The sequence below is a fragment of the Schaalia sp. JY-X169 genome (genome assembly GCF_014069575.1).
Taxonomy (GTDB): Bacteria; Actinomycetota; Actinomycetes; order Actinomycetales; family Actinomycetaceae; genus Scrofimicrobium.
This window is the reverse complement of record NZ_CP059675.1, coordinates 518,264-573,884: the sequence shown is the minus strand read 5'-3', so window position 1 is coordinate 573,884 and position 55,621 is coordinate 518,264. Positions and strand designations below refer to the sequence as shown.

65 protein-coding genes and 1 pseudogene (1 of these 66 only partly in view) are annotated in these 55,621 nt (G+C 58.0%); 8 read left to right on the top strand and 58 right to left on the bottom strand.

The window, feature by feature from the left end:
* Nucleotides 1–340: 340 nt before the first annotated feature.
* The 34 genes and pseudogenes from rplQ to H2O65_RS02400 form a co-directional block, all read right to left on the bottom strand.
* A complete protein-coding gene (gene rplQ, locus H2O65_RS02565; protein WP_182142048.1) occupies nt 341–862 on the bottom strand; it encodes a 50S ribosomal protein L17 in 522 nt (173 codons plus the stop codon).
* A gap of 45 nt (nt 863–907) precedes the next feature.
* Nucleotides 908–1,903, bottom strand: coding sequence for a DNA-directed RNA polymerase subunit alpha (locus tag H2O65_RS02560; protein ID WP_182142047.1), 996 nt, complete (start codon nt 1,901–1,903; stop codon nt 908–910).
* A gap of 122 nt (nt 1,904–2,025) precedes the next feature.
* Nucleotides 2,026–2,430, bottom strand: a complete 405-nt coding sequence (gene rpsK / locus H2O65_RS02555) for a 30S ribosomal protein S11 (protein WP_182142046.1) — start codon at nt 2,428–2,430, stop codon at nt 2,026–2,028.
* A 17-nt stretch (nt 2,431–2,447) separates the two neighbouring features.
* Entirely contained in the window at nt 2,448–2,816 is a 369-nt protein-coding gene (gene rpsM / locus H2O65_RS02550) for a 30S ribosomal protein S13 (RefSeq protein ID WP_182142045.1), read from the bottom strand.
* Between the two features lie 168 nt (nt 2,817–2,984).
* Nucleotides 2,985–3,098, bottom strand: coding sequence for a 50S ribosomal protein L36 (rpmJ, locus tag H2O65_RS02545; RefSeq protein ID WP_182142044.1), 114 nt, complete (start codon nt 3,096–3,098; stop codon nt 2,985–2,987).
* Between the two features lie 85 nt (nt 3,099–3,183).
* Nucleotides 3,184–3,405 (bottom strand): translation initiation factor IF-1, encoded by a 222-nt coding sequence (gene infA / locus H2O65_RS02540; RefSeq protein ID WP_182142043.1) that lies wholly within the window; start codon nt 3,403–3,405, stop codon nt 3,184–3,186.
* Nucleotides 3,406–3,535: 130 nt separating this feature from the next.
* A complete protein-coding gene (locus H2O65_RS02535; RefSeq protein ID WP_259349561.1) occupies nt 3,536–4,459 on the bottom strand; it encodes a M24 family metallopeptidase in 924 nt (307 codons plus the stop codon).
* On the bottom strand, nt 4,459–5,040 hold the full coding sequence (locus H2O65_RS02530) for an adenylate kinase (protein ID WP_182142042.1): 582 nt from the start codon (nt 5,038–5,040) through the stop codon (nt 4,459–4,461). The genes H2O65_RS02535 and H2O65_RS02530 overlap by 1 nt, the downstream gene beginning before the upstream one ends.
* Nucleotides 5,037–6,329: a preprotein translocase subunit SecY gene (secY, locus tag H2O65_RS02525; RefSeq protein ID WP_182142041.1), complete on the bottom strand. Its 1,293-nt coding sequence runs from the start codon at nt 6,327–6,329 to the stop codon at nt 5,037–5,039. Before secY ends, H2O65_RS02530 begins: the two co-directional genes overlap by 4 nt.
* A gap of 160 nt (nt 6,330–6,489) precedes the next feature.
* Nucleotides 6,490–6,972, bottom strand: coding sequence for a 50S ribosomal protein L15 (rplO, locus tag H2O65_RS02520; RefSeq protein ID WP_182142040.1), 483 nt, complete (start codon nt 6,970–6,972; stop codon nt 6,490–6,492).
* Nucleotides 6,973–6,974: 2 nt separating this feature from the next.
* Complete coding sequence (gene rpmD, locus H2O65_RS02515) at nt 6,975–7,157, bottom strand: 50S ribosomal protein L30 (protein ID WP_182142039.1); 183 nt, start codon at nt 7,155–7,157, stop codon at nt 6,975–6,977.
* Nucleotides 7,157–7,873 (bottom strand): 30S ribosomal protein S5, encoded by a 717-nt coding sequence (rpsE, locus tag H2O65_RS02510; protein WP_182142038.1) that lies wholly within the window; start codon nt 7,871–7,873, stop codon nt 7,157–7,159. The genes rpmD and rpsE overlap by 1 nt, the downstream gene beginning before the upstream one ends.
* Nucleotides 7,874–7,901: 28 nt before the next feature.
* Nucleotides 7,902–8,273: a 50S ribosomal protein L18 gene (gene rplR / locus H2O65_RS02505; RefSeq protein ID WP_182142037.1), complete on the bottom strand. Its 372-nt coding sequence runs from the start codon at nt 8,271–8,273 to the stop codon at nt 7,902–7,904.
* Entirely contained in the window at nt 8,273–8,809 is a 537-nt protein-coding gene (gene rplF / locus H2O65_RS02500; RefSeq protein ID WP_182142036.1) for a 50S ribosomal protein L6, read from the bottom strand. The genes rplR and rplF overlap by 1 nt, the downstream gene beginning before the upstream one ends.
* A gap of 11 nt (nt 8,810–8,820) precedes the next feature.
* A complete protein-coding gene (gene rpsH / locus H2O65_RS02495) occupies nt 8,821–9,219 on the bottom strand; it encodes a 30S ribosomal protein S8 (protein WP_182142035.1) in 399 nt (132 codons plus the stop codon).
* Between the two features lie 72 nt (nt 9,220–9,291).
* Nucleotides 9,292–9,477: a type Z 30S ribosomal protein S14 gene (locus H2O65_RS02490; RefSeq protein WP_182142034.1), complete on the bottom strand. Its 186-nt coding sequence runs from the start codon at nt 9,475–9,477 to the stop codon at nt 9,292–9,294.
* 3 nt (nt 9,478–9,480) lie between these two features.
* Nucleotides 9,481–10,026 carry a 50S ribosomal protein L5 gene (gene rplE / locus H2O65_RS02485; RefSeq protein WP_182142033.1) on the bottom strand — a complete coding sequence of 182 codons (546 nt, stop codon included), beginning with the start codon at nt 10,024–10,026 and terminating at the stop codon, nt 9,481–9,483.
* Nucleotides 10,023–10,460, bottom strand: a complete 438-nt coding sequence (gene rplX, locus H2O65_RS02480; protein ID WP_182142032.1) for a 50S ribosomal protein L24 — start codon at nt 10,458–10,460, stop codon at nt 10,023–10,025. The genes rplE and rplX overlap by 4 nt, the downstream gene beginning before the upstream one ends.
* Nucleotides 10,460–10,831: a 50S ribosomal protein L14 gene (gene rplN, locus H2O65_RS02475; RefSeq protein ID WP_182142031.1), complete on the bottom strand. Its 372-nt coding sequence runs from the start codon at nt 10,829–10,831 to the stop codon at nt 10,460–10,462. Before rplN ends, rplX begins: the two co-directional genes overlap by 1 nt.
* Nucleotides 10,832–10,957: 126 nt before the next feature.
* Nucleotides 10,958–11,230 (bottom strand): 30S ribosomal protein S17, encoded by a 273-nt coding sequence (rpsQ, locus tag H2O65_RS02470; protein ID WP_182142030.1) that lies wholly within the window; start codon nt 11,228–11,230, stop codon nt 10,958–10,960.
* A gap of 5 nt (nt 11,231–11,235) precedes the next feature.
* Entirely contained in the window at nt 11,236–11,469 is a 234-nt protein-coding gene (gene rpmC / locus H2O65_RS02465; RefSeq protein WP_099331611.1) for a 50S ribosomal protein L29, read from the bottom strand.
* Complete coding sequence (rplP, locus tag H2O65_RS02460) at nt 11,469–11,888, bottom strand: 50S ribosomal protein L16 (protein ID WP_182142029.1); 420 nt, start codon at nt 11,886–11,888, stop codon at nt 11,469–11,471. Before rplP ends, rpmC begins: the two co-directional genes overlap by 1 nt.
* Before the next feature lie 5 nt (nt 11,889–11,893).
* Nucleotides 11,894–12,748, bottom strand: a complete 855-nt coding sequence (gene rpsC, locus H2O65_RS02455; RefSeq protein WP_182142028.1) for a 30S ribosomal protein S3 — start codon at nt 12,746–12,748, stop codon at nt 11,894–11,896.
* Nucleotides 12,749–13,117 carry a 50S ribosomal protein L22 gene (gene rplV, locus H2O65_RS02450; protein WP_182142027.1) on the bottom strand — a complete coding sequence of 123 codons (369 nt, stop codon included), beginning with the start codon at nt 13,115–13,117 and terminating at the stop codon, nt 12,749–12,751.
* Nucleotides 13,118–13,143: 26 nt separating this feature from the next.
* Complete coding sequence (rpsS, locus tag H2O65_RS02445) at nt 13,144–13,425, bottom strand: 30S ribosomal protein S19 (RefSeq protein ID WP_182142026.1); 282 nt, start codon at nt 13,423–13,425, stop codon at nt 13,144–13,146.
* Nucleotides 13,426–13,440: 15 nt separating this feature from the next.
* Nucleotides 13,441–14,277, bottom strand: coding sequence for a 50S ribosomal protein L2 (gene rplB / locus H2O65_RS02440; RefSeq protein WP_182142025.1), 837 nt, complete (start codon nt 14,275–14,277; stop codon nt 13,441–13,443).
* A 20-nt stretch (nt 14,278–14,297) separates the two neighbouring features.
* Nucleotides 14,298–14,603, bottom strand: coding sequence for a 50S ribosomal protein L23 (gene rplW / locus H2O65_RS02435; protein ID WP_182142024.1), 306 nt, complete (start codon nt 14,601–14,603; stop codon nt 14,298–14,300).
* Nucleotides 14,604–14,800: 197 nt separating this feature from the next.
* Nucleotides 14,801–15,451 (bottom strand): annotated as a pseudogene (rplD, locus tag H2O65_RS02430) (50S ribosomal protein L4); the annotation flags it as partial.
* Between the two features lie 2 nt (nt 15,452–15,453).
* Entirely contained in the window at nt 15,454–16,104 is a 651-nt protein-coding gene (gene rplC / locus H2O65_RS02425; protein WP_182142022.1) for a 50S ribosomal protein L3, read from the bottom strand.
* Nucleotides 16,105–16,114: 10 nt separating this feature from the next.
* The gene (gene rpsJ, locus H2O65_RS02420; RefSeq protein ID WP_182142021.1) at nt 16,115–16,423 is read right to left on the bottom strand and encodes a 30S ribosomal protein S10; all 309 of its coding nucleotides are present in this window, start codon (nt 16,421–16,423) and stop codon (nt 16,115–16,117) included.
* Nucleotides 16,424–16,931: 508 nt separating this feature from the next.
* Entirely contained in the window at nt 16,932–18,143 is a 1,212-nt protein-coding gene (gene mnmA, locus H2O65_RS02415) for a tRNA 2-thiouridine(34) synthase MnmA (RefSeq protein ID WP_182142020.1), read from the bottom strand.
* On the bottom strand, nt 18,140–19,411 hold the full coding sequence (locus H2O65_RS02410; protein ID WP_259349560.1) for a cysteine desulfurase family protein: 1,272 nt from the start codon (nt 19,409–19,411) through the stop codon (nt 18,140–18,142). The genes mnmA and H2O65_RS02410 overlap by 4 nt, the downstream gene beginning before the upstream one ends.
* 13 nt (nt 19,412–19,424) lie before the next feature.
* Nucleotides 19,425–20,405, bottom strand: coding sequence for an electron transfer flavoprotein subunit alpha/FixB family protein (locus H2O65_RS02405; protein WP_182142019.1), 981 nt, complete (start codon nt 20,403–20,405; stop codon nt 19,425–19,427).
* A 14-nt stretch (nt 20,406–20,419) separates the two neighbouring features.
* Entirely contained in the window at nt 20,420–21,211 is a 792-nt protein-coding gene (locus H2O65_RS02400) for an electron transfer flavoprotein subunit beta/FixA family protein (protein WP_182142018.1), read from the bottom strand.
* 136 nt (nt 21,212–21,347) lie between these two features.
* On the opposite strand from H2O65_RS02400, the gene glgX reads away from it, so the two are divergent.
* Nucleotides 21,348–23,636 carry a glycogen debranching protein GlgX gene (glgX, locus tag H2O65_RS02395; protein ID WP_310649236.1) on the top strand — a complete coding sequence of 763 codons (2,289 nt, stop codon included), beginning with the start codon at nt 21,348–21,350 and terminating at the stop codon, nt 23,634–23,636.
* Nucleotides 23,637–23,740: 104 nt separating this feature from the next.
* Here glgX and H2O65_RS02390 read toward each other — a convergent pair whose 3' ends face one another.
* A complete protein-coding gene (locus H2O65_RS02390; protein WP_182142016.1) occupies nt 23,741–24,355 on the bottom strand; it encodes a carbohydrate ABC transporter permease in 615 nt (204 codons plus the stop codon).
* A gap of 104 nt (nt 24,356–24,459) precedes the next feature.
* A complete protein-coding gene (locus H2O65_RS02385; RefSeq protein ID WP_182142015.1) occupies nt 24,460–25,119 on the bottom strand; it encodes an ABC transporter substrate-binding protein in 660 nt (219 codons plus the stop codon).
* A 57-nt stretch (nt 25,120–25,176) separates the two neighbouring features.
* On the opposite strand from H2O65_RS02385, the gene H2O65_RS10550 reads away from it, so the two are divergent.
* Complete coding sequence (locus H2O65_RS10550; protein ID WP_310649235.1) at nt 25,177–26,583, top strand: 1,3-beta-galactosyl-N-acetylhexosamine phosphorylase N-terminal domain-containing protein; 1,407 nt, start codon at nt 25,177–25,179, stop codon at nt 26,581–26,583.
* Nucleotides 26,504–27,307: a lacto-N-biose phosphorylase central domain-containing protein gene (locus H2O65_RS10545; RefSeq protein WP_310649234.1), complete on the top strand. Its 804-nt coding sequence runs from the start codon at nt 26,504–26,506 to the stop codon at nt 27,305–27,307. The genes H2O65_RS10550 and H2O65_RS10545 overlap by 80 nt, the downstream gene beginning before the upstream one ends.
* 201 nt (nt 27,308–27,508) lie before the next feature.
* On the opposite strand, the gene H2O65_RS02375 is transcribed toward H2O65_RS10545, so the two are convergent.
* The 3 genes from H2O65_RS02375 to H2O65_RS02370 all read right to left on the bottom strand — a co-directional run bounded on the left by H2O65_RS02375 (nt 27,509) and on the right by H2O65_RS02370 (nt 29,526).
* Nucleotides 27,509–28,456 carry a galactokinase gene (locus tag H2O65_RS02375; RefSeq protein ID WP_220458773.1) on the bottom strand — a complete coding sequence of 316 codons (948 nt, stop codon included), beginning with the start codon at nt 28,454–28,456 and terminating at the stop codon, nt 27,509–27,511.
* A gap of 147 nt (nt 28,457–28,603) precedes the next feature.
* Nucleotides 28,604–28,708 carry a galactokinase family protein gene (locus H2O65_RS10345; RefSeq protein WP_220458772.1) on the bottom strand — a complete coding sequence of 35 codons (105 nt, stop codon included), beginning with the start codon at nt 28,706–28,708 and terminating at the stop codon, nt 28,604–28,606.
* Nucleotides 28,705–29,526 carry a nucleotidyltransferase family protein gene (locus H2O65_RS02370; protein WP_182142014.1) on the bottom strand — a complete coding sequence of 274 codons (822 nt, stop codon included), beginning with the start codon at nt 29,524–29,526 and terminating at the stop codon, nt 28,705–28,707. Before H2O65_RS02370 ends, H2O65_RS10345 begins: the two co-directional genes overlap by 4 nt.
* 129 nt (nt 29,527–29,655) lie before the next feature.
* Between H2O65_RS02370 and trpS the strand changes: the two genes are divergently transcribed.
* Nucleotides 29,656–30,774, top strand: a complete 1,119-nt coding sequence (gene trpS, locus H2O65_RS02365) for a tryptophan--tRNA ligase (RefSeq protein WP_182142013.1) — start codon at nt 29,656–29,658, stop codon at nt 30,772–30,774.
* Here the strand turns inward: trpS and glgP are convergent.
* Nucleotides 30,768–33,392 (bottom strand): alpha-glucan family phosphorylase, encoded by a 2,625-nt coding sequence (gene glgP / locus H2O65_RS02360; protein WP_182142012.1) that lies wholly within the window; start codon nt 33,390–33,392, stop codon nt 30,768–30,770. The two genes, trpS and glgP, sit on opposite strands and share 7 nt — an antisense overlap.
* Nucleotides 33,393–33,526: 134 nt before the next feature.
* On the opposite strand from glgP, the gene H2O65_RS02355 reads away from it, so the two are divergent.
* From H2O65_RS02355 to glgB, 3 genes are read left to right on the top strand one after another with little or no spacing between them, the layout of a single operon-like run.
* Entirely contained in the window at nt 33,527–35,635 is a 2,109-nt protein-coding gene (locus H2O65_RS02355; protein WP_182142011.1) for a maltotransferase domain-containing protein, read from the top strand.
* An 8-nt stretch (nt 35,636–35,643) separates the two neighbouring features.
* Entirely contained in the window at nt 35,644–37,005 is a 1,362-nt protein-coding gene (locus H2O65_RS02350; RefSeq protein WP_182142010.1) for a phosphotransferase, read from the top strand.
* Complete coding sequence (glgB, locus tag H2O65_RS02345) at nt 37,002–39,185, top strand: 1,4-alpha-glucan branching protein GlgB (RefSeq protein ID WP_182142009.1); 2,184 nt, start codon at nt 37,002–37,004, stop codon at nt 39,183–39,185. The genes H2O65_RS02350 and glgB overlap by 4 nt, the downstream gene beginning before the upstream one ends.
* A 376-nt stretch (nt 39,186–39,561) precedes the next feature.
* Here glgB and H2O65_RS02340 read toward each other — a convergent pair whose 3' ends face one another.
* From H2O65_RS02340 to atpB, 15 genes are all read right to left on the bottom strand, one after another.
* The gene (locus tag H2O65_RS02340; protein WP_182142008.1) at nt 39,562–40,455 is read right to left on the bottom strand and encodes a co-chaperone YbbN; all 894 of its coding nucleotides are present in this window, start codon (nt 40,453–40,455) and stop codon (nt 39,562–39,564) included.
* A 30-nt stretch (nt 40,456–40,485) separates the two neighbouring features.
* Nucleotides 40,486–41,529 carry a hypothetical protein gene (locus H2O65_RS02335; protein ID WP_182142007.1) on the bottom strand — a complete coding sequence of 348 codons (1,044 nt, stop codon included), beginning with the start codon at nt 41,527–41,529 and terminating at the stop codon, nt 40,486–40,488.
* A gap of 47 nt (nt 41,530–41,576) precedes the next feature.
* The gene (locus H2O65_RS02330; RefSeq protein ID WP_182142006.1) at nt 41,577–42,878 is read right to left on the bottom strand and encodes a hypothetical protein; all 1,302 of its coding nucleotides are present in this window, start codon (nt 42,876–42,878) and stop codon (nt 41,577–41,579) included.
* 151 nt (nt 42,879–43,029) lie between these two features.
* Entirely contained in the window at nt 43,030–43,272 is a 243-nt protein-coding gene (locus H2O65_RS10440) for a hypothetical protein (protein ID WP_259349598.1), read from the bottom strand.
* A 64-nt stretch (nt 43,273–43,336) separates the two neighbouring features.
* Nucleotides 43,337–44,545, bottom strand: coding sequence for an N-acetylglucosamine-6-phosphate deacetylase (locus tag H2O65_RS02325; RefSeq protein WP_182142005.1), 1,209 nt, complete (start codon nt 44,543–44,545; stop codon nt 43,337–43,339).
* 31 nt (nt 44,546–44,576) lie between these two features.
* Nucleotides 44,577–45,275, bottom strand: a complete 699-nt coding sequence (gene nucS / locus H2O65_RS02320; RefSeq protein WP_182142004.1) for an endonuclease NucS — start codon at nt 45,273–45,275, stop codon at nt 44,577–44,579.
* A gap of 36 nt (nt 45,276–45,311) precedes the next feature.
* A complete protein-coding gene (locus H2O65_RS02315; protein WP_182142003.1) occupies nt 45,312–45,719 on the bottom strand; it encodes a DUF2550 family protein in 408 nt (135 codons plus the stop codon).
* Nucleotides 45,720–45,749: 30 nt separating this feature from the next.
* Nucleotides 45,750–46,022, bottom strand: a complete 273-nt coding sequence (locus H2O65_RS02310; RefSeq protein WP_182142002.1) for a F0F1 ATP synthase subunit epsilon — start codon at nt 46,020–46,022, stop codon at nt 45,750–45,752.
* Nucleotides 46,015–47,466 (bottom strand): F0F1 ATP synthase subunit beta, encoded by a 1,452-nt coding sequence (atpD, locus tag H2O65_RS02305; protein ID WP_182142001.1) that lies wholly within the window; start codon nt 47,464–47,466, stop codon nt 46,015–46,017. The genes H2O65_RS02310 and atpD overlap by 8 nt, the downstream gene beginning before the upstream one ends.
* A gap of 42 nt (nt 47,467–47,508) precedes the next feature.
* Nucleotides 47,509–48,438, bottom strand: coding sequence for a F0F1 ATP synthase subunit gamma (locus H2O65_RS02300; RefSeq protein WP_182142000.1), 930 nt, complete (start codon nt 48,436–48,438; stop codon nt 47,509–47,511).
* 2 nt (nt 48,439–48,440) lie between these two features.
* Complete coding sequence (gene atpA, locus H2O65_RS02295; protein ID WP_182141999.1) at nt 48,441–50,072, bottom strand: F0F1 ATP synthase subunit alpha; 1,632 nt, start codon at nt 50,070–50,072, stop codon at nt 48,441–48,443.
* Nucleotides 50,073–50,123: 51 nt separating this feature from the next.
* A complete protein-coding gene (locus H2O65_RS02290; RefSeq protein WP_182141998.1) occupies nt 50,124–50,936 on the bottom strand; it encodes a F0F1 ATP synthase subunit delta in 813 nt (270 codons plus the stop codon).
* The gene (gene atpF, locus H2O65_RS02285) at nt 50,936–51,493 is read right to left on the bottom strand and encodes a F0F1 ATP synthase subunit B (RefSeq protein ID WP_182141997.1); all 558 of its coding nucleotides are present in this window, start codon (nt 51,491–51,493) and stop codon (nt 50,936–50,938) included. The genes H2O65_RS02290 and atpF overlap by 1 nt, the downstream gene beginning before the upstream one ends.
* Before the next feature lie 11 nt (nt 51,494–51,504).
* Nucleotides 51,505–51,708: an ATP synthase F0 subunit C gene (atpE, locus tag H2O65_RS02280; RefSeq protein ID WP_182141996.1), complete on the bottom strand. Its 204-nt coding sequence runs from the start codon at nt 51,706–51,708 to the stop codon at nt 51,505–51,507.
* Between the two features lie 51 nt (nt 51,709–51,759).
* Nucleotides 51,760–52,761 (bottom strand): F0F1 ATP synthase subunit A, encoded by a 1,002-nt coding sequence (gene atpB, locus H2O65_RS02275; protein ID WP_259349559.1) that lies wholly within the window; start codon nt 52,759–52,761, stop codon nt 51,760–51,762.
* A 137-nt stretch (nt 52,762–52,898) separates the two neighbouring features.
* On the opposite strand from atpB, the gene H2O65_RS02270 reads away from it, so the two are divergent.
* Nucleotides 52,899–53,642 (top strand): hypothetical protein, encoded by a 744-nt coding sequence (locus H2O65_RS02270; protein WP_182141995.1) that lies wholly within the window; start codon nt 52,899–52,901, stop codon nt 53,640–53,642.
* Here H2O65_RS02270 and H2O65_RS02265 read toward each other — a convergent pair.
* The 3 genes from H2O65_RS02265 to H2O65_RS02255 form a co-directional block, all read right to left on the bottom strand.
* Entirely contained in the window at nt 53,639–54,055 is a 417-nt protein-coding gene (locus H2O65_RS02265) for a hypothetical protein (protein ID WP_182141994.1), read from the bottom strand. The two genes, H2O65_RS02270 and H2O65_RS02265, sit on opposite strands and share 4 nt — an antisense overlap.
* Complete coding sequence (locus H2O65_RS02260; protein ID WP_182141993.1) at nt 54,055–55,368, bottom strand: glycosyltransferase family 4 protein; 1,314 nt, start codon at nt 55,366–55,368, stop codon at nt 54,055–54,057. Before H2O65_RS02260 ends, H2O65_RS02265 begins: the two co-directional genes overlap by 1 nt.
* 85 nt (nt 55,369–55,453) lie before the next feature.
* A protein-coding gene (locus H2O65_RS02255) for an L-threonylcarbamoyladenylate synthase (protein WP_182141992.1) crosses the window boundary here: on the bottom strand, nt 55,454–55,621 show its 3' portion. It continues 498 nt past the right edge of the window; 168 of the gene's 666 nt are visible here — the last part of the coding sequence; the start codon falls outside the window, past its right edge; its stop codon occupies nt 55,454–55,456.

Below are 55,621 nucleotides of genomic sequence, written 5' to 3'. Positions count from 1 at the left end.
TGGCGTAACAGTCATAGCTCCGCATCTCCCACCCCAAGACCACAGGCAGTCTCACGCACACGGGGCTTTGACGAGTTGAGAGGTGGACGCCGCCAAATGTATACGTGGGGATGAGACGTGCCTCTCGGGTACGTACCCCAGACGATCATTTCGCCCCCACGTATACATTTCACGGAAGGCTGGGCGTTGAGGAAGGCTGGGCGTCGAGGAAGGCTGGGCGTCGCGGGCGTCGGGGAGGTTGGGGTTGGGCCGAGGCCGACGCGCTGCGCGGCGGCGCAGACACAAAGAAGCCACCCCGGAGATCCATAGCGGATACGGGATGGCTTCCTAGTGAAACGACTTACTTGGTGTCGTCCTCGTCGGAGGTCTCGTCAGCAACCTCTTCGGCCTCAACGGCCTCTTCGGCTTCTTCGAGAACTTCCTCAACCTCTTCAACCACAGGTTCGGCAACGGCAGCAGCCGCAACCTTTTCTGCAGTCTTGACGGTTGCCTTCTTGACGACAGGCTCAAGGACAATCTCAATCACGCACATCGGGGCGTTGTCACCCTTGCGGTTACCGATACGGGTAATCCGGGTATAGCCGCCATTGCGCTCTGGATCGAGTTCCGGTGCGATGACATCGAACAGCTCGTAAACGGCATCGCGATCAGTGATCTTGCGCGATACGACGCGGCGATCGTGGATGGTGCCGCTCTTCGCCTTCGTGACAAGCTTTTCGAAGTATGGCTGGAGGGTTTTGGCCTTGGCTTCAGTTGTCTTCAACGAGCGGTTGAAGATTAGCTGAGACGAAAGGTTAGCAAGAATCTTCCGCTGATGTGACGCGCTAGCGCCGAGCCGGGGGCCCTTCTTCGGAGTGGGCATGAATGCTCCTGGATAACTTAGGTTGGATCAGAAAAGTTGGTTGGGCTATAAGCCCAGGTCATCGCTGAAGATTGACTCTCCGGATTCGCCACCCTCACCGGGCAGAGGTGAATCCTTCAAAGCCATTCCCAGAGTCGCAAGGGACTCCTTGATCTCTTCAATCGACTTGGTGCCGAAGTTGCGGATGTCAAGCAGGTCGGCCTCGCTGTGTGCCACCAACTCACCAACGGTGAGGATGCCACGACGACGCAGCGCGTTGTACGAGCGTGACTGCAGGTTCAGGCTTTCGATCGGCAGCGCTAGGTCCGCAGCGAGAGTCTCGTCAGTGGCAGCAACGCCAATTTCGATTCCCTCTGCTTCAACATTCAAGTCACGTGCCAAACCGAAGAGCTCAACCAGTGTCTTCCCTGCAGATGCAACAGCATCGCGAGGAGCAATGGACGGCTTTGTCTCCACGTCGAGGACGAGGCGGTCAAAGTCGGTACGTTGCTCAACACGTGTTGCTTCCACGCGGTAGGTCACCTTCAGCACCGGAGAGTAGATCGAGTCCACCGGGATCTCGTCGTACGTAGCGTCGAAGTGCTTGTTCTGAGCAGCCGGAACGTAGCCACGGCCACGCTCCACAGTCAGCTCAGCCTCCAACTTCCCATTCTCGTTGAGCGTCGCAATAACGAGATCCGGGTTGTGGATCTCCACGCCAGCGGGAGGTGTGATGTCAGATGCTAGGACGACACCGGGGCCTGACTTGCGCAGGTACATAACGACAGGCTCGTCGTTGTCCGAAGCCAACACCAGAGCCTTGATGCTCAGAATGATCTCAGCAACATCTTCCTTTACGCCCTCGATCGTCTCGAATTCGTGCGGAACACCTTCGATACGAAGCGATGTGACTGCAGCGCCCGGAATAGAGGACAGCAGAGTACGGCGCAAAGAGTTACCAAGCGTGTAGCCAAAACCAGGCTCCAGAGGCTCAAGGGTGAAGCGTGAACGGTTATCAGAAATGACTTCTTCAGTCAGGATTGGTCGCTGTGCAATGAGCACGTTGATTCCTTTCTTCCCGGTGCCCGCTATATGACACCGAGGGCGGATCCGCCCCACCGGGCGGGAAATAACCTGTGAAATATGCGCTTGGGCGAGCTCTTACCCGCCCAAGCAGAAGTCAATTAGCCGCGTCGACGCTTAGGAGGACGGCAACCATTGAAAGCCTGCGGTGTGACATCCTGAATGGTGCCAACCTCAAGACCAGCGGCCTGCAGCGAACGGATAGCTGTCTCGCGTCCAGAGCCGGGGCCCTTCACGAAGACATCAACCTTCTTCATGCCCTGTTCCTGCGCACGTCGAGCAGCAGCTTCTGCAGCCAGCTGCGCCGCAAATGGTGTCGATTTACGCGACCCCTTGAAGCCGACCTGACCCGAAGAGCACTGAGCAATGACAGCGCCTGTGGTATCGGTGATCGAAATGATCGTGTTGTTGAAAGTCGAACGGATATGAGCTTGGCCGTTCGTTACATTGCGCCGTTCTTTCCGTCGCGGCTTACGCGAGGTTGTGGCGCGGGTCTTCTGTGCCATATTCCCTACCTACCCGTCTACTTCTTCTTACCGGCGACCGTACGCTTCGGACCCTTACGGGTGCGAGCGTTAGTCTTTGTGCGCTGGCCGCGAACCGGAAGGCCACGACGGTGACGCATGCCCTGGTAGCTGCCGATTTCGATCTTGCGACGGATATCCGCCTGGACCTCACGTCGTAGATCGCCCTCCACCTCAAAGTGGGTCTCGATGTACTGACGCAGGGCAACCATGTCTTCTTCTGTGGCGTCCTTTACGCGCAGGTCGGGGCTAATACCCGTGGCCTGCAGCGTCTCTTTAGAACGGGTGCGTCCAATGCCATAAATGTAGGTAAGCGCAACCTCAAGCCGCTTGTCGCGGGGGAGGTCGACGCCGGCGATACGTGCCATGTTCCTCTATGCTCCATTGTTTTCGAAGGTCTTGCCTTCCCTACTGACGCTGTCCTTTCAGACTGCCGCCAGCCTCGGCCTCCGAACCGAGGGTCCAGGACATCCGTCCTGTTCGGGAGAGCTTTTCCGATACCACCCGAATCTCTTCGGGCGCCTATCTGACTGGTGTCAGCCCTGGCGCTGCTTGTGGCGGGGGTTCTCGCAAATCACCATGACGGTGCCGTGGCGACGAATCACCTTGCACTTGTCACAGATCCGCTTGACGCTTGGTTTTACTTTCATTGCTGTTCCTTTGTTGCAAGTCGCAACTGTCGAGGCCGTCTACGAGGATCCCTTGCGTTCCCCACGAAGATTAACCAACCGAACCTTACTTGTAGCGGTAGACAATCCGTCCACGTGACAAGTCATACGGGCTTAGTTCAACAACCACGCGGTCGTCAGGCAGAATTCGGATGTAGTGCTGCCGCATCTTGCCTGAGATGTGTGCGAGCACGATGTGTCCGTTTTCAAGTTCGACACGAAACATCGCATTTGGGAGCGCCTCAACGACACTGCCCTCGACTTCGATTACGCCGTCCTTTTTTGCCATATATTCCGCTGGTCCTTACGCTTAGCCAGTGGCACCCGAAATGAGTATGCCCGACTGTTTAGCCTAGTGCAGACTTAGTTGTTGACAAAGGGCCAGCAGCAGGTAGTTATGGAACTCACGAAAACTTCTGCTAGACGAAGCTGCGAATCGGCGTAATCCCAAATGGGGCTAGGCCTGCGGCTCCAGCATCGGGAGCAGTCAGCACGGAAATTCCGTGTTTACCGATTGCCACGGTATGTTCCCAGTGAGCGGCATCAGTACCCTCGACTGTGACAACAGTCCACTCGTCATCGAGGACGGCCGAGGTCGAGTCCCCTGCAATAACCATCGGCTCAATACAAATCGCCATCCCGGCGACCAGCTTGCCGCTCCTACCTCGGGTCCGATAGTTGTAGACCGTCGGGTCTTCATGCAGGTGGGTGCCGATTCCATGACCCGTGTAACCTTCGATAATCTCGGGGGACCACCCTTGATCGGCCTGGATCGCTGCGCCCTCGGCTTCCACGAAGTCCTCGATAGCCGCGGCAACGTCATTGGTCCGCTTTGCTGTGGCTGCTGCTGCAATACCAGCCCACATAGATCCCCGGGTTACGGAAGAGAGTGTGCGGCGCCGCGACAAAGTCACCGGGCTCACTCCGCCAACTTCCCCCTCAGGATGAATCCCCTGTGCGAACTGAGCATCCGGAATGTGAGTGTCTCCAACGACCACCGTGACTGCAGCGTCACCATGCCACTTCTTGCCAGCACGAACCACGTATGCACCGCAGTCGTATGACACGATATCGCCGAGCTCAAGTGCGCGCTGCCCTGGAATACCGTGCACGACCTCGTCATTAACTGAGATGCACACCGTCGCAGGAAACCCCTGATAGTGAAGAAAGTTGGGCTTTGCGCCCGCATCGGCTACAACTTTTGCTACAACCTGGTCGAGCTGAGCGGTCGTAACCCCGGGTTTCGTCGCATCAATGAGGGCCCGATGGATGGCCGCTACAACCAGACCTGCTTCACGCATGTACTCAAGTTCGGTTGGCGACTTGATGGTTGGACGTTCCACTACTTGCAGAGACCTTTGTCTTTCAGCACTGCCATGATGGCGTCATGGACGCCTTCACGATCTTGGTTTGCATCGATGACTTCGAGGAGGTCTTGATCTGCGTAATAGGTAGCGATTGGCTCCGTTAGCTCGTGGTAGTCCTTGAGCCGCTGAATGAAAACATCAACTTTGTCGTCACTGCGGTGTTCCACACCAGCCCGGTTCTGAAGGCGTTCTACTACAACGCCCTCGGGGGCCTCCAGTTCGAGGACGATGTCGAGCTTCACCCCCCGACTTGCAAGCAAGTCACGTAAGGCGTGTGCCTGATCCAAGTTGCGAGGGAAGCCATCGAGGATGAAACCGCCCTCGACGTCCGGAGCTGAAAGTCGAGCGTCCACCATGGGTACCGTTATCGAATCAGGAACGAACTTACCCTTAGAAATATAGGAGTCAGCGAGTCGACCTAACTCAGTGCCGTCCTCGATGTTGCTTCTGAAGATCTGCCCCGTCGAAATTGTCGGAACGCCCAGGCACTCCGCAAGCCAGACAGCCTGGGTCCCCTTCCCAACGGCGGGCGGACCGAGCAGGATCATCGCGGTCATTTCAAGAATCCCTCATAGTGGTGCTGTTGTAGTTGAGAGTTTACTTCCTTGACGGTCTGCAGGCCGACACCAACCATGATCAATAGGGTCGTTCCGCCAAATGGCATCTGGTTCGGACCGAGGTTCAGCGGGATCATGACGATCGAAGGCAGAATCGCAACAATCACCAGGTAGATCGACCCGACAGTGGTGATGCGGTTGATGACGTAACGCAGGTAGTCAGCGGTGGGCTTGCCTGCCCTGTACCCAGGAATGAAACCGCCGTAACGCTTCATATTGTCAGAGACTTCATCAGGGTTGAAGGTAATGGAGGTGTAGAAGAAGGCAAACGCCAGGATCAGCACAGCATTCGTCAACATGTACCAACCGCTCTGATGAGAGAAGTTGCGTCCAATCCACTGCACCCAGCCAGACGCGGGATCTCCAAACTGAGCAATCAACGGCGGTAGGCCCAGGATCGAAGTCGAGAAGATAACTGGGATGACGCCAGCCATGTTGATCTTCAGTGGGATGTAGGTGGTGGTCCCGCCGTAAGTGCGCCGACCGACCATTCGCTTGGCGTACTGAACGGGGATTCGCCTCTGCGCTTGTTCAACGTAAACGACCGCAACCGTTACTGCCAAGATGATCACCAGAATGGCCAAGACGGTCAGCCAGCCCCTGGTCATTCCGATGTCCCACAGCTGCATGGGCATAGTTGCCACGATCGAAGTGAAGATCAGCAGGGACATTCCGTTGCCGACTCCGCGTTCCGTGATCAGTTCGCCGAACCACATGATGACGGACGTCCCCGCGGTCATAACCACAACCATGAATAGGTAGGTCGCGAATGTTGCATTCGGTATGATTTCATTGGGGCAGTTGGGGAACATCTGCCCGGACGCTGCCATTGTGATCATCGTTGTCGACTGCAAGATCGCCAGGAAGATTGTCAGATAGCGGGTGTACTGAGTCAGCTTTGACTGTCCCGACTGTCCCTCAAGATGTAGATCCTGCAACCTTGGCACTGCGACCCTGAGAACCTGGATGATGATCGACGCCGTAATGTACGGCATGATGCCGAGGGCGAAGATGGACAGCTGCATCAAAGCGCCGCCCGAGAACAGGTTGAACATGTCGAGCACAGAAGTTGATTCCTGCTGGGCGAGACACGCATTTACGTTCGAAGCCGACACTCCCGGTGTGGGAATAAAGGTTCCAAGGCGGTACAGAGCCATGATTAGCAACGAAAAGAGAATCTTTCGTCGCAGATCAGGCGTACGGAATGCCTGTGCGAAAGCCTTGAACACACTTCCTCCAAACCCCGGGGGGCATTAGCCATCTGGACAAGCTTTGAGACTAGCCCAGACTACTTCCTAAGTCGGGTTGCGGTGCCCACATTTGATGAGCAAGCACAAATTTGATGTAAGAAAAAGGGAGGGCACCGAGTCTCGGCACCCTCCACTCTTACTAGCGAGCGGAGATTGAGCCGCCCGCCTCCTTGATTTTCGCTTCTGCCGAAGCCGACCACTTGTCGACCTCAACTTCCAGTGCCACTGTGATTTCACCGCCACCGAGAACCTTGACCGGCTCTCCCTTACGTACAAGACGCTTGGCGACAAGATCCTCAACCGTGACTGAGCCACCCTCAGGGTAAGCATCAGCCAGAGTGTCCAGATTTACAACCTGGTACTCGACACGGAAGGGGTTTGTGAACCCACGCAGTTTCGGAAGACGCATGTGGATGGGCATCTGGCCACCCTCGAATCCGAGGGGAACCTGATAGCGTGCCTTAGTTCCCTTGGTGCCGCGACCCGCGGTCTTACCCTTGGAACCTTCACCACGACCCACACGGGTGCGATCCTTCTTGGCACCGGGTGCGGGAGCCAAGTGATGTAGCCTCAACACCTCGCCCTCGGCGGGCAGATTGGCGTTCTTCTTGTTAGTAGCCATACCTACTTCGCCTCCTCTACTTCTACCAGGTGCTTGATTGTCTGAATTTGGCCTCGAACAACCGCGGTGTCCTCACGGACAGTCTTTTGACCAATCTTCTTCAGACCCAGGGACTTCGCGGACTCGCGGATGTTCTCCTTCTGGCCTGAAAGTGACTTCTTCAGAGTGATTTCGACCTTCGCCATCAGTTGCTCACCCCCGCTGCTGCCTTGTCTGCTTCAGCGGCTTCCGCCGCTGCCTTCTTATCAGCAACACCTTCTGCACGTGCACGAAGCATTGCTGCCGGTGCTACACGCTCCAGTGGGAGGCCACGACGAGCAGCCACTGCCTCAGGCTCATCAAGCTGCTTGAGCGCTGCAACTGTTGCACGCACGATGTTGATTGCGTTTGAAGATCCAAGTGACTTCGTCAGCACATCGTGAATGCCAGCGCATTCCAGTACTGCGCGAACAGGACCGCCGGCGATTACACCGGTTCCCGGAGAGGCAGGACGCAACATTACTACGCCCGCTGCATCTTCACCTTGAACCTTGTGGGGAATCGACCTGCGAATCATGGGAACGCGGAAGAAGCTCTTCTTTGCTTCCTCAACACCCTTGGCAATAGCCGCTGGAACTTCCTTGGCCTTGCCGTAACCGATCCCGACCATACCTTCGCCATCGCCGACAACGACGAGGGCGGTGAAGGAAAAGCGTCGGCCACCCTTCACAACCTTAGACACACGGTTGATAGCGACAACGCGCTCCAGATACTGATTGCGATCTTGTTCACGACGGTTGTCGCGACGGTCACCACCGCGGCCACCACGACCACGGCCCTGGCCTTGACCCTGACCTGCCCCATCGCGGCTCTGGCGCGCGGAACTGTCCTGATCGTTACTACCTCGCTGCTGTGCAGCCATCAGATACTCTCTCTTCCTTTTCTCGCGCCTACAGCTTCAGGCCGCCCTCGCGGGCGCCTTCCGCTACTGCCGCAACTCGGCCGTGGTAGACGTTGCCACCGCGGTCAAATACGACTTCTTCAATGCCGGCCTCTTTGGCACGCTGAGCGATGAGCTCACCGACCTTACGAGCCTTGTCCGTCTTCTTCGCATCGTCACTGCGCAGCTCTGGCTCCATGGTGGACGCCCACACTACGGTGTTGCCCTCAGTGTCGTTGACAACCTGGGCGAACATGTGACGGTTCGAGCGGGTGACGACCAGCCGAGGACGACTGGCGGTGCCATTGACCTTCTGACGCACACGCTGGTGGCGGCGCTTACGAGCAATAACCTTGCCCTTACCTTTGACCGCGTAAGCCATCACTTACCCGCCTTTCCGACCTTGCGACGTACGACTTCGCCTTCGTAGCGAATACCCTTGCCTTTGTAAGGCTCTGGTTTGCGCAGCTTGCGTATGTTCGCCGCGACTTCGCCTACCTGCTGCTTGTCGATTCCGCTCACCACGACCTTGGTCTGTGAAGGGACCGCAAGTTCAATACCGGCTTCTGGTTCCACCGTGATCGAGTGCGAGTACCCAAGCGCAAACTCGACATTCGCGCCCTTCTGAGTTGCACGGTAACCGGTACCGACAATCTCAAGTGTCTTCGAGTACCCGTTGGTGACACCCTCCACCATGTTCGCGACGAGGGTCCGGTACAGGCCGTGCAATGCGCGCGCCTCACGGGTATCCACGGGGCGCTCAAGAACAACCTCGCCACCCTCAACCTTCGCGGTGATGGGGGCACGCAGTTCCTGAGTGAGAGTCCCCTTCGGGCCCACAACGGTGACGACGTTTCCGTCAATCTTTACTTCTACACCGGCGGGAATAACCACCGGCTGCTTACCGATACGTGACATTCGCTCTTCCCTTACCAGACGTAGGCGACAACTTCGCCGCCCACGGCTTTGTCGGCCGCCTGGCGATCTGTCAGCAATCCGGACGAGGTCGAAAGAATCGCCACGCCTAGACCACCGCGGACCTGCGGGAGGTTTGTGGACTTCGCGTATACACGCAGCCCCGGCTTGGAAATGCGCCGCAGGCCGGTGATGGCCCTTTCGCGCTTGTTTCCGTACTTCAGGCTGAGTACCAGAGTCTTGCCCACACGGGCATCCTCAACAGAAATCGCCTTGATGTAGCCCTCACTGAGGAGAATCTGCGCAATGGCATTCTTCAGTTTGGAGTACGGCATCGACACAGACTCATGGTGAGCCTGGTTCGCGTTGCGCAGACGCGTTAGCATGTCTGCGATTGGATCAGTCATTGTCATTTTGGGGCGGACCCCTTCCTCGACGCGGTTTCCGCTATCGGGCGTAATGCCCGTAGACCTACGTCGTAAGTGTTACCAGCTGCTCTTCGTTACGCCCGGGAGGTCACCCTTAAGGGCGAGTTCACGCAGGCAGATGCGGCACAGGCCGAACTTACGGTAGACCGACTTGGGTCGACCGCAACGGTTGCACCGGGTGTAGGCACGCACAGCAAACTTGGGCTTGCGGCTAGCCTTGATTTTCAGCGATGTTTTTGCCATCGGTTACGCCTCCTTGAAAGGGAAACCGAGTTTACGCAAGAGCTCACGCCCCTGCTCATCGGTATCTGCAGACGTAACAATGGTGACGTCCATACCGCGAACACGGTCAATGTTGTCAACGTTGATTTCGTGGAACATGGACTGTTCTGTCAAACCAAAAGTGTAGTTACCATGTCCGTCAAACTGCTTGGGAGACAAGCCGCGGAAGTCGCGAATACGGGGCAGCGAAACCGACAGCAGTCGATCCAGGAACTCCCACATGCGATCGCCACGTAGCGTTACGGATGCACCGATTGCCTGGCCCTCGCGAAGCTTGAACTGGGCAATGGACTTCTTGGCGCGGTTGATGCGCGGCTTCTGACCTGTAATCGCCTGGAGGTCGGCAATAGCACCATCGAGAGCCTTCGCATCTCGAGCTGCTTCGCCCACACCCATGTTGACGACAACCTTTACCGGCTTACCAACCTGCATGACGTTCTCAAGATTGAACTGTTCAATCAGTTCCGCCTTGACCTTGTCCTCGTACTTTTCCTTCAAACGCGGGCTCATGCGTCAAGCTCCTTACCCGGTGTGATGCCACGGCGGCTGCCACCACGGGCAACGCGAACACGGATGGTCTTCTTCTTGCCATCGCGCTCCACGACGTCCTCACGGAACCCGACGCGAACTGGCTTGCCAGTCGAAGGGTCGACGAGGGCGAGCTTTGCCAGGGAAATTGGTGCTTCGCTTGTCACGATGCCCCCCTGATCGCCGGACTGTCCGGGACGGACGTGGCGCGTCTTCAGGTTTACACCTTCGACCAGTGCTGTGCCATTCTCAGGGAAAACCTTGATGACACGACCCTGCTTGCCTTTGTCCCCCGCTGCCAATGGCTCAAGGCCTTCGGCGTCGCGGCGAGCATTGCGCGCATTCATCTTCTTCGAGTCCGATGTACGTCCTCGAACGACCTCTACGAGGTCACCCTTTTTGATCTTCGCGGCCATCAGATTACCTCCGGTGCTAGCGAGACGATGCGCATGAACTTCTTGTCACGCAGTTCACGGCCAACAGGGCCGAAAATGCGCGTGCCACGCGGTTCGCTACCGTCAGCTTTCAAGATAACGGCCGAGTTTTCGTCGAAACGGATGTATGAGCCATCCAACCGACGGGATGGTTTCTTCGTGCGGACTATGACAGCCTTGACGACTTCACCCTTCTTGACGTTGCCGCCTGGGATCGCGTCCTTGACCGAGGCGACAATCGTGTCGCCAATGCCCGCGTAGCGCCGACCCGAGCCGCCCAAAACACGGATGCAAAGAAGTTCCTTTGCGCCCGTGTTATCAGCGACCTTGAGTCGTGACTCCTGCTGGATCATTCCTTATGACTCCTGTCGTCGTGCTGGTTCTCTCTGGCGAGCCAGAGAGCCTGGCCGAACGGATTTGGTTGCTTGGAAATGCTAGTGGAATGTTGGGCCAAAGGAGTGATCCTTTGGCCCAACTCACTACTTCGCCTTTTCCAGGATCTCGACTACGCGCCAGTGCTTTGTCGCTGACAGCGGACGAGTCTCCATGATGCGCACGAGGTCACCCACGCCGCATTCGTTATTTTCATCGTGTGCCTTGACCTTGACGGCCTTGCGAAGCACCTTGCCATACAGCGGGTGCTTAATGCGGTCCTCAAGGACCACCACGACGGTCTTATCCATCTTGTCGCTCGAGACATAGCCTCGGCGCGTCTTGCGCTGATTACGCTCGGGAGCAGTTGAATCTGCCATCTCTTCTAATCCTCGCTACCGGGCGCAGTACGGAAACCAAGTTCACGTTCACGCGCAATCGTGTAAATGCGGGCAATGTTCTTGCGAACTGCCTTCATGCGACCCGAATCCTCAAGACCGCCGACAGCCTGCGAAAAACGCAAGTTGAACAGTTCAGCCTTAGCGCGCTCCAGCTCCTTGCGGAGTGCAGCGTCATCCATTGCATCTAGATCCGCTGTGGTCAATACGTTGTCTGCCATCAGTTCTCCACACCCTCACGGACCACAAAACGGGTCTTAATCGGAAGCTTGTGACGGGCGCGGCGCATAGCCTCACGTGCCAAAGGCTCCGGGACACCACCAAGTTCAAACAGAATGCGTCCGGGCTTAATCGGGGCAACCCACCATTCAGGAGCACCCTTACCCGAACCCATGCGGGTCTCGGCAGGCTTCTTTGTTAGCGGGCGGTCCGGGAACACAGTGATCCAAACCTTGCCGCCACGCTTGATGTGACGCGTCATAGCGATACGAGCTGCCTCGATCTGACGGTTGGTCAGGTAGGCGTGCTCCAGCGCTTGAATGCCGTAGTCACCGAAAGCCAACTCCGTGCCACCCTTGGCCATGCCCTTACGGTTTGGCCGGTGCTGCTTGCGGTACTTTACTCGACGGGGAATCAGCATGTGCTTCAGGCCTCCGTAGCGGTCTCAGCGACAGGTGCCTGCAGATCCGCGTCAGCGGTTGCGGGAGCCTGATCGGCAGCTTCGGTTCCCTGACCACCGGTGCGAGGAGTGCGTCCAGCGCCTCCATCACGCCCGCCACGACGTCCCGGACCACCGCGACGATCTCCGCGGCGTCCTCCGCCACGGTTCGCCTGCTCGGCCTGGGCACGTGCGAACTCGCGTTCGGTCATGTCACCCTTGTAGATCCACACCTTGACGCCAATACGGCCGAATGTGGTACGTGCTTCAAAGAAGCCGTAATCAATGTTTGCGCGCAGCGTCTGCAAGGGCACGCGACCCTCACGGTAGAACTCGCTGCGTGACATTTCTGCGCCACCGAGTCGCCCGGAGCACTGGACACGAATGCCCTTTGCTCCCGCGCGCTGCGCAGACTGCATTGCCTTACGCATTGCCCGGCGGAAGGAGACGCGCGCAGCAAGCTGCTCTGCTACTCCCTGGGCGACCAACTGAGCATCAATCTCGGGGTTCTTGACCTCGAGAATGTTCAGCTGTACCTGCTTGCCCGTGAGCTTCTCCAGGTCCTGACGCAAACGGTCTGCCTCAGCACCACGACGTCCAATGACAATGCCTGGACGTGCAGTGTGCAGGTCAACTCGTACGCGATCCCGCGTGCGCTCGATCTCTACCTTAGAGATGCCAGCACGTTCGAGGCCATCAGAAAGAACCTCGCGGATCTTGACGTCCTCGGCTACATAGTCGCTGTAGCGCTGTCCCTTGGTAGTCGAGTCCGAGAACCACCGCGAACGGTGTTCGGTGGTGATCCCCAGGCGGAAACCAGTGGGGTTTACCTTCTGGCCCATCTAGCGATCCCCTTCCTTCTCGTCTTTAGTTCCAACAACCACGGTGATGTGGCTGGTACGCTTCAGAATCGTTCCTGCACGGCCCTGGGCTCGTGGCTGGAAACGCTTCATAGTCGGACCCTCATCGACATATGTCTCAAGAATCCACAAATCGGCATCCTGTACGTTCTCACCGTTCTTGTCGGCAAGGACCTTCACATTGGCAACTGCCGAGTGAAGAATCTTGTTGACATCACGGGCCACCCGCTGGGGGGCGAACGTAAGCATGTCGGCTGCCTCAAGGAAGGACTTCCCACGGACCTCGTTAACGACCCGTCGTGCCTTCTGGGGCGTGACGCGAACGTAGCGCGCCTTCGCCTTGGCTTCCATCTTCTAGCTCCTTGCTTCCCCAGCGTCTAGCGACGCCGGCCCTTACGGTCGTCCTTCACGTGGCTACGGAAAGTGCGCGTAGGCGCAAACTCGCCGAGCTTGTGGCCAACCATAGATTCGGTGACGTACACCGGCACATGGCGGCGACCGTCGTGAACTGCGAAGGTGAGGCCCAGGAAGTCCGGAGTAATCATCGAGCGGCGCGACCAAGTCTTGATGACCTGCTTCGTCCCCTTCTCAATCTGCTCGTCGACCTTCTTCTGCAAGCTTGGGTCTACGTAGGGACCCTTCTTCAAACTACGTGGCATGTGTCCAGCTCCCTATCAGCGCTTGTTGCCAGTACGACGACGGCGAACAATCTGCTTGTCGCTCGCCTTATTCGGACGCCGAGTACGGCCTTCAGGCTTACCCCATGGGCTGACCGGGTGCCGGCCACCAGAGGTACGTCCCTCGCCACCACCGTGTGGGTGATCGACCGGGTTCATAGCAACACCACGAACCTTGGGACGCTGGCCCTTCCAACGTGCGCGACCAGCCTTGCCGAGGGAAATATTGCCCTGTTCGGCGTTCCCTACGGTGCCGATCGTTGCACGGCAGTCAACATCCACATTGCGGATCTCACCCGAGGGGAGACGCAACTGAGCGAAGCGACCTTCCTTGGCAACCAGCTGAATCGAAGATCCAGCAGACCGAGCCAAACGTGCTCCCTGTCCAGCGTTGAGCTCGACAGCATGGATCACAGTACCGAGTGGAATGTTGCGCATGGGCAGGTTGTTACCCGGCTTGATATCGGCCTTAGGACCGTTCTCAATAACCGTTCCAACCGTCACGCCCTGAGGAGCGATGATGTAACGCTTCTCTCCGTCTGCGTAGTGCAGCAGAGCGATGTTAGCAGTGCGGTTGGGATCGTATTCGATCTGCGCAACACGTGCTGGTACGCCATCTTTGTCATTCCGCTTGAAGTCAATCAAACGGTACGCACGCTTGTGGCCGCCACCGCGGTGGCGGGAAGTGACTCGTCCGTAGGAGTTACGTCCACCAGTCTTCGTGATCGGACGCACCAGAGACTTCTCAGGGTAAGAGCGCGTGATCTCAGAGAAGTCTGAGACGCTCCCGTGGCGACGACCAGGAGTCGTCGGATTATATTTGCGTATAGCCATATTTCTTCTACCCCTGCGCTCTAGATCCCGGACTCACCGAAAATGTCGATGGAACCTTCGCGGACAGTGACGATCGCACGCTTGACGTTCTTGCGACGTCCAAGACCATCACGGCGGCGGAAAGCCTTGCCCTGACGGTTCTGAGTCGCTACCTTCTCAACCTTCACGCCAAAGAGATCTTCGATCGCGTTCTTGATTTCCGTCTTGTTGGCCCTGGGGTCAACTTCAAACGTGTACTTTCCTTCATCCTGGCTCAGTGATGACTTCTCAGTCACGACGGGCTTCAAGATGATGTCACGCGGATTCTTTGTTGCTTCGAGGCTCACTTGTCGTCCTCCTTAGCCTTTTTTGCAGCTTCGGCCTTAGCGGTCTTGGCTTCCTTCTTGGCGTGATCGGCTTCGTAAGACTCCGTGGTCTTGTCGGCCTTCGCTTCCTTCTTCGCCTTGACCTTGGACTCAACGACCTCGTCCTGCGCTTCAGCGATTTCTCGTGCCGCGTGGGCGCGTGCCTTGTTGATGCGCTCGATGTAGGCGGCGAGGGCTGCTTCGGTGAACACAACGCGATCTGAATCAACCACGTCATATGTGTTCAACTGATCCGACCAGACGATGCCTACGCCCTCAATGTTCTTGAAAGAACGTACAGCGACCTCTGCTCCAGCCTGCTCACGATCGATAACGATCAGAACCTTCTTGGCATCTGTAACTGCGCGCAGTGTCGCGATTGCTGCCTTCGTGGAAGGAGTATCAGACGACACAAGGCTTGAGAAGACGATAATCGCGTCGTTACGAGCGCGATCCGACAGTGCAGAGCGCAGAGCGCCCGCAATCATCTTCTTGGGTGTGCGCTGCGAGTAGTCACGCGGCTGTGGTCCGTGGACAACAGCTCCACCCTTCCACTGGGGAGCGCGGATCGAACCCTGACGAGCGCGACCTGTACCCTTCTGACGCCACGGCTTCTTACCGCCGCCGGAAACCTCCGAGCGAGTCTTCGTCGCGTGGGTTCCCTGTCGGGCTGCAGCACGCTGCGCCTCGACGACCTGGTGGATAAGTGGAATGTTCAGAGCAACGTCGAAAATCGACGCCGGGAGAACAACGGTTGCCTTCGTCTTTGCGCCCTCGGCGTCGTAGACAGGAACCTTACGATCTTCACCTACGGTGATGTTCTTCGCCATGCTCAGGCCCCCTTCACAGCGGTACGAACCATGACAACAGCCTTACGAGGGCCGGGAATAGCACCCTTGATCAGCAGGAGGCCACGTTCTGTGTCGACGCCCTGAACAATCAGGTTCTGGACCGTGCGCTTTTCTCCACCCATGCGGCCAGCCATGCGCTGTCCGCGGAAGATGCGACCAGGAGTCGCACAAGCACCGATTGAACCGGGCTTGCGGTGGATCTTGTGAGCGCCGTGTGATGCTGGGCCACCTGCAAAGCCGTGACGCTTCATCACACCTGCGAAGCCCTTGCCCTTGGTGTTGCCAGAAACATCAACCTTCTGGCCCACTTCAAAGGTGTCGGCTGCAAGTTCCGAGCCAACCGCAAAATCTGCGGCTGCGGCTGTGCGGAACTCCGCGAGGTGGCGCTTGGGTGTAACCCCGGCCTTTTCAAAGTGGCCAAGCAGAGGCTTGGTCACGCGACGAGGATCAATATCCTCAAAGCCAATTTGGACGGCAGAGTAGCCGTCGTTCTCTTCGGTACGCACCTGAGTAACGACGTTCTTGCCAACCTGCACAACCGTCAGGGGGACAACTTTTCCGTCCTCGTCCCAGACCTGGGTCATGCCGAGCTTGCGGCCGAGTAGGGCCGCAGTCTTGGTGTCAGTAGTCATTCCGATGTCCTCAGAGTTTAATCTCGATGTTCACGTCCGCCGGCAGGTCGAGACGCATAAGCGAATCAACGGCCTTGGGCGTGGGATCAATGATGTCGATGAGCCGCTTATGCGTGCGCATCTCGAACTGCTCGCGGCTGTCCTTGTCCTTGTGCGGCGACCGAATAACGACAAACACGTTCTTCTCGGTCGGAAGCGGCACCGGGCCCACGACAGTGGCACCAGCACGCTGCACAGTATCTACAATCTTGCGCGCAGAGCTATCGATGACCTCGTGGTCATACGACTTCAGCCGGATGCGGATTTTTTGTGCCGCCATGCCGTCTACCTCTTCTCGTACAGATTCGTCACCGGCCCCCGCATTCGGGCGTGTCTGCGATGAGACGCACACCGTTGCGGCTTCCAGATCGGCTCTGGTTGGGCCTATGTCTTGTCAAAAGAACTACGGCTCCGGGGTCCGCTAGTGCCGACTTGTTCTCCCACGTCTTGAACCCTGTCGGAATCGGAACTCAGCGAACTGAGCCCCGACCTGCTTCCACTTTGGAAACTAGGGCTGTGGGGTATTCCCGTCGGCCAGGCTCTGGTGCCCGGGCCTTACCTTTCTGCAAGTACAAACTGAAGAAGGAGGAACCGAAAAGTGCCTCAACCTTCAGCGTCTACCGCGTCCAGGACCACCCCGCTTGCGCAGGGCAGCTTGCATAGTTTGGCATGCCTTGGCCCCCAACGCCAACTCCCTGGGACGAGATACACACCACCCCGTCGGCATCTTCGGCTCCAATGCTCACGTTTCGGGCGTGTCGCGGCCCCAAAACACGGCTGATTACAAACTATGCCACATTCGTACGCTGCGATGATGAGACCGACATCGCAGTCCTCACCGCGGTCGCAATGGTGCCCTCTGCAACAACCCGTCGCCCCTTGTAGACCACCAGGGACTGGCCGGGCGCGACCCCACGGATCGGCTCCGCCAGCTTAACGACCAAGTGTTCGAGGGCGTCGCCGTCGTGCCCCGATTCGATCTGCAGAGCAGAAACCACCGTTGGTGTGCCGTGAGCTCGAATCTGCACCGTGAAGACGTTCTCAGGGACGTCTCTCAGGGCCCTTGTCCCCATTGCTGTACCAAACGCTTCCTGCGCGTCCTCGTCCACAACGAGGTCTTCCGGAGCTGACTGCCAAACCAGGTTCCTGGTCGCGATCGTGTTCACGGAAAGTAGAGTCGACTCGCCTACCACTACGGTATTGGTTGCAGGTTCGGTCGCCAATACGTACCTTGGTTTTCCTGATGTCGAGGGCGTCCCAATGCGCAGGCCCTTTCTCTGCCCGATCGTGTACTTGTAATACCCGGAATGCTCACCGAGCACCGTGCCGTCTTCATCGACAATCTGCCCGGGCGCCGAGCCGAGGTGGCGCTCAAGGAATCCGCCCGTGTCACCGTCGGGAATGAAGCAAATATCGTACGAATCAGGTTTGTTGGAAACCCCAAGACCACGGATTTCCGCCTGCTCACGGACCCATGCCTTCGAGGGCGCATCGCCCAGTGGAAGTAGAACATGCGATAGCTCGTCGCGGCCCATCACCGCCAGAACGTAACTCTGGTCCTTCAACTCATCATCGCCGCGATGAAGTTCGCAACCATCTGGTCCATGGACCATCTTCGCGTAGTGACCCGTGCAAACCGCATCGAAACCTAGGGCTCGACCGCGATCCAGCAACTCTTTGAACTTCACGAACTCATTACAACGAACGCAGGGGTTCGGTGTGTGCCCCGCTCGGTACTCCGCCAAGAAGTCGTCAATGACAGTCTCCTCGAACTGCTCTGAAAGGTCCCAAACATAGAAGGGAACCCCGAGGATCTCCGCAGCTCGCGCCGCATCCTGGGAGTCCTCTAGGGAACAGCAGCCCCGGGATCCGACCCGGCAGGCTTGCGGTTCACTAGACAACGCCATGTGCACGGCTGTGACATCATGACCGGCGTCGACCGCAAGCGCCGCTGCAACAGCTGAATCAACGCCGCCCGACAGTGCCGCAAGAACTCTCATTTTGGGACCCCCTGACCTTCCATCTCCCCACCCTTTCGGCGAAATGACCGGGAGCTACCTCGCAGGTCATACTGGTCCATCCGTTGCGCTTGCTCAAGAGCGTGGGGCAAAGCTGCGAGGAATCTGTCAATCTCTTCTTCTGAAGTTGTGGCACTCATTGACACTCTGAGAACCCCGAGGGCGGAGTGTTCATCACGCCCCATGTGGAGGAGGACGGAAGAGGGTCTGGTAACGCCTGCGTGGCACGCGGAACCGGCTGAAACGTGGATGCCCTGGCGGTCCATCTCTAGCAGGATGACCTCGGGGTGGGCAGTCGGGAGGCTGAGGTGAACTATCGACTCAACGGCTCCGGCAGTCGTTGTCAGCGCAACTTGCTCGGGAAGTCCCCCCAGAAGTTTGGCGCGCATTTTGGCTGTCACACGTCGACGCTCACCGAGTTCACCCACTGCTTCCTGTGCTGCGACGCTAAGAGCAACCGCGTCGGCAACATCCGGGGTTCCTGAGCGAATCCCTCGTTCGTGGCCACCTCCGGGCCGATCGGACTTGAGCGCTACACCTCTCTTTACAAGCAGTGCGCCGGTTCCCACTGGCGCCCCAAATTTGTGACCGCCAATCGTCATGAGGTCAAGGCCGAGAGCAGAGAAAGACACAGGAAGGTTACCGATTGCCTGCGTCGCATCGGAGTGTACGTACGCACCCGGTGCAAGTCTGCGGCAGATCTGTGTGAACTCCTCAAGTGGCTGGATCACTCCTGTCTCGGAGCAAACCATTGCCAGCGAACCAAGGGCAACCTCACGCCCGGCAGTACGAGACGCCAGGGCGTCCTCGTCCAGGTCGATGACTCCGTCATCTTGCAACGGGATCATCAGGTCAGTAATGCCGTTCGCGCGCAGGGGCACGCGTTGCTCAAGAACTGCCGGGTGTTCCACACCTGAAAGTAGCCACGCCCACTCTGATTCGGGGAGCTTCGCTCTGCGGCCCAGTGCAGCACCTGTCACTCCCAGAGCGGCTGACTCTGTTGCACCGGAAGTGAAGACCACTTCGGCACGTTCGGCTCCAAGCGCCTCTGCGAGCCGCTCCCGTGCCTGCTCCAACAGCAACCGTGCCCCTCGTCCACCAGCGTGGAGCGACGAGGGGTTTCCCGGTCGAGCCGAGAGTTCATCAACGGTCTCAAGCCAGGCCCGCTTCGCGGACGCTCGCATGGGGGTGGTTGCTGCGTGGTCTAGATAGACGGGACCGAGTGGGGGTTTGTCGGGAGTTTTCCTCAACTTGGTGGCGTCCCTAGCTTTGCGCCGAAAGGATTTCCAGAGCCTGGGGCACGACCTCACTTACGTCCCCCACAACCGTGAAATCTGCGAGTTCAATTATGGGAGCATCCGGGTCATCAACGACCGCGACGATAATCTGTGATCCCAGCATCCCACACGTGTGATGGACCGCTCCGGAGACGCCGAGACCCACAAACAGTTTGGGAGCAACTGTCACCCCAGTCTGGCCAATCTGAGCCGCTCGCGGGACCCATCCTTCGTCACAGGCTACGCGAGTGGCTCCAACTGCCCCTCCGAGGGCATCTGCCAGATTCTCAACCAAGGTGAAATCGCCATTCGTGCCGCGCCCTCCCGCAACAACCACATCCGCATCGGTCAACGAGACACGCGATCCTTTCGGTTCGACCACGTGAGAAATAACCTCGACCTGCAGTGCGCCCGAGGAGAGTCGGGGTGCGAGCGAGACGATCTTTCCTTCGCCCGCTGGTCCCTCTTTGTCCCCAAACCCCGGCCTAACTGCCAGAACAGGGGCACCCTGCGTGGTGTGGAAGGATGTCTCCCACGCGCCACCAAGGGCCGCTTTCTGTGCAAAGAGTTCAGATCCGCTCACCCAAACACGGGTGACGTCGACGGCTCCGCCCGCTTGAAATGCGGTTGCCAGCATAGCTGTCACAGCGCGACCAAGGTAGGTGGTAACCGTCAGCACAGCACCAACATCACCCAGGTTTTCTACGGCTGAGCGCGCGGTGTCAGCGATTGCAGCTGGAACCAGGGGTGAGTAGCCGCCAGATTCGGGCACATAGATGACGTCAGCCCCGCCAAGGCGAAGCCCGTCCTCGTCAATGTCCTGCGCCACGCTGAGAGCGGCAACGGTGCCGGTTGTTAGAGTTCGGGCGAAATGGAGGACTTTCACCGACGCTAAGGACAGGGTTGGTTCGTCAATGGTCTTCTCATTCTCAACAACGACCAGTATGGGCTTGTCAATCCGTTCCATGTCGACTGTCCTCCCTACTTCTCAATCTTGTCTGCGAGGAACGCAGCCAACGCGCTGCCGCCCTCGCCGGAATCTGTGATGACCACGCCCTCTTCGCGCTGAACGGGGGTCGCCGCGACCACCTCAATCGCGCTGATGGGCAGGGACTCAAGTTCGCTAGCAGGACCCGCCCAATCCCAACCTTCCCAGATGTCAAGGGGCTTGGCCCGAGCTGCACGAAGGTCCTTGAATGACGGATAGCGGGGCTCGTTGACCTGGTCGGTCACGGAAACCACGACGGGGGTACGTGCCTTCAGCGTGTCCAGTGAGCCATCAACCCTGCGCTCGACGGTGACGGTGCTGGGAGCATCGGCAGCAATCTCAACGGAATGGGCAATGTCGAGCAGCGGCCAGTTCAAGTATGTTGCTAAAGCGGGTGCAAGCATTGAGGTCATTCCATCGAGGCTCGCCATTCCCGTAAGCACCAGGTCAACCGGCCCTTCGTCCCCGATCACTTCGATCGCCCGAGCAAGGATTCTGGCGGTTCCAACGGCATCTGCCCCCGCAAGTGAATCATCGCTAATGAGGACACCACGGTCCGCTCCCATCTGCAGGGCTCTCACCAGTGCGTCCTCGGAGTCTGCCGGTCCCATTGTTAGCGCAACCACTTCACCGCCCAGATCTTCGACAATCGAAACGGCTGCCTCAATGGCGTGTTCGTCCAGTTCATTGAGGACATCATCCTCACCGCGTACCAAACGCCCCTGTTCTATTCGCCTGTCCGAGTCAGCATCTGGGACATGTTTTACACATACAACGATTCTCATGAGAATAGTCTGCCATGCACATTTGGACGCTTGTTGGTGAGATCGCGCTCTGAAAGTCAGAAGATGGTGCAAGCTTGGGGTATGAAGAGCCATGCCTTGGAGTGGTGGCGGAGCGCAATGGACCGGGGGGAACAACGTGACAAGCCCTAATGCAACGCGGCCCAATGAAACCGTACTTCTCCCCTCGCCCACGCCCGTTCCTCGAGTGAGCCCCAACCCTGACCGGATTGGGGTTTGGGTGTGCCCTGACGGGGGTGTGGATATCTCAGTGGTTGCAGCACATGCGACCGCAGTCGACTTCTGTGTGGTGTCGGGAGAGGGAAGCGGAAGAAGAGAACAACGCTGGGCCCTTCACGGACCTGACAGAGGCCTGTGGCACGGACACCTCGATGGCATTAGCGAGGGCGCAACCTATGGGTTCCGAGCCTTCGGCCCGTGGGACCCCGATGCGGGGCTCTACTACAACCCTTCAAAGTTCCTTATGGATCCGTATGCGCGCGCCATCTCAGGCACCCCTGAACTGAGCGCGGCTCTGCACGCCCACCATGTCGACCACGAAATGTACCCGACGACATATCCTCTCGCACAGTCGAACCTCAACTCCGCCCTGTTCGCCCCCGTGTCCGTGGTGATTGGCAATGGCTTCGCTATCGCACCACGCCCTCGTATCAGCCCCGATCACACGGTCCTCTACGAGTTGCACGTTAAGGGTTTCACCAAGAATCTCCCCGGCGTACCGGAGGAACTCAGGGGCACTTATGCGGGTCTCGCCCACCCAGCAACAATCGAGTACATCAAATCCCTCGGCGTGACGACACTCGAGCTTCTCCCTGTCCACGCGAAGATGGATGAACCCTTCCTCACGGAACGTGGGCTAACAAACTACTGGGGATACTCGACGATGTCGTTCTTTGCCCCGGAACCATCGTTTGCGACCCGGTCCTCACGGGCGCAAGGACCCCGGGCCGTTGTTGACGAGTTCCGCGGCATGGTTTCTATCCTGCATGGCGCCGGGATAGAGGTCATCCTGGATGTTGTCTACAACCACACGTGCGAGGGCGGAGACACTGGACCGACTGTATGTTGGCGCGGGCTCGACTCTCTCCTGTACTACCGCCGCGTCCTCGACCGTCCTCGCTACATGATTGATGACACCGGGTGTGGCAACACGTTGAACTTTTCGGAAGAACGCGTCGTGCAGATGACCCTGGACTCCCTGCGCTACTGGGTTGAATCGATGGGTGTTGACGGGTTCCGTTTTGATCTCGCCACAACTCTTGGTCGCCTAGACACGGGGTACACCGACTTCCATCCCTTCCTGGTTGCAGCGGCTCAAGACCCCGTCCTACGTGACGTCAAGCTGATTGCGGAGCCTTGGGATCTTGGCCTCGGCGGCTGGCAAACCGGGCATTTCCCGATACCGTTCGGGGAGTGGAACGATCGCTATCGGGACTCGATTCGCAAGTTCTGGCTGACGGACTTCCAACAGCAGTCCGCTGGACGGCAGGTGTCCGGTCCCAATGATCTGGCTACTCGCCTATCCGGATCTGCAGACATGTTCGGATGGCAACCGGGCGCGAAGCGTGGCCCGCTGGCTTCCGTCAACTTCCTGACGGCACACGACGGATTTACCCTGGCCGACCTCACCTCCTACGACCATAAGCACAACATGGCGAACCTGGAGAACAACCAGGATGGCACTAACAACAATCACTCCTGGAACCACGGCGTTGAAGGAACGTCCGCAGCGTCTGCTATGAACCCGGACCTAACCGATCCGACCGGTGTTGTTGAGGAGCTTTCATACGCACGTGAAAGGTCACGTCGCAATCTGCTGACAACTCTGCTGGTGTCGGCAGGCACGCCGATGATCACGGCCGGGGATGAGTTCGGCCGTACGCAATATGGAAACAACAATGCATACTGTCAGGACTCCCCGATCTCCTGGGTGGACTGGGAAATGGATGAGAGCCAGGAGGACCTGCTCTCCTGGGTGCGGTACATACTTGAGCTCCGCGCAGCACACCCCGTGCTACGACCCACGTCGTTTGCAAGTGGACAGATCCCCGACGGCGACACGCTGCCTGACGTTTCCTGGTTCACCCGGAAAGGTTCGCCCATGAGCGCCGACGGATGGTCGGAGCCCAAGAACCGCGTCTTCCAAATGCGCCGATCAGGACGAATGCTCGACGATGTGGATGCCCTCGTTGTGATCAACGGGACTCTGAACCCAACAAAGATTACGCTGCCGGAGAGCCACGGGAACCCCTGGGTCCTGGTGGCTGACACGTCTTGGCCCACGCAACGTGAGGGCGGGATTGACTCGGCCGCTTTGGCTCTGGCCCAAGGCGAGCAGGCTGCGGCGGGTGGAAGCTACACCATGGAGCCACAGTCGTTGGCGGTGTACTTCGCGGCAAGTCGCTAGCGCAGGCGACGGTTCCTCCCGGCCAGACAGAGCCGGTTAGGCCTTACGGAGCCGACTCGGCCCCGCCCGTTGGGTCGTGCCCCTCATTCGCGAGTCCTTGATGATTACTCTTCCACGTGCGTGAAGCGCCCTCGTTCTATCCCTTGACTGAACCTGCGGCCAAGCCCGACTGCCAGACCCTTGACCAGTGGGGAGATCTCCGGAGTATATAGGTAGAGCCAGACCATCGCCGCGACAATGCCGGGGATTGCGTATGGGAGGAAGTTGCCCAGGCGGAATATTGCAACCCGCTTAATGATCAATGCATCGATGAGCAGCGCTAGGACCAGCGCCATAATGATCATCACTGGGATCTGGAAGAGCGCATAGAGGACGACCCGTCCGATGCCATCCCAAAAGCGCTCGTTTGTGATGACGTACTTGTAGTTCTCTAGTCCGACGAAGGAATCAACGAGGTCGCCACCGCCGAAGGCCCCACCCCCAGCAGGGACCTTGCGTGTGAATGACTGCTTGATCGCGACCCCAATAGGGATCAGGAATACCAGGATAAAAGCAAGCGTAAAGGGGGCAACAAAAGCCCACCCTGCGCGTGCTTGACGACGAGAGACTGCCTTTGAACCGGCTTTCCCGCGCTTTCCACTACTTCGAGGTCCACCCAGAGGTTTATCCTTCGGGCTTAGCGCCGGGTCAGCCAGCGTAACTGTGTCTGGTGTTGACATCTCGCTCCATCGCGTCTTCTCTTACCGCTTCATACTCGTGAACGAGGGCGACCTTTCAGAGAAGGCCGCCCCCAATCACCATCATTCAGGCTACTTCGATGCTTCTATTCGGCAACCGGGAGGTTTCCGTCAGTCAGCGCCTTGATTGACGCATCCTGTGCAGCAGTGAAGACATCTGCTACCGTTCCGGAACCGGATCCGGCTGCAGCCGCGGCCTCAACCATGGACGGGCCAACTGCCGAGAAGAACGGCATGTAGGCGAAGTCTGCGGAGAGGTTCGCATTTGCGGTTGCTAGCTCAGCGAAGACATCCTGGCCACCGTAGAACGCAGAAATGTTCTCCGGGGTGGTCATCTCACCCTTGGCGGCAGCTGTTGCAGCCGCGGTCTGGAACTCTTCGATAGTGGTCGGAACTTCAATGCCTAGCTCTTCGAATGCAGCCTTGTTGTAGAAGTAGACAAGGGGCCCGGTGTCCTGCGGGAGACCAACAATGGTCTCACCGACCTTCATCATGTTGAATGCGCCAGAGTAGTTCGACTCGTACTGGGTTGCGTACTCCGTGACGTCCTCGGTCAGACCCTTAACAAAGAGCTCCGGGACCTCTGAGTAGCCGAGCTGCGCGAGGCAAGGTCCGGCACCAGCGTTGATGTCGGTCTCAACCTTCTTGATCATTTCCTGAGCCGCACCATCGAACTTGGTGGCGGTGACATGAATGTTGGGGTTCTCGGTGTTCCAGCGGTCAACGATGTCGTTGACCTTGGTCATACCTTCACCATCGGGTAAGAACTCATCTAACAAAACCTACTCGTAGACAGGACTGTTGTGACCGACGCGAAGCAAGAGAACAGAGCCCCCGCGGGGCGCCTGACCCTACCGATTGAAACAGGCATCGACGACGAGATTCACGCTCTTATGGAGAGACTCCAGGTCGATGCTGTGCGCAACTCAGACGGCACGGAGCTCCCCGACTGGGTGAGCGATGGTTTTGCCAAGGTCTATTCGACATACTTCCCTGCTCGAGGCGACGAAGAATGGGCAGTATCTGTGCCGGAGCAGCGCGTACGCCAGTTCCTCATGTCCCGCCCGGTTACGGCGACCTCGAACGAAGCCCTGTCGATCAACGTCATGGAGGGCTACCTCAGTGCCCAGTTCACACCTGATTTGGTAGCGGATAGGGAGCACTACTGGCAGGTGATTGATCGGACGACGGGAGAAACACTACCGACAAGTGCCTGGACGGTCACTGCAGCACCACCTCTTCCCATGGAGGCGGGCGCGGACGTAGTGGGAGACTATCCCGATGATGCCGGATCGGCGATTGTCGTCATCGACTGCCCTGCGCCCTTCCACATCTACACGGTGGATTTTCTGGCGAAACAGATCTGGGACAGCACCCAGACATACAACTACATCACGAATCACTGGGCAGATGACCCCACGCGACGCAAGGACCGCACGTACGATGTCGCGTATCCCGAGACTTGGAACCACGTCAAAGGGGCCCTGGGCACCTGGCTGGATGCTCACCCCGAAGTGGATGTCGTGCGGTTCACGACCTTCTTCTATCACTTCACCTTGGCATTTGATGACCACGCCCGTGAGAAGTACGTCGACTGGTTCGGCTACTCCGCTGCCGTCTCGATCCCGGCGTTGGAAGAGTTCGCTGTAGAGCACGGCTGGCGAATGACGCCGGAAGACTTCATCGATGCCGGCCACTACAACACACCTCTTCGTGTTCCCAGTAACCAGTTCAAAGCATGGGTCGACTTCACTTCGCGCCGCGTATCTCAGAAAGCTGCCGAGCTGGTGGCAATCACGCATGATGAGGGACGCGAAGCCATCATGTTCCTTGGCGACAACTGGATCGGAACCGAACCCTATGGACCATATTTCCCCGCCATCAATCTGGACGCAGTTGTCGGGTCAGTTGGTTCGGCCGCAACTTGCAGAATGATCTCGGACATTCCCGGCGTGCGCTACACCGAGGGCCGATTCCTCCCCTACTTCTTCCCCGACGTGTTCAACCCAGAAGGTGATCCGATCGGCGAGGCCGTTGTGAGCTGGGCGCAAGCACGTCGTGCCATCGTCCGCAAACCCGGTTGTGGCCGTCCTCAACTCTTGGGGCGCGTTGCGGACCTGGCAAACCTACATGGTCGCGCACGCACTGTGGTACAAGCAGATCTACAGCTACGTCGGAGTTATCGAGTCTCTGGCTGGACTTCCTCTTGACGTCCGCTTTATTTCGTTCGAGGACGTCTGCTCAACGCAGGGAAGCATCCTCAATGATGTCGATGTCATCATCAACGCTGGCGCGCGAGACACTGCCTTCTCCGGTGGAAAGGAATGGAATAACCCCGAACTGCAGAGACTTGTCCGCGAGTTTGTGTGGAACGGAGGCGGCTTCGTCGGGATTGGTGCCCCAACCGGTGTCACCCCTGAGTCTGGTCCCGCAATCATTCTGGACGACGTGCTCGGAGTTGACATGGAGATCCACTGGACTCTGTCATCCACGCGCCATCCTGAAAGCCCAGTCCAGGGCCACTTCATCCTTGAAGACCTCCACGGCGACCTCGACACCGGGGAAGATCCCGGTGACATGATCGCGACGGGTCCAAATGTGCAGGTTTTGGCCGAGGCCGAAGGCTCTGTGAAGTTGGCTGTCAACAGCTATGGGCAGGGTCGGGCCGTCTACATTGGCGGACTGCCCTACTCGGCTGAGAACTCGCGCCTGCTCATGAGGGCATTGACGTGGGCGGCGAACGCTGAAGATCAGTGGCGAGATGTTCTAGTTACCACGAATCCCGAGGTCGAGGTTGCGTGGTACCCGAACGTGAGCCGCGCATTTGTCTACAACAACTCTGCGGACGAACAATCCACCGCAGTGGTCGGACCTGGCGGGTTCAAGAGTGATGTCACGCTGGATGGCTACGGGAGCGCTTGGTTGGACGCCTAGCCACTTGGAGCACCCCAAATGTATACGTGGGGGCGAAGTGTGCGCTTGGGGTAAGGCCCCGAGACGCGTGTTTCGCCCCCACGTATACATTTCACGAGAAGTGGGCGGGTCACCGTGGAGGCAGGGCCGCCGGGTCACCGCGGAGGCAGGGCCGGCGGGTCGCCCGCATCGGGGCTGGCAGGCCGGCCGGCCGGTCGCCCACTACACCCTGTGTGCCGACTCCGCCGGTTCCGTCAGAAGGGTCGAAGCCCGTTCTGAGTGCTCGGGAAACTCCTCAAGGTATGCACGGAGCCAGTTCGCCGCGAAGGCCTCTGCTTCATCCGTGCGTACCAACGCCCAGACAGACCCGCCAAACCCCGCCCCAAACCCAGATGAACCAACCGCTCCTAGCTCACGGGCAAGCCTCTGCAGCGCATTGGTCTCAGCGACCTGGTTACCCAAATTGGCATCCGCGTTCTCATGCGACACCTGGGCGGCTTGGCCAAATCCCTCAACATCGCCATTTCGCAGTGCTTCAACCGCGCTGGGGATGGCCTGTTCCATCTCTACTAAGTAGGCGTTCAGTCTGGCCAACAGTAGCGGGTCTTGCTGTGCCCAGAGAAGCATCTTCTCCCGAGCGCCCTCCTCAGCGAGCACTTCAGCCAGGGTGTTTGCCGAGCCACCGCTCTTGGAGCTCCACAACTCCGCCAGCCTGCGAACCTGTAGTGAGGCATTGTTGTATGCCTGCAGTGCCGCGCCGGTCTTCTCAGCAAGCACCCCTGACACAGCAATGACAAAGGTCCATCCGTCCGGAAGTGACACCGCTCCCTCCGCAACTGTGGGGGCAAACCGGAAGATACCCAATTGTCCAGAATGACAGTTGAGCATTGCCGCGTGGTCCTGGGAACCACCAAATGTTCCAACCCCCCGCGCACCGGGAAGCGCTTTGAATCCGAGGCCGTTTTCAATGGTTGCAAGGTACGCCGCCATGTCGACCCTGTCCAGAATGTTCTCACTCCATGAAGGGTTGTTCCACAGGTCGTTGTGGTCAGCAAGAGCCAGAGCGACAGAAACCACCAGTGCGGAAGAAGAGCTCATTCCCGAGGCTAAGGGCAGGGTTGAATCAACCTCAATGACCACCGGCTTCAATGCCCCGAAGTTTAGGGTCAATCGATCGATCGTTGCCTGCACGTAGTTGCCCCAGTGCCCTGTAGGCAGCTCGGAGGGTTCCCCCGCCACCAACTGAACGTCACCCTCGGCAGCCGTTGATCTTGCGGTGACTGTGCCGGGGAGGGCTCCGTCGGGAGCATCCGTCGCCTATGCTGTTACGCCCTGCTCAGAAGCAATCAGCAGTGACCGTCCACCAGCGTAGTCAGTGTGCTTGCCGAAGACTTCGACGCGTCCGGGCACGAACCAGCTCACAGAACTACTTCCAGTTCATTGAGCGCGTCTGCAACGGAAGCAATGTCGTCACGGTTCGACATGTCGAGGACGCCCTCTGCCAGTGGAACCACGGTGAAAGGATCCCCGTCAGCGATTGCCTGCCTGACGGCATCCTGCAACTCATACTCTCCCCTGGTGGAGAGTGGTACCTGCTTCGCAGCCGCAAAGATCGCGGGTGTAAAACGCCACAGGTTCATCGAAACCACGGCCTCGTCCCCCAGCCGAGCAATGGTCTGCGCATCAGGCTTCTCAACGATCTCTTCCATATTGCCATCAGCGTCTGCAACCACGAAGGCAAAGGCACCCACCCGGTCCGCGGCAATGTTAGATTTCTCAATCAACGCCTCGGGATCAAACCCGATCAAACCGGAGCCATCAAGTTCGTGGAGCGCGCGGTATGCATCAACGGGGTAGTAGTTGTCGGAGTTGAGCACGACCACAGCGTCCTCGCCCGCAAACTCCTCAGCAGCCAGCACAGCATTGGCCGTACCAAGGGGCTCCTCTTGGATCGCATACGAGATCTTCACGCGGGACTTGGGAATGGAATCGTAATAGTCGCGAATCATGTCATGTTCGGGGCCGATGACAAGGCAAATATCGTCATATCCCGCGTCTGCGAGGCCGCTGATCACGTAGTCGAGGAAAGGCCGCCCAAAGGAGATCATTGCCTTGACTCCCTGGTCTGCTGCCGCAGACTGTTCTTTCGTCAAGGATGCTTCATCCGACTCTCGGCGCATACGCGACCCTAGTCCACGGGCAAGGATAACGGCTTTGTTTGGCTTGGAACTATCGCTCATTCTGACTCCGTATGCAGTAGCAACTGTTGTTCATTCGCGCCATTGACGCGTGTTTAGTCTAGCGAGGGTTCGCCCTCCTTGATGGCTTCGCAGCTTTGAGTATGCGAGAGCCAAGATAGAATCGTGGCCATGTCAAATACACAGGAGCAAGAAATCGCTATCCCGGAGGGCGACAGTCAGGTCAGCACCGCCTCCGTTCGCAAAGCAGTTGAGCGTTCTAAGGAGATTGAGCGGGAAATCGACCTCGACCCAAGGCGATTTCGCGTTCTTACAGGTGACCGACCCACGGGAAAACTGCACCTTGGCCACTACTTCGGGACACTGAAGGGGCGCGTTGAGCTGCAAAATCGCGGCGTCGAGACGTGGATCCTGATTGCCGACTACCAGGTGATCACGGACCGTGACGGCGTCGGACCAATCCGGGAACGCGTCCTCGGCTTGATGGCAGACTACCTGGCGGCTGGAATTGACCCCGAGAAATCGACAATTTTCGCACACTCTGCGGTTCCGGCCCTCAACCAACTGATGATTCCATTTCTCTCCCTGGTAACAGAGTCGGAACTGCACCGGAACCCCACCGTCAAAGCGGAGCTGCAGGCCACCGGAGGGCGAGCGATGTCAGGGTTGCTCCTCACCTATCCCGTCCACCAGGCGGCGGACATCCTCTTCTGCAAAGCGAACCTGGTCCCAGTTGGGCAGGATCAGTTGCCCCACATCGAACTAACCCGCCAGATCGCAAGCCGCTTTGATCGTCGCTATGGCCGCGACAGTGCCGGCAACCCGGTTTTCCGCCGCCCCGATGCGCTTCTCTCGAAGGCTCCAGCCATTCTTGGAACCGACGGCACGAAGATGAGCAAGTCACGTGGGAACACCATTGAGCTGGGGATGAGCGCCGATGAGACCGCCAAGATCCTCAAGAAGGCAAAGACTGACTCAGATCGGGTAATCACGTACGACCCCATTGCGCGACCCGAGGTTTCAAACCTTCTGCTGCTGGCATCCATGGCTTCTGATGAAGAACCCGAAGCAATCGCCGAGCGAATCGGTGACGGTGGAGGCGGCGTTCTGAAGGCTACGGTCACGGAAGCGATCAATGAGCACCTTGCCCCGCTACGCGCACGGCGTGCGGAGCTGGAAGCTGATCCGGGCTATCTCCTGTCCGTTCTCGAAGCAGGAATCACGCAGGCGAATGAAACAGCCAACGCGACCCTGCTTCAGGCACGTGAAGCCATGGGGATGGTCTACTGACCAAAGCTCGTGGTGGTGTGCGCCGCGACCACGGTGGATTCGGCGTTTGCAACCAGTCCAAGCTCTGCATCCGAGGCCGTAAGTTTGCTGTGAGGAACAATCCTCACAGCAAACCCAACCGCACCTGAAACTGCCAGCTTCTCGGTGGCGGCGAACCTGTAGGCATCATTCTCGCCGCCATTCACTGGCATTAGCTCAATGATCTGGCCGCTCACGATAGAGTCGTCTCCCCCTACCCTACCGAGGACCATTTGTACCTGAACGTCGCTTGGGGAGAGCCCGCCAAGAGCAACCCGCGTAGCGACTTCGACGTTGTCGCCCAGCTGCACCACGTCGGGGAGTTTGGCCTCCACATACTCCACGTGCACTTTGGGCCACGCGGCCCGAACTCTCTTCTTCCATGCAGCCAGCTCACGTGCGTTCTTGTACGGTGAGACATCCAGCATCCGCGAGGCGGCAGCAATGGGCGTGTAAAGCTGCTGCACGTAGTCCTGCACCATCCGCGTCGCCTGGACCTTCGGCCCCAAAGTCGCCAGTGTATGGCGAATCATTTCAACCCAGCGGCGCGGTGTTCCCTGGTCGTCTCTCTCATAGAATCTGGGGGCAATCGTGTTTTCTATGAGGTCGTAGAGGGCGGCGGCTTCGATCTGGTCACGACGCGCTGGGTCATCCACCCCATCCGCAGTTGGTATTGCCCACCCATTGGAGCCGTCGTACATCTCATCCCACCAGCCATCGAGAATCGACAGGTTCAACGCTCCATTAAGAGCACATTTCATCCCTGATGTTCCGGATGCCTCAAGCGGTCGCAACGGGTTGTTGAGCCAAACATCGCATCCTGGGACAAGTAAGTGCGCCAAACCCATGTCGTAGTTGGGGAGGAACGCAATCCGCTCACGCACCCTTGGGTCATCCGAAAACTGCACCAGACGTTGGATCAGAGAGACGCCCTGTTCATCATCGGGGTGCGACTTCCCGGCAATAACCAGCTGGATAGGCCTGTCCGGATCTGTCAGCAGACGAACAAGCCTCTCGGGGTCCGACAGCATCAATGTCAGGCGCTTGTATGTTGGCACTCGGCGCGCAAACCCGATTGTTAGAACATCAGGATCCAAGATCGTATCAGCCCACCCGATCTCAGCCGGTGATGCTCCACGCTCCAGCCAGGACTCCTTCATTCGCTGGCGCGCAGACTCCACAAGGTTGACCCGTAGCTCGCGACGCTTCGCCCAGATAACTCCTGATGGCACCCCTCCCTGCTCACTGGTTCGTAGCCAGAACTCTCCGTCTGCGTCTTGCAACGGCGTCATGTACTCCAGAGCCATCGATTGGAACCGAGGATCGCGCCAGGTTGGGCCGTGCACCCCGTTGGTTATGGAAGTGATCGGCACGTCGGCCACATCGAAACCTGGCCACAGCTGCTGGAACATTCCGCGGGAGACCTGGCCATGAAGTTGCGCCACACCATTGGCCATGCGCGCCATGCGCAGACCGAGAACGGCCATGTTGAAAACGTGTGGGTTTCCGCCCTCGTACGACTCCTTACCCAACGTCAGAACATCTTCCACCTCTACTCCAGGCAGCGGTATTGCTGCTAAGTACGGGCGGACAACGTTCTTATCAAATCGATCGATACCTGCTGGGACAGGGGTGTGTGTCGTGAACAGGGTGCCAGAGCGGACTGCCTCCACTGCGGACTTGAAGTCCATCGTTGAGTCAGTCTCGAGGATTTCCCGCAACCGCTCAACAGAGAGGAACCCGGCATGCCCCTCGTTGCAGTGGTAAACCTGGGGCCGCGGCGAGCCCGTTATGCGCTCAAATGCTCGCAGTGCCCTGATCCCACCCATGCCAAGGAGTAGTTCTTGCTCAAGGCGATGCTCCGCTGATCCCCCGTAGAGGCGGTCGGTTACCTGACGGGAGATCTCATCGTTCTTAGGGATGTTGGAATCCAAGAGGAGCAGCGGTACTCGGCCCACATCGGCGATCCACACCTGAGCATTGAGAACTCGTCCTCCAGGAAGAGGCAGTGACACCAGCGTCGGTGTCCCATCTGCTTCCCTAAGCAGTGTCAGTGGGAGATTGTTGGGGTCCAGTAGAGGGTACGTTTCCCTCTGCCATCCGTCCCTTGTCAGAGACTGCCTGAAGTATCCGGCACCGTAGAGCAATCCCACACCGATGATTGGTACACCCAGGTCCGAGGCCGACTTGAGGTGGTCACCTGCGAGGATACCCAGGCCGCCCGAGTACTGTGGCATAACCTCCGTGAGCCCGAACTCCGCGGAAAAGTACGCTATCGCCTCCGGCTTGTCCTCGTTATCGAATGCCTCTTGGTACCACTTGGCTGCGGTCATGTACTCGCGCAGCTCCTCGTCGAGCTGCTGTGCTTCCAAGACTACGCCGGCATCTGCCGCCAACTGTTGGAAACGCTCCGGCGTGATCTCCCCGAGGAGTGCCACCGGATCGTGGTTCACTCTCTCCCATGCATCAGGCGCCAGAGAGGCGAAAAACTCAACGGTCGGATAGTGCCAGCACCATCGCAGGTTCCGTGCCAGGCCGTCAAGGATACTCAGTTCCGGCGGAAGAACCGTGCGGACTGTAAATCTACGTATAGCTTTCACAGGGCAAGCTTATGTCACACGACACACTTTCTTGCCAGCCTGTGAAAGATTCTTCGGGCACAACAGATCTCAAGGCCATAACGTCACCCATGAACTTGGTCTGGTCATTGCCCCACACTCGGTAAGCTGTGTGTGTGAAAACGAATGATCCGCGCCTTCTCAGCCGTATACCTGCCATCGAAGTCTTTCCGGTAGTTGCCGATGCGACCCTCCCCGCAAAAGCAACCGAAGGTGAAGCGTTCCCTGTCCGCGCGACTGTCTTTAGGGAGGGCCACGACCAGTTCGGTGCCGAGGTCGTCCTCGTAACTCCGGACCGCAAAGAATACTCTCGTACCCGCATGTACCTGATTGCTCCGGGAGTTGATTGTCTTGAAGCGTGGGTTATGCCCGACGCTCCTGGAGACTGGTCGTTCAGGATTGACACGTGGTCTGATCCGTGGGCAACTTGGAAGCACGATGCATCGATAAAGATCCGAGCCGGTGTTGATGCGGATCTCATGTGCGAAGAGGGCGCGCGCGTGCTGGAGCGGGCGGTTCGCGGAGACTACCGGAGGGCCCAGCGTCCCCCAAGTGTTCCCGCCTACCGCAAGGTCAAGCCGGATAGCGACGCTGGAAAGCAGATGCTCTTGGCAATCGAGACACTTCGCGATACTTCGATCTCCCCGACGACACGGTTCGCCGCTGCAGTCTCATCCCGACTCGAGGCAGCAATGGCGGCTTACCCGCTGCGAGACTTCATCGAATGCACCGTGAAGTACCCACTGCGTGTTGATCGTAGGGCCGCACTGTACGGATCCTGGTACGAAGTGTTCCCTCGCTCCTTCGGCGCAGTTCAAGCCGAGGACGGAACCTGGAAGTCAGGAACGCTCAATGCGCTAACCGCAAGCGTCAAGAACATCGCCTCCATGGGCTTCACAGTCCTCTACCTCACCCCAGTCCACCCCATCGGCACCACGTTCCGCAAGGGTCGTAACAATGCCCTGGATGCTCACCCGGGAGACCCGGGATCGCCATATGGGATTGGTTCGCCAGATGGAGGCCATGATGCCCTTCACGCGGACTTGGGGACGTTCAAAGATTTCGACAGGCTGGTAAAAGAGGCCGCAAAGCAGGGCATGGAAGTCGCCCTCGACCTAGCGTTGCAGGCGTCGCCTGATCATCCCTGGGTCACGGAGCACCCCGAATGGTTCACCACCCGCGCCGACGGCACCATTGCCTACGCTGAGAACCCACCTAAGAAGTATCAGGACATCTACCCTCTCAACTTCGACAATGATCCTGAGGGCATCTATCAGGCCATTGTCGACGTAGTGGAAGTGTGGATCAGCCACGGTGTGCGGATATTCCGCGTCGATAATCCCCATACCAAGCCGATCCCGTTCTGGCAGCGCTTCCTCAACTACATGCACAGAACGCACCCCGACGTCCTCTTCCTAGCGGAGGCCTTCACGCGTCCCGCGATGATGAGAACCCTGGGAATGGTGGGGTTCCAGCAGTCCTACACGTACTTCACCTGGCGGGAGTCAAAGCAGGAGCTAATCGATTACTTCGAGGAGGTCGCGAAAGACACCGCGTATGTTATGCGACCCGCGTTCTGGCCTACCACTCACGATATCCTCACGAACCAGATGACCACCGGCGGCACCTCAATCTTTGCGATTCGGGCAATTCTGGCTGCTACCGGCTCACCGACCTGGGGAATCTACTCGGGCTATGAACTGGTTGAGAATGTGCAGCGGCCTGGCTTTGAAGAGCAGATCGACAATGAGAAGTATGAGTATCGTGTCCGCCCTTGGGACGCCATTGAGCAGGCCGGGATCACTGGCCTTCTGAAGCAGTTGAACTCTGCGCGTGCGAGCCACCCGGCCTTGCAGCAGCTGCACCAAATCACGTTCCACCACACCACTAATGAGAACGTCCTCTGCTATTCAAAGCACGTCCCCGCCCGTTTCTCCCCGACTGGCAAAGACGACACCGTGATCGTTGTGGTGAGTTTGGATCCCCACAACGAGGTCGAATCAACGATCTACATTGACAGAGATGCCCTGCTGGAGCCGGAAACAAGGACCCGCCTTGGCGCGATGGACGGCCATGAGGACAGAGGCGCACCTGTGGCACTGGAACTGGTTGATGAACTCGACGGGGCAACCTATCAGTGGGGCCGGGAGAACTACGTTCGACTGTCTCCGTGGACGCGTACTGGGCACGTCTTTTCTGTGCGTGCCATCAGCACTCTAGAATAGGTTCACGCATGGCAAACAACAATGAAGTTGAAGCGCTGGATCCTGACTTCACCGCGAAGGTCACCAGCGCTGTCTCCCCGTGGATACTGCAGCAGCGTTGGTGTCCGACCGGATACCAAGATCTGCACCCGGTTGTCCTGTGGCGATTGCCTTCTAAAGGCGAAGAGAATGCGCATGCGCTGCTCCTCGTGGCGCGTCTTGATGAGAACGGACCCCTCCTGCAAGTCCCCTTGGTGGCAGCAGCAGAAAGCGCGAACCCGTCCTCGGCTACCCTTGTCGCAACCACCGAGGACGGGTCCCTCTGGGACGGGACTGTAGAACCCTTGTTCTGGAAGGCATGGGTGCACGTCGCCTCGGTCCTAGCGGGCACGAGGGCGGAACTAGCCCAGTCGGCCGCGAACGTAAGACCATTGGGCATGGAGCAATCCAACAGCTCTGTGATCCTCACAGGCGGGGCAACTCGCCTGATAGCCAAGGTGTTCCGAGTCCTTCAACCCGGCGTTCATCCCGAGGTGGAGCTTCCTACCGCGCTCACGGAGACGGGATGGTCCGGCGTCCCAAAGCTCTATGCCACGTGGGACCTTCCGCCACTACCAGATGACCTCGGGGGATTCCCCTATTGCTCAGCGGTTGTGTCACAAATGATCACGGGTGCGACGGACGGGTTTGACCTGTTTGTGGACTTGGCGACCAAGGGTGAGGATCCGAGCCGTGAAGCCACCGCCCTCGGTATCCTAACCGCACAGATGCACGGCGGCTTGCGGAGCGCCCTCGGCTCCGGGACCCCCTTTCTTCCTGCAGACTTGGCGGAGAGGGTGGAAGGCGGCCTCAAGCGCGCGAGCCTAGATGACATGAGCTGGCCGCATGCGGATCTTAGGAAGCGACTCACACAAGTACTCGCCGACAATATGGGGGGATTGATCACCTCGATCGAGACCCAACAAATCCATGGCGACCTCCATTTGGGCCAGACCCTCAGATCACCGGATGGTTCCTGGTACGTCCTCGACTTTGAAGGGGAACCACTGGCCGATATCGCGCAGCGTTCCGCTCCGGACACACCGCTTCGGGACATTGCGGGGATGTTGAGATCCTTTGACTACGCGTGGCAACGGGCCAACGATGGACCCGATACGACGATGTGGACAAAGAATGCTCGCGATGCGTTTCTTAGGGGCTACAGCTCAGAGAGCGCACTTACTGACGCCGACTTGATGATTCTCGGCGTCTTAGAAATTGAGAAGGCGCTCTACGAGGTCGAGTATGAGGCCAAGTATCGTCCCGACTACCTAAGGGTCCCGCTAGCCGCCCTGGAAGTGCTTGCGAATCTGCACGGTGAACAATCCAAAGTGAGAGACTTGAAGCTATGACTAATCAGCCTGTTTCCATATCCCCCGAAGTCCTGGATTCGGTCGCTCGAGGTGAGTACCACTCGCCTCACTCTGTGCTAGGCGGTCACCCCGAAGATGGGATCGTGACTGTCCGCACCGTTCGTCACCTCGCTGATGAGGTGACCGTAGTGACCGCTGACGCCGAGTACCCGGCAAGCCACGAACACAACGGCGTGTGGGTTGCTGTTCTTCCTGGCGATACCGTTCCTGACTATCGTCTCCGTATTCGCTACGGCGATACCACCACCGTGGTGGACGACCCCTACCGCTTCCTTCCATTTGTTGGCGAACTGGATCAACACCTGTTCTCCGAAGGCCGATTGGAAGAGCTGTGGCGTACCCTCGGAGCCCACCGCAAGCACCTCTCTGGATCCATGGGTGACGTCGATGGAGTCGCATTTGCAGTTTGGGCACCAAATGCGCGCGCAGTGAGGGTCGTTGGCGACTTCAACTACTGGGATGGTTCGGGGTCCTCGATGCGCTCCCTGGGGTCCTCCGGCATCTGGGAGCTTTTCATCCCGGACGTACAGATCGGCGCTCGATACAAGTTTGAGATCCAGGGACCGGAAGGCAACTGGTTCCAAAAGGCAGACCCTCTCGCGAATGCTACGGAAGTCCCCCCTGCTACGGCCTCGGTGGTAACGCACTCTGAGTACGAATGGGAAGACGAAGAGTGGCTCACCAAACGCGCTGAGACCAATGTTCATGAAGGACCGATTTCGATCTACGAATGCCACATTGGGTCCTGGAAGCAGGGTCTTTCCTACCGCGACCTCGCTGATGAGATGGTCCCCTACCTGCTGGAGATGGGTTACACCCACGTAGAGTTCATGCCTGTCATGGAGCACCCATTCGGTGGCTCGTGGGGCTACCAAGTCACCTCCTACTATGCCCCAACTGCACGTTTTGGCTATCCTGATGACTTCCGCTACCTGGTCGATCAGCTCCACCAGGCCGGTATCGGGGTAATTCTGGACTGGGTTCCCGCACACTTTCCAAAGGACGCTTGGGCGCTTGCCCGTTTTGATGGCACCCCTCTGTACGAGGACGGGGACCCGATGCGCGGCGAACAGCCAGACTGGGGAACCTACGTCTTCAACTTCGGTCGCAATGAGGTCCGTAACTTCCTAGTCGCAAACGCGAACTACTGGTTTGAAGAGTTCCATGTTGATGGCCTACGTGTGGATGCCGTCGCATCGATGCTCTACTTGGACTACTCGCGTGAAGAGGGTCAGTGGCGCCCCAACCAGTTCGGTGGGCGAGAAAATCTTGAGGCCATCCAGTTCATCCAGGAAACCAACGCCACTGTCTACCGCCGCTACCCGGGTGTCATCATGATTGCCGAAGAATCGACTGCCTGGCCCGGTGTTACGGCGCCAACTTCTGGCGGGGGCCTCGGCTATGGCCTGAAGTGGAACATGGGGTGGATGAACGACACTCTGCGCTACATGGCAGAAGATCCGGTTAACCGTCGCTGGCACCATGGTGAGCTGACCTTCTCACTTGTCTATGCATTCTCGGAGAACTTCATTTTGCCTCTGTCTCATGATGAGGTCGTCCACGGCAAGGGCTCGATAATCGCAAAGATGCCCGGCGACAAGTGGCAGAAACTCGCAAACACCAGGGCGCTGTACGCATACCAGTGGTCACACCCCGGCAAACAGCTCTTGTTCATGGGCCAAGAGTTCGCGCAGGAGGGCGAGTGGAGCGAGTCGTATAGCCTCGACTGGTGGCTCCTCGATAACCCGGAACATCAGGGGGTCGCGCGCCTTGTCAGGGATTTGAACCATATCTACCGCTCGTCGCCTGCCATGTGGGATGACGACTACACCGGCTTTGAGTGGATCGATGCGGGGGATGCGGACCACAACGTGGTCTCTTATGTGCGCCAGGGACGCAACGAAGATGGAGAGATGGAGCATCTGCTCTGCATCATCAACTTTGCTGGTAACCCGCACGAGCACTACCGGGTCGGTCTACCATTCGGTGGTGATTGGGAAGAGGTTCTCAACTCTGATGACCTGGCCTACGGAGGATCAGGGGTGACGAACCCCAGCGTCCTACATTCGGAGGAGCTGCACTGGAACAATCGTGATCATTCGTTGTCGCTGTCTGTTCCGCCGTTGGCTGCAACGTTCCTTCGGCCCGTCAAGAAGTAGCCTTGTGAGGAGCTAGGGCAGAGAGCACTTACGGTGGGGGGATTCGCTACGGCGGGTCCCCCCACCCCCATCTCAAACCGCGAGATCGAATAGTATCGACAGCTTCGGGTCCAATAACAGTGTAATATGTCGATACTATTCGATCTCGCGGGGAGGGGGTGGGTAGTGACGGCAGCGGTGACCGGTCGTAGAGGCGAGAGGAATACCCACAGCATCTTCTGCGAAAGCCCCTTAAGCCACATCAATCGTCTTCATCTGCACGTAAGGTTGCCGGAATCCCCTAAGGTTGCCCCCGTTCTTGCGAATTACGAGCAACTCTAAGGGATCCCGGCAACCTTACGTGGCGGAGGGGTAGTCGGGGCGAGAGGTGCCCCGCCTACACCATGAGGTGCGTGGCAAGTCTGTTCCGCGCGGCCTTCACTGCTGCGGTGTCACTCGCTATTGGGAACAAGCCGACGAGGGCGCGACGGTACTTCTCTTTGTCGCTCTCATCTTCTGCTGAGATCAGTGCATCAAGTAGGACGTTAAATGCCCCTTGCTCATCACCAGCCGCGAAGTGAGCGTCAGCAGATGTTGTGGGAGACTCAGTCATCGCTGCCCCGCCCGCTAGTTCCTTTTCATAGCGACGCTCAAACCGCGCTCTAGCAAGGGCGACTTTGGCTTCCTTGTCTGCGGGGTTGTTTGCCAGTACCTTTTTCCACGCTTTTACCGCCCCGTCCCAGTCGCCTTCCTCTTCGGCAGCTCGGGCTGGTAAGTGCTCTTCAGGTGTTGGAATCTCCGTGTCTTCATCAGAAACTTCGAGACGTCCGGTCACACCCAGCTGCTGCGCCGCTTGGAGCACCTCTGTGAGGATGCGCTGCGCCTCTGCCGGTGTTGGTACGCCCTCGAACAAGGGAATGGGGCGCCTTGCAATGATCGCAAATGTTGCTGGGACACTCTGCGCCTGGAATGCGGCTGCAAGCTGCGGACTAGCTTCAACATCAACCCGTCCGAGCTGCAAGGACCCGTCTGCTGAACGTATCAGCGACTCCAAGATCTCAAGGGATTGTTTGGAAGCGAGGGATCGTGGAGAATACAGCGCGAGGACCACTGGCACCTCTTGCGAGAGCGCCATCTGCTCTTCAAAGGTCGCCTCTGTAACATCTACGACAAGTGGCGCGGGAACATTCTGCGCCAGCCCGGAGCCTTCAAGACCCCCATCAGCTACTGGAGCGACTTGGTCTGCAACCATATGTGACAGGTCTACGCCACCAAAATTGCTCGATTCCACAGCTTCCACCAAATTCCCCTCCAGCCGAGGCTAGCCTGCTGGCTCTGTGTCATCCCGGTCAACCGACGTGATGACACGCTCAGAACCCACGACGGAGACTTTCTCGTCAGATCCTTGTGGCGGGACAACGAAGAAGATTGACACTAGATAATTGACGCTGACAGAACCGATAACGTTCTTGTCCTCAAGATAAGCAGCAGGAGTTCCCGCCATCTCCAGCGTTGATCCCGGAACCGTGCGACTGTACGTCATCGAGTATGTGAAAGCCGCCGATACCAACGACTGTTCAGTATCCAATGAGACGCCCACGATGGGATAGTCCCCCACAGCAGCCGAGGCCGTAACACTGCCGGCCACCTGTACCGCCTCGTTGACCTTAGTAAGTTCCTCGGCATACCTGGGAGCAAAGACGTTGTCGTCAAAGAGGGCATACTCTTCGTTGTCAGGACTATTCAGATGGTTAACGTAGGTTGTGAGTGTTTCCTGCGGGGTCATAATTAGGCCCTCGGAATCGGCCTCCAACACCTTGGATCCGTCACGGATACCGACGCCACGCACGGAGGTGCCCCCAACTAGCCGCGTCCAGTTCTCCAGCTTGTACTGGTCTCTAGCGGACTGCTGGGTGATGAAGTAGACCTCTGCGGGCTGGTCTCCCGAAGCATTTGAGGCTACTAGCAGAACACGTGGCCATGAGTCACCAACAGTCGCGGAGAAGACCTCTTGGTTTATGGTCAGTGCAGGAATCTCCGTGTCTGTCTTCTCAGCTCGGACAAACTGGCCTTTTCTCAAGGTCAGCGCGGGGTCAACAACTCGTTCTTCGAGAATCGACGTATCGTTCTCTTCAACCGATGCGTCCAAATCCGCCTGAATATCAGCAACGATTCGCCTCACTTGGTCTTCCGTCAAGGTCAAAGAAAGATCCGAATTGGTTGTGCCTGACTGCGCACCTGACTGCGCACCTGATTGCGTTGCCGACTGTGGGTCGGCAACCTCCAGCACGGGCTGGGAACAGCCGGCAAGAACTAACGCGGAACTAGCGGCTAGAGATAGTAGTGCTGTTGTGGACCGCTTCATGGCTTTCTCCGTTTCCAGACTGCTCGGGCGGCGAGGATGGCGGCAAATCACTGCTCGACGTCACCCATAGCCTCACTCCACTTATTGGGTCGCACGCTGCGCTCGTGGAGCACCCGATCCGGGGTGGGGTCTTCCTCGGTGGGTGTGGCGGTCGTCGTAAACTCTCGCTCCCCGACAACCAGGCGGCTTACTCCGCGCCGGTGCGCGTCGCGTAATGCTCGACGGGTTGGGAACGAGCCCCCACCCTGCTGCAACGCAGAAAGGTTCATCATTCCCGAATCAGTCGTGACCGTTTCGCTACGAGACGCTTCAAGGCGTGACGGTTGATCATCCTTGGTGGACGGCTTGTCCTTGGCTTCCATATCATCCGTGGCCACGCTGAGTTCCTCATCACCGGCTGAGTCTGCATCACCGGCTAAGTCTGCATCACCAGCCGAGTCTGCGTCGGGGCGCGAGGGCGTCACGTCATCAACTTCTTGGTCGATTGACTCCACGGTTTCTGCCGCGTCTTCTGCGACCACCTCCGTGGGATCCGCCGTCTCAGTAGCCTCCACCGAAATAGCATTCGTGGACTCGACGTGGTCAGTCGTGGAGAGTTCCGGAAGAGTAGCAATCTCTGCGGTATCGGTGCTGGCTCTCTCATCCAGCGTCCGCAGCGCCTCAGACCTTGACGCCCGGCGACGAGCTGCCCCCGCAAGCGACACGGCGATAATCAGCGCCATGATCGTCGCAATCGCTGCACCAATGAATGATGCCACGGCCAGCAGGTTTGATTGCGGTGTCTGCCAAGTCAATGTCAACGTTGGCGCGGGGCCCACTCCGTCAGTTGCAGCGAGGATTGACAGTCCCATGTCGTCCCCACTTAGGGTGAGACTGACAGAGCCACGCCCATAGTTTTCCGCGACCCACATGTCAGAGCTAATGGGACTGGCAGCCTGAGCGCCTGACTGTGGCTCTTCCACACTCTCCGCGCCGCGACCTGATTGAGCTTCTCCAGATTGTGGATTCGCCTCAACCCCGTGGGGAATTGTCTTGAGGGTTTGAAGATCAAGCAGACCAACAATTTCCTCATAGGGTTCATCCTGCAACCAGGCGGTGATGTCTTCCGGGCTGCCAACTGCAAGCCAGACATCTTGGTCTGGCTCGGCAGTAACATTGATTCTGACACTGTCCGCATAGAGGGGGAAGACGCCCGCGCGGGTCATGGCAAATGGCTCTGTGGGGTTGTGCGTTGCGCTAACCTGCTGGGCTGGGCGCCACACCGTTAGTGCCAGAGCGCCAACAGCCAGCAATGCTACGGCAATGATGCCGAGCACGATGGGCACCGAATATCTTTTCGCCTTGCTCACGGCCAGTTCCCTCCCAAATACTGCGTTAGTACAGAATAAACCAGCTATTGGGCTCGATGGCGAGCACTAGGACACAATCTGTACTACGCCAAAGATACGCCACATTGGAATCAGCCGCCTCTTTAGTAACAGCTAGGCCCTTTTCATCGGCCTAGTCGGGACGCAACCTTCGCCTCCAGCACTCAGAGTGCCAGTGTCGGCGTGCCTGCACGCCCACAGGGCGCCCAAAGCGCGAATCTTCTGGCCATGCCACGACATGTTCTGTCCCCGCAGGGATCTGTTGCAGACAGCCGGGGCAAATGTACGTCTTATCGCCACCTCCTACATGCTGAACTTGGTAACTATCTCCGCCCGGCCCGCTCTCACTGCGGGGCACGCCCCTCAGCGCGTCCATATTGAGAGGGCGGTGTTCCCTCCCGTTGTGGGCGCGCTTCGAGCCGCGAGACTTTGGCACGACCCTACTGGGCTACGACGCTGGCGCCGTTGCGGAACACCCGAACCGGGTGCAAGTCATCAGATGCCACGAGGATATCAGCCCGCAGACCGACTTTGATCTCACCGCGATCCTCAAGACCCAGGACCTTAGCTCCCTGCTTGCTTGCCATGTACACGGCATCTTCCAGCGGTATACCCCCGTCGACAACGGCGATGCGAACCTGGTCCATGATGTGCGAAGTTCCTCCGGCGAGATTTCCACCTTCGGTCAGACGGGCAACTCCGTCGGCAACTGTGACTGCATTGGGTCCGAGGACGTAGTCGCCATCAGCCATTCCAGCTGCAGCCATAGAGTCCGTGACGAAGACGGCATTGTCGCGCCCGACGATCTGGGCCACCTCATTGACCAGCAGTGGATCGAGGTGCACCCCATCGCAGATCATCTCAGCAATGATTTCGCCGTCCTGAGCGCTCGACAACAATGCCGGAATTGGACCCGGAGAGCGATGGTGCATCGGAGGCATACCGTTAAACAGGTGCGTCACCGTGGCCTTGCCTCCGCGGATCTTGTTCTCTGCAAGCAGGTCAACACCCATTTCGACGGCTTCGTTTGCTTGCGAAACCGTGCAGTCCGAGTGACCCCATGATGGGAGGATCCCTCCCTCAACCAGCAGGCGAACCGCCTCGCGACCGTCCTCGTCCAAACATCTTTCGGGAGCCAGCGTGATGGATACGGCATACCCGCGGCCCGCCTCTACTAGCTTCGTTGCGTCGGTCGGCGTTGCCGGAACTAGGAACGCGGGGTTCTGAGCTCCGCAGCGCGCCTCAGAGAGGAATGGTCCCTCGTAATGAATGCCTGCAATGATGCCCGCCTCAACGGCGTCAGCCAACAGACCTGCCCTCTCTTCAAGCACCGGGATTGCTGCTGTGACAAGTGAGGCAACCAGAGTAGTTGTCCCATATTTCAGGTGTTCATTAGCCGCCTGTTCGACATCAGCCACAGTCAGGGAATCAGGGAACGAAGCCCCGCCACCGCCATGGCAGTGCACATCGATGAGGCCCGGGAGAATGTACCCGTCTGCGTCTAGCCGCGAGGCATCCGCGTAACGGTCCGGCAGATCCGCCTGGCTTCCGACCCAGGCTATTAGCTCACCTTCGATCACTACTGCACCGTTCGTGATGGTTTTATCAGGTAGCACGACTGAACCCGTTAGTAACTGAATATCACTCATTTTCCTTCGGCCTTTGTTTGGAACTCTCTGACTAGAACAGGCGGTCCTGACTGTTATCCATTCCCCGCATTGCCGCATAGTCCAAGCTTAGACACTCAATACCACGGTCCGCGGCAAGAACTTTGGCCTGATTAGTTAGTTCTTGACCCGCAAAGATTCCTCGAATCTCCTTGTAGCGCTCTTCCCGCCCCAGAAGATCCAAGTAGCGGGTCAATTGCTCGACTCCGTCGATGCCGCCGCGCCTCTTGACCTCTATAGCGACAGGATGCCCCTGCGGGTCATAGACCATTAGGTCGACAGGACCAATCGGCGTTGGGTGCTCACGACGTTGCAGGCGCCACCCCGGTCCGAGAATGGTGGAAACCTGTTCTGCCAGGAGCTCTTGGAGGTGGGCCTCTACCCCATCCTTGCGCAGGCCGGGGTCCTCCCCCAGCTCCTCGACAACTTCCGCGATCTTCTCGTAGATGCGGATAAGTAGGGCACCATCCACCTTCTTTGGCTGCACAGTCCACACGGCCACGACACCGAGCTCTGACTCGTCCTCATCCGGTTCGCGTTCCGTAAGGACACACGGAGCTGTCATCCAGTTCAGTGGCTTGTATGAACCCCCATCGGAATGAACCAACACGGAGCCGTCTGCTTTGAGCATGAGCAGACGTCTTGCACGCGGCAGATGGGCATCAAGCCGACCCGTGTAGTCCACCGAGCAATCGGCTATGACCAATCGCAACGCGTACCCCTTTCAGAAGAAACCTAGGAACCCTGGCTATCCACGGAGACCGGGAGGTGCGGAGTTCACCCAAGAGATCAGCCCGGCAGCGTCTCCCTGCGCCAACGCAAGGGTGAAGAGACCTTGAGGGGAGCGGAGTCGGACGATGATGTAGCTATTGTCCGCTGTTGGGACTGGTCCCCCCACCACTTCAAGATAGGCCCGTGGCAGTAGCAGGTCCGGTGTCGTCCTCGGACTGGCCAAACGGTACCAAGCCAGATTGATTTGTCCGTAGAGCGCTACACCACGAATCCATTGGTCGTCACCCGGCCGAATGATCCACGTACTAAATGAGGCTTTTCTACCCACGAGGATCGCTGCGCGCAGTCCCAAGAAGGTCAGCATCGCCAGGATAACCACGAGGATCAAGGCGGAGACAGCAAGAAAAATCATCCCTGCACTCATGCTCGCCTCCGGTTTCGTGACTCTGCAACACTACTTGGAAGAAATCTCTCCGCCCTGGGCGACGATCGTCACATAGTCTGAATCAACGGATGCAAAGCCACCGTCGATTGAGACAGTCACCTTCACTCCCCCTTGCGCTTGGATCTCAACCTCTCCGGCTTCTAATACCGTCAGAAGAGGTTGGCGACCCGTGAGGATACCCAAGCGCCCATCCACCGCTGGGACCGCCACATATGAGGCGTTCCCTTGCCAGAGGGGTTCCAGTCGAGAGACAACTTCAACATGAAGCTTAGCGTCACTCACCGTCCTGGATTTCCTTCCATCTACGTTCGATATCCTCGATGCCGCCGATGTTGAAGAAAGCCTGCTCTGGAACGTGGTCGTAGTAGCCGTCAGCAATACGCTTGAACGCTTCGATCGTCTCCGAGAGGGGAACTGTGGAGCCGGGTAGGCCCGTGAACTTCTCCGCCATATATGTGTTTTGTGAGAGGAACTGCTGAATCCTCCGCGCCCTAGCAACAGTGACCTTGTCTTCTTCAGACAGTTCGTCAACACCAAGGATTGCGATGATGTCCTGCAACTCCTTGTTCTTCTGCAGGATCGACTTCACCCGGGTTGCAACATCGTAGTGTTCCTGGCCAACGTGCTTCGGATCAAGCAGTCGCGACGTTGACGTCAGTGGATCAACCGCGGGGTACAAGCCTCGTGAAGCAATCTCACGTGAGAGCTCGGTTGTCGCATCAAGGTGAGCAAACGTCGTTGCAGGCGCCGGGTCCGTGTAGTCATCAGCAGGAACATAGATTGCCTGCAGCGAGGTGATCGAATTTCCACCGGCAGAGGTGATGCGCTCCTGCAACATGCCCATCTCATCTGCAAGGTTCGGCTGGTAGCCGACCGCTGAAGGCATACGGCCCAAGAGTGTCGAAACTTCAGAACCCGCTTGAGTGAAGCGGAAGATGTTGTCGATGAAGAGGAGCACGTCCTGGTTCTGAACATCGCGGAAGTACTCTGCGATCGTCAGCCCTGTGAGGGCGATACGTAGACGCGTCCCAGGCGGTTCGTCCATCTGGCCGAAGACCAGCGCGGTTTTATCCATGACGCCGGCCTCTTCCATTTCGTGGATGAGGTCGTTGCCCTCACGTGTTCGTTCACCCACCCCGGCGAACACAGACACACCACCATGGTCCAGTGCAACTCGTTGGATCATCTCTTGGATGAGGACGGTCTTGCCGACGCCCGCACCGCCAAAGAGTCCGATCTTTCCACCCTGCACATACGGAGTAAGCAGATCGATGACCTTGATCCCCGTCTCAAACATCTTCTCTTGACCTTCAAGCTGGTCAAACGAGGGCGCGTCCCTGTGAATGGGCCAGCGCTCCTTGATGTCGAGAACCTCATCCTTCTCCAAGTTCAGGCATTCGCCTGTCACATTGAAGACGTGGCCCTTGGTCACTTCACCAACCGGGACTGTGATTGGACCACCCGTGTTAGTTACCTGCGCCCCGCGCACCAATCCGTCAGTTGGCTTCAGTGCAATGGTTCGCACCATGTTGTCACCCAGATGCTGGGCAACTTCAAGGGTTAGAGTTGTCAGCCCTTCGCCCTCGCCCTGGCCGCGTAGATCGAGATCTACGAGCAACGCATTGTAGAGCGGGGGGATCGCATCCGGGGGGAACTCAACGTCAACTACGGGACCCACAACGCGCGCAACGCGACCCTCGGCGGGCTTAGTCTTTTCGTCTGCCATCTCTGTCTCTTTCCGCGGCCACGGGGGCCTAATCCGTGTTGTCTAGTTGGCCTGCGAAAGAGCGTCTGCACCCGAGACGATTTCGCTAATTTCCTGCGTTATTTCACCCTGGCGTGCCGCATTTGCAAGCCTGGTGTAATCGGTTATCAAGTCTCCGGCATTTTCTGTTGCCGTGTGCATTGCCTGCTGACGTGCTGCCAACTCCGACGCTGCGGACTGGACCATTGCGGTCGCAATGCGATTGGTTACGTAAAGAGGAAGTAGCGTGTTGAGAACGCTGTCCACATCTGGAATGAACTCATACTCTGGGAAGCCCGTACCATCTGGACCAAAGCCCAGCTCGCCTTCGCCCTCGCCTTCTCCCTGGGGAGCATCGACGACCCTAAGCGGCACGATCTGGCGGATTTCAGGTATCTGCTTCACCATGGAAATGAACCTGGTGAAGACAATTTCAACCGCAGCCACACCTGTTGCAGGGTTTGGATCGAGGAAGTACTTGAGTAGTGTGTCACCGACCTCGTACATACGTTCTTCGGACGGACGGTCCGAGTCGCCCTCCCAGGCTTTCTCAATTGGGATGCCACGGAATCTGAAGAACTGCGCCGCCCGCTTACCGGAGGTGAAGAGAACGGGCTCCTTCCCGTCCTCGCGGAGTTCTTCCATCAGCCGTGCCGTTTCACGCAATATTGTTGCCGAGTACGCCCCGGCCAATCCGCGGTCCGAGGAAATGGCAAGAACTGCAACCCTGTTCGTATCAGAACGTTCCTGTGTGAGCGGATGGTGGATGTCCGAGTGCACCGCAACGGCCGCAACGGCCGCCGTCAGGGCACGCGTGTAAGGATCTGCTTCGACTGCGCGCTTACGTGCGGCACCGATTCGAGAAGCAGCAATCATCTCCATCGCTCTGAAGACTTTTTCAAGCGTTTCAGTTGCGCGGATCTTCTGCTTGTAGACCCTCTGTTGACCACCCATTCCTAGTCCTTCTTCGCACCGCCGCGCGTGCGGACGATCTCTTCTTGGGTACGCTCGGCCTCAACTTCGCCCTCTGCTGCCCCATCCTTCGAGACTACAAACGACTGGTGGTAGTCCTCAACCGCACTCTTCAGATCACTCTCGAGATCTTCTTCGAGCGTTCCCGTAGCGACGATCCTCTCCAGAACATCTGTGTGTGCCCGCAAGTGGTCCAGAAGACCGTCTTGGAAGGGGCGAACCTCTTTGAGTTCGAGGTCGTCTAGGTAGCCCTTCGTACCTGCCCAGATCACGGCGACCTGATCCTCAACACTCATCGGGGAGCTCTGGGACTGCTTCAGCAACTCCATCATGTGTTCACCGCGTGTCAACTGTGCACGGGTAGTCGCGTCGAGGTCGGAAGCAAACATGGCGAACGAGGCCATTGAACGGTATTGGGCGAGCGTCAACTTCAAGGTGCCGGCAACCTTCTTCATCGCCTTGATCTGCGCGTCACCACCAACACGAGAGACGGAGACACCAACGTCAACCGCCGGGCGCTGGTCAGCGTTGAAAAGGTCCGACTGTAGGAAGATCTGCCCGTCGGTAATGGAGATGACGTTCGTCGGAATGTAAGCGGAGACGTCGTTTGCCTTGGTCTCAATGATTGGCAGACCCGTCAGGGAGCCGCCTCCGAGTTCATCCGACAGCTTCGCGCAACGTTCCAGAAGACGCGAGTGGAGGTAGAAAACATCACCCGGGTACGCCTCACGGCCCGGTGGGCGGCGCAGCAGAAGTGACACTGCGCGGTAGGCTTCTGCCTGCTTTGAAAGATCGTCAAAGACAATCAGGCAGTGCTTGCCACCGTACATCCAGTGCTGGCCGATAGCGGATCCCGTGTAGGGAGCCAAGTACTTGAATCCTGCGGGGTCCGAGGCCGGTGCAGCAACGATGGTCGTGTACTCCAGTGCACCAGCATCAGCAAGAGTCTTGCGGACAGCAGCGATTGTCGACGCCTTCTGTCCAACGGCAACGTAGATGCAGCGAACCTGCTTCTTAGGATCACCGGTTGCCCAGTTATCCTTCTGATTCAAAATCGTATCGATTGCGATGGCAGTCTTGCCGGTTTGCCGGTCACCGATAATGAGCTGACGCTGTCCACGGCCAATCGGGATCATGGAGTCAATGGCCTTAAGGCCCGTCTGCAAAGGCTCATGCACCGACTTACGCTGCATGACGCCGGGAGCCTGCAGTTCGAGGGCGCGGCGTCCCTCCAGGTCCGTAATCTCTCCGAGGCCGTCGATGGGTTTACCCATGGGATCGACCACGCGCCCCAGGTAGCCGTCGCCAACCTGAACTGAGAGGACCTCACCTGTGCGGCGAACTTCTTGACCTTCTTCAATCCCTGAGAAGTCACCCAGAATGACCGTTCCAATCTTGGTCGGTTCCAGGTTCATCGCGAGTCCGAGCGTTCCGTCCTCGAACTTCAGGAGCTCATTGGCCATCGCTCCCGGAAGACCTTCAACCTGCGCGATGCCGTCGGCGGTTTCAGTAACGTGACCGACCTGCTCGGCCGTTGCGTCCACGGGCGTAAATGACTCAATGTAAGAGTCCAACGCTGCCCGAATGTCTTCCGGGCGAATCCCAAGATCAGTCATTGATCGTTCCTAATCGCTTCTGTGTCCAAGTCATGTGAGAGAGGTCTGTTGCTACTTAGCCATGGCCAGACGTGCCATGGCAATATCCGTACGGATCGAGGTGTCGATTGATTCCTCGCCTATATCGAGACGGAAGCCGCCGATCAACGATGGGTCAACCACTTGCGCCATGTCCACGGGACGTCCCCACTTCCGCTCAGCAAGTGATGCCATCCGGGCTGCCTGGGCCTCAGTCAATGGACGAGCAGTACTACATACCACCAGTGCCCTGCCATTCATGTCAGAAGCCCGTGCCGCCATTCGCCGAAGCAGTTGCACTAGGTGCCCGTAGCGCACGTCGTGGGCTGCCCGCATAATTAGCTTCTGCGCGATTGGGCTGACGTGGCCCTCAAAAATTTTCCCCGCGAGGGCGGCTCTCTGGTCGGCGTCACCCTCCCCCAAGTCAGACAGTTGAATCCGCAAGTCGCGGTTGCTGGCAATCAGCGCGTAGGCATCCACAAGCTGCTGGCTGAGGTCGGGGTTCTTCTCGTAATCCTCTGCGAGAACATACGCGTCCATGCCGAGTTCACGAATTGTGGTCCCCAGTTGGTCCTGATGACCCCAGTGCTGGCCTACCAGCAGGGAGATCACTGCCATGGTGACTGAGCCAACCCGCGCGGAGAAAACACTCTCAGCGAGGTTCACTCGGTCAACTGGCGTTCGGCCAGGGTCCGTCAGTGCCCGCAGGAGGCGCCGGTTCTGGCTCAGCGTGTCGTAAACACCAAACAGCTCAGCACCGACTGCTTCACCCTGGGGACCAATCTTGATGTCCCGGTGAAGCAGGTCGCGTGCGGCCTGAAGGTTCGACTGCTGTTCCGCTCCCACTAGGCATCCGCTCCCGTGGGGGTCGAAGCCAAGTCGGCCTCAACATCGCTCATGAACCTGTCGATTACACGCTGTGACAGTTCTTCATTTGTGAGCTGTTCGCCAACGATGCGCTCTGCCAGCTGTGTCGCTAGAGTACCCACATCTTGACGCAATGATATTGCGGCAGCAGCGCGCTCCGTGGCGATGTGACGGCTTGCAGCTTCGGTAATTCGAGCTGCTTCAGCCTGGGCTTCATGGCGACCTTGGGCCACAATTCGGCCTGCGTCCTTCTGTGCGTCACCGCGGATCTCCCGGGCCTCTTCCTGCGCCTTGCGAAGAACTTCTTCACGCTCACGCTTCGCGAGTGAAGCATCCTCTTTCGCCTTGTCGGCAGCATCGAGTCCCGCGTCGATCATCTCGCGGCGGTCATCTATCATTCCGTAGATTTTCGGAAGCGCTTTGCCCAGCACCAACCACAGCCCAAGCATGATTAGCGCCGACCAGAAGATCTCATAAACCGGCGGAATCAAAACATCAAGGCCACCTACGGCTGCGGCCTCAGCTGGAAACGGCATGGTTGCAACCATCAGACAATAAATGCCAGAACGAAGCCGATCAGGGCAAGGGCCTCGATTAGGGATGCACCGATAATCATGTTCGTAAAGAGGCGACCAGCGACCTCGGGTTGGCGTGCTGTGGCTTCCTGTGTACGCGCAACCAGGATGCCGATGCCGAGGCCCGGGCCGAGTGTTGCAAGGCCGTAGCCCAGAATAGTGATGGAACCGGTCATCGTTTCTTCCTTCTGTTGTTACTTGGTTTTGGTTGGGATCAGTTGTTTGGATTAGTGGGCTTCGACTGACATCTTGATGTAGACGGCAGTCAAGATGGTAAACACATAGGCCTGCAGTACTGCCACGAACATCTCAAACAGAGTCATTACCACGGCTGCGGCCAGGGTCAGTGCGGACACGGGAACCAGGGCTCCGACGCCAATCAGCAGCACCTGGGTTCCGAAGTATGTCAGGGCTAGGAGCATGTGGCCGGCAATCATGTTAGCCAGAAGACGAATAGCCAACGTAGCGGGTCGCACGATGAAAGTTGAGATTAGTTCGATTGGAGTGAGCAGGAAGTACACGGGCCACGGGATGCCGGGAGGGAACAACTGTTCCTTGAAGAAGCGCAATCCCCCACGTGCCTTTATACCCGCACTGATGAAAGTCACATACGAGATAATCGCGAACACCAGTGGAACTGACATTACAGAAGATGCTGCGATGTTGATTCCCGGAACGATACCGGTGAGGTTCATTCCCAAGACGCCGAAGAAGGTGAAGGCTAGGAGCGTACCGTAGCGCTTGCCGCGGCGAGTCCCGAGGAGCTCGATACCAATGTTCTGGCGAACAAACGACACGCCAAGTTCAATCAGCATTTGGCCGCGAGATGGGCGGAGTGTCACGCCAGCAGCCGTCACGGCAAAGATGAGCGCAACAACAGCGGCAGCAATGATCCGTGCCAGAGTGAGTCGGTTTAGTTCGAACAACGTGCCATCCCAGATGATCGTTTCTGGGAAGAAGTCGGCCATGCCGGGACTGTGAACGTCCTCGACCGGATGGCTAAATGCGTCGACTATGCCGGGGTAGAACGTCACAACCACGACGCCCAGGAGCAGCACCAGGCCGAGCCACCACCACAGCGGCCGTGCAGGATTGCTCCGTGCAGTCTCTGTCTTGTGGGTAGCGTCAGGCAGGCGATTCTCCGCCGGCTTGGCCACAGTTGCCGTGGTCAGAGCGTACCTCCAGATATTCGTGCCTTCTGCTGTGAAGACAATTGCCCAAACTACCACCGCGTATAGAGGTGGACGACGATCATGCTATCAGGACAACTGGGAACAAGTTGCATGTGTAGGCTTTCAAAGTGAGTAAGAACGCCCACTAGAAGCGAGTTTGCTGCGGCGTACCTGCAGTATTAGGAGGAGGAACTATGAGCCAATCGACCCCGTCCCAAGGTGCCACATCGGCTGAGCAAAGTGGTCAGTCACCTGACAGCGAAGAGGCCCCCGGACAGGACTCTTGGCTCGCGAAGACGGGTGGGGAAGCAGGTATAACGGTTGGCTTAGTTACGCTGCTCTTATTTCTAAGGATGTTCGCAGTTGCGGACTGGAACTGGACCGTCGTGGCTTCGCTTACTGAGTCATTCAATTTTGACGATGCCTTCTCTATTCTTCTTGGCACCCTGTTTGAGCGACCCACCATTTCTGGAATCCTCATTGCCATTGCCCTACCTCTGGCCATCTACCGGGACTATTGGCTTTCCAAGAGGGATCTGGGTAAGACCCGCGCTAACAACTGGTTCATCATTGTCGTGCTCCTCGCAACCGCCTACGTGTTGACCCGGACCCTGCACATGTGGTGGGTGATCGTCTGGTCGGTAGCCCTCACAGCGCTGTTGATTCTGGTATCGAAGCTGGCGAAGCGTAAGGGCTGGAGGCGCCAGGTTGCGAGACTCGGCACTCACGTGGGTATCGTGATTGGTGTCGCTCTGCTTGCAGTTGCCTCAACAGTAGACACCCCCTGGGTTGAGAGAGAACAGATCGTCCTTCAAGAGGAAACGATCTACGGGTACGTCCTCGACAGCAACCCCGGATTCCTCAAGATCATGACGGATGATCGAGAAATCCTCATCACTCCGGACAGCGACGTGGTGAGCCGGACGATCATGGACTAGTCCGCAATCTCCGACGGAACTGTCTTCTTCTTTTCTGGCACGAACGCCAGCACTTGCACAGCGGACGTGAGCGCAATTCCTGAAATGAGCAGTGTTGCGACCACACCAAGGTTGAACATTTCAAGTTGCTTTGCCATCACCAGAAGTCCCAGAGTGAGGACGATCTTTATCATGTAGTCAAGGGCAATCCACGCAACTGAAGGATCATCAGATTCAAGCGTCTTAGATGTTGTAAACCACGACACCACCAGCATCACAGCTCCCCCACCGACGCCTGCCACCACGGAGGGCCACAGCGTACCGGAAAGAAAGAGGACAATCGCAAGTCCCAAAAGTACGAGGACGCCGCTCCCGATGAGCATCCCCGTCCTCAACCTCTTCAGGCCGCGACGCGCGGCAAGCGAGTTGACCATCAGTCATCTTCCTTGTCTACTAATTCGGCGTGAACCGGACGAAAACGCCCAGATTGCTTTGCCTCGGCGCCCTCCTGAGAACTGCTGCCCTCAGGGTCCTGCTTGTGGTGGCTAAGGGGCGACCACATATGGTCCAGATTCGGCCTCGAAATAACGGTCTGACCATCGTCGACTGCGACACGGCCCCCGGGGACACCCGTCCCCCGAGAGCGTCGCCGTGATGAACCCGCAGCCGAGGGGAACTGGAAGAGTGTCGCTAAAACTATCAGGACTGCCGCGGGAAGCGCCCACGCAAGAACTATGAGTGGCGGCATTAGTAAGAACGACACCGCAACCACGCAGGCCCAAGTCGTCCACGCATACATGATCAAGACGACCCCGCGGTGCGAATGACCATGGAGAAGCAGACGATCGTGGAGGTGCGTGCGGTCTGCCGTCATCGGACTTCTCCCGTGCGCCATACGCAGCACCGGCGTAATGACCAGATCTGCAAGTGGAATAAGTAGGACTGCCAGGGGGAGGATGACTGGAATCCACGGGGTGATCACGGACTGTTCGGTGAGCAGTGCCGGATTTGCCTGTCCGGTGACTATCAGAGTCGCCGATCCAAGCAACAATCCCAAGACCATTGCGCCAGAGTCACCCATGAAGATAGACGCCGGATGGAAATTGAACCAGAGGAACCCTATGCATGCCCCGGCCAGGGCGACGGTAACCACCGCGGCGGCTGTGGCATACGACGTTGCCCCCATAAGTCTTGTGAGGATGTATGAGTATGCGAAAAATGACAGTGAGCCGATTGCGATGACACCGGATGCCAAACCATCAAGCCCATCCACGAAATTCACGGCATTGATGATTGCGACCAAGATCAGTGTTGACACAAGCACAGAGAGCCAAGCAGATCCAACTGTGACACCAAAAATGGGGACACTGAGAAGTTGCACGCCACCCATTGCCATCCCCCCGGAGATGAGGATCTGCCCTGTTAGTTTGGTGAGCCAATCCAGCTCCCACACGTCATCAACCGCCCCCAAGAGTGCTATGGCGACCGTCCCCAAGGCAACCGACCACAGGGTAGGTGAGGACTCATATATTGGGCGCAGATAGGGAATCGCATACCCGAGTGCCAGCGCTGCTAAGACACCACCCGTCATGGCGATACCGCCAAGGCGTGGGATGGGATGTGCGTGGACGTCCCGAGCGCGCAAAGGCGTGAGGATGTTCAAACTTAGAGCCATGCGACGGACAATCGGCGTCAGCACCATCGTCACCGCCAGCGCGGTCAAGAGCACAAGCATGTATACGCGCACTCGACCCCCTGACTCTAACTATCTCTGCCCAGCCTACGCGGTGGGTCCCGCACAGTCCGGGACACTTCTGACCCGACGCTACGGACTACTTTGACTCTAGTAGGTCTTCAATCTGCTTTGCGGTCACGCCCCCGGCGCGGATTACTCGCGGCGCTGATCTGGAACAGTCGACAATCGTCGAGGGTCTGCCCAGCGGTGACGCGCCTCCGTCAATGTAGACGCTCACTTCATCGCCGAAGTACTCGCGGGCCTC

What these genes read in the sequence shown, in the direction of transcription:
- rplQ (WP_182142048.1), bottom strand. Translation starts at nt 862, where the DNA reads ATGCCCACTCCGAAGAAGGGCCCCCGGCTCGGCGCTAGCGCGTCACAT.
- rpsK (WP_182142046.1), bottom strand. Translation starts at nt 2,430, where the DNA reads ATGGCACAGAAGACCCGCGCCACAACCTCGCGTAAGCCGCGACGGAAA.
- rpsM (WP_182142045.1), bottom strand. Translation starts at nt 2,816, where the DNA reads ATGGCACGTATCGCCGGCGTCGACCTCCCCCGCGACAAGCGGCTTGAG.
- rpmJ (WP_182142044.1), bottom strand. Translation starts at nt 3,098, where the DNA reads ATGAAAGTAAAACCAAGCGTCAAGCGGATCTGTGACAAGTGCAAGGTG.
- infA (WP_182142043.1), bottom strand. Translation starts at nt 3,405, where the DNA reads ATGGCAAAAAAGGACGGCGTAATCGAAGTCGAGGGCAGTGTCGTTGAG.
- H2O65_RS02530 (WP_182142042.1), bottom strand. Translation starts at nt 5,040, where the DNA reads ATGACCGCGATGATCCTGCTCGGTCCGCCCGCCGTTGGGAAGGGGACC.
- rplO (WP_182142040.1), bottom strand. Translation starts at nt 6,972, where the DNA reads ATGGCTACTAACAAGAAGAACGCCAATCTGCCCGCCGAGGGCGAGGTG.
- rpmD (WP_182142039.1), bottom strand. Translation starts at nt 7,157, where the DNA reads ATGGCGAAGGTCGAAATCACTCTGAAGAAGTCACTTTCAGGCCAGAAG.
- rpsE (WP_182142038.1), bottom strand. Translation starts at nt 7,873, where the DNA reads ATGGCTGCACAGCAGCGAGGTAGTAACGATCAGGACAGTTCCGCGCGC.
- rplR (WP_182142037.1), bottom strand. Translation starts at nt 8,273, where the DNA reads ATGGCTTACGCGGTCAAAGGTAAGGGCAAGGTTATTGCTCGTAAGCGC.
- rplF (WP_182142036.1), bottom strand. Translation starts at nt 8,809, where the DNA reads ATGTCACGTATCGGTAAGCAGCCGGTGGTTATTCCCGCCGGTGTAGAA.
- rpsH (WP_182142035.1), bottom strand. Translation starts at nt 9,219, where the DNA reads ATGACAATGACTGATCCAATCGCAGACATGCTAACGCGTCTGCGCAAC.
- H2O65_RS02490 (WP_182142034.1), bottom strand. Translation starts at nt 9,477, where the DNA reads ATGGCAAAAACATCGCTGAAAATCAAGGCTAGCCGCAAGCCCAAGTTT.
- rplE (WP_182142033.1), bottom strand. Translation starts at nt 10,026, where the DNA reads ATGAGCCCGCGTTTGAAGGAAAAGTACGAGGACAAGGTCAAGGCGGAA.
- rplX (WP_182142032.1), bottom strand. Translation starts at nt 10,460, where the DNA reads ATGGCCGCGAAGATCAAAAAGGGTGACCTCGTAGAGGTCGTTCGAGGA.
- rplN (WP_182142031.1), bottom strand. Translation starts at nt 10,831, where the DNA reads ATGATCCAGCAGGAGTCACGACTCAAGGTCGCTGATAACACGGGCGCA.
- rpsQ (WP_182142030.1), bottom strand. Translation starts at nt 11,230, where the DNA reads ATGGCAGATTCAACTGCTCCCGAGCGTAATCAGCGCAAGACGCGCCGA.
- rpmC (WP_099331611.1), bottom strand. Translation starts at nt 11,469, where the DNA reads ATGGCAGACAACGTATTGACCACAGCGGATCTAGATGCAATGGATGAC.
- rplP (WP_182142029.1), bottom strand. Translation starts at nt 11,888, where the DNA reads ATGCTGATTCCCCGTCGAGTAAAGTACCGCAAGCAGCACCGGCCAAAC.
- rpsC (WP_182142028.1), bottom strand. Translation starts at nt 12,748, where the DNA reads ATGGGCCAGAAGGTAAACCCCACTGGTTTCCGCCTGGGGATCACCACC.
- rplV (WP_182142027.1), bottom strand. Translation starts at nt 13,117, where the DNA reads ATGGAAGCCAAGGCGAAGGCGCGCTACGTTCGCGTCACGCCCCAGAAG.
- rpsS (WP_182142026.1), bottom strand. Translation starts at nt 13,425, where the DNA reads ATGCCACGTAGTTTGAAGAAGGGTCCCTACGTAGACCCAAGCTTGCAG.
- rplB (WP_182142025.1), bottom strand. Translation starts at nt 14,277, where the DNA reads ATGGCTATACGCAAATATAATCCGACGACTCCTGGTCGTCGCCACGGG.
- rplC (WP_182142022.1), bottom strand. Translation starts at nt 16,104, where the DNA reads ATGACTACTGACACCAAGACTGCGGCCCTACTCGGCCGCAAGCTCGGC.
- rpsJ (WP_182142021.1), bottom strand. Translation starts at nt 16,423, where the DNA reads ATGGCGGCACAAAAAATCCGCATCCGGCTGAAGTCGTATGACCACGAG.
- mnmA (WP_182142020.1), bottom strand. Translation starts at nt 18,143, where the DNA reads ATGAGAGTTCTTGCGGCACTGTCGGGCGGCGTTGATTCAGCTGTTGCA.
- H2O65_RS02405 (WP_182142019.1), bottom strand. Translation starts at nt 20,405, where the DNA reads ATGGAACGGATTGACAAGCCCATACTGGTCGTTGTTGAGAATGAGAAG.
- H2O65_RS02400 (WP_182142018.1), bottom strand. Translation starts at nt 21,211, where the DNA reads ATGAGAATCGTTGTATGTGTAAAACATGTCCCAGATGCTGACTCGGAC.
- H2O65_RS02390 (WP_182142016.1), bottom strand. Translation starts at nt 24,355, where the DNA reads ATGTCAACACCAGACACAGTTACGCTGGCTGACCCGGCGCTAAGCCCG.
- H2O65_RS02385 (WP_182142015.1), bottom strand. Translation starts at nt 25,119, where the DNA reads ATGACCAAGGTCAACGACATCGTTGACCGCTGGAACACCGAGAACCCC.
- H2O65_RS10545 (WP_310649234.1), top strand. Translation starts at nt 26,504, where the DNA reads ATGGTCGCGCACGCACTGTGGTACAAGCAGATCTACAGCTACGTCGGA.
- H2O65_RS02370 (WP_182142014.1), bottom strand. Translation starts at nt 29,526, where the DNA reads ATGAGCGATAGTTCCAAGCCAAACAAAGCCGTTATCCTTGCCCGTGGA.
- trpS (WP_182142013.1), top strand. Translation starts at nt 29,656, where the DNA reads ATGTCAAATACACAGGAGCAAGAAATCGCTATCCCGGAGGGCGACAGT.
- H2O65_RS02350 (WP_182142010.1), top strand. Translation starts at nt 35,644, where the DNA reads ATGGCAAACAACAATGAAGTTGAAGCGCTGGATCCTGACTTCACCGCG.
- glgB (WP_182142009.1), top strand. Translation starts at nt 37,002, where the DNA reads ATGACTAATCAGCCTGTTTCCATATCCCCCGAAGTCCTGGATTCGGTC.
- H2O65_RS02335 (WP_182142007.1), bottom strand. Translation starts at nt 41,529, where the DNA reads ATGAAGCGGTCCACAACAGCACTACTATCTCTAGCCGCTAGTTCCGCG.
- H2O65_RS10440 (WP_259349598.1), bottom strand. Translation starts at nt 43,272, where the DNA reads ATGGACGCGCTGAGGGGCGTGCCCCGCAGTGAGAGCGGGCCGGGCGGA.
- H2O65_RS02325 (WP_182142005.1), bottom strand. Translation starts at nt 44,545, where the DNA reads ATGAGTGATATTCAGTTACTAACGGGTTCAGTCGTGCTACCTGATAAA.
- H2O65_RS02315 (WP_182142003.1), bottom strand. Translation starts at nt 45,719, where the DNA reads ATGAGTGCAGGGATGATTTTTCTTGCTGTCTCCGCCTTGATCCTCGTG.
- atpD (WP_182142001.1), bottom strand. Translation starts at nt 47,466, where the DNA reads ATGGCAGACGAAAAGACTAAGCCCGCCGAGGGTCGCGTTGCGCGCGTT.
- H2O65_RS02300 (WP_182142000.1), bottom strand. Translation starts at nt 48,438, where the DNA reads ATGGGTGGTCAACAGAGGGTCTACAAGCAGAAGATCCGCGCAACTGAA.
- atpA (WP_182141999.1), bottom strand. Translation starts at nt 50,072, where the DNA reads ATGACTGATCTTGGGATTCGCCCGGAAGACATTCGGGCAGCGTTGGAC.
- atpF (WP_182141997.1), bottom strand. Translation starts at nt 51,493, where the DNA reads ATGCCGTTTCCAGCTGAGGCCGCAGCCGTAGGTGGCCTTGATGTTTTG.
- atpE (WP_182141996.1), bottom strand. Translation starts at nt 51,708, where the DNA reads ATGACCGGTTCCATCACTATTCTGGGCTACGGCCTTGCAACACTCGGC.
- H2O65_RS02270 (WP_182141995.1), top strand. Translation starts at nt 52,899, where the DNA reads ATGAGCCAATCGACCCCGTCCCAAGGTGCCACATCGGCTGAGCAAAGT.
- H2O65_RS02265 (WP_182141994.1), bottom strand. Translation starts at nt 54,055, where the DNA reads ATGGTCAACTCGCTTGCCGCGCGTCGCGGCCTGAAGAGGTTGAGGACG.